The organism is Pseudorhodoferax soli (assembly GCF_003337555.1).
Taxonomy (GTDB): Bacteria; Pseudomonadota; Gammaproteobacteria; order Burkholderiales; family Burkholderiaceae_C; genus Pseudorhodoferax; species Pseudorhodoferax soli.
In genome coordinates this window covers 169904-226717 of the sequence record NZ_QPJK01000001.1, presented here as the reverse complement: position 1 = coordinate 226717, position 56814 = coordinate 169904, and the positions used below count along the sequence as shown (strand labels likewise).

Sequence of the window (56814 nt, the reverse complement as noted above, 5' to 3'; positions counted from 1 at the left end):
CGTGTTCGCGCACCAGCGCGCCCAGGTCTGCCTGCTCGGCACGCCCGAGGGCGTGCAGACGCTGACGTTCTAGAAGACGATGCCAGCCGGGTTGGCCGGGGCCTGTGCAGGGGCCGGTGACGGTGATGGCGCCGCGGCGGCGCGGGGCGACACCGGTTCACGGGGCTCGGCCGCGCGCACGGCCACCAGCGGTTGTGCAGGCGGCGCACGGTAGCTGGGCGGCAGCTGCGAAGTGCGCGGGTAGCCCGCGCTGTCCAGATACTGCGTCCATTCGCCGGGCGCGAAGCCCTTGAGGCGCTGGCCGCCGATGGTGACCACCGGCAGGCTGTTGTCGCCGGACAGGCGGCGCAGCGCCTCGATGTCCTCGTTGGCCTGGACCGTGCGTTCGCTGAAGGGCACGCCGCGCGCCGTCAGCAGCTGGCGGGCGCTGTCGCAGGGCGAACAGTCTGCACCCGTGTACAGCGTGACGGGGAAGCGGTCCGCGGTCTGGCGCAAGTCATAGGGCAGCACGGAAGGAGCCGGTGGAATGCCGCTGCGGCTGGCCGTGGTCGCGGCATGGGCGTCCGAGCTGACCGGCCGGTCGGAGAAGGTGACGCGGCCGTCGGGCCCCACGCTGCGGTACACGGCCTGGGCCGAAGAGAGGCCCGCGCCCAGCAGCAGCGCGGCGGCCACGGCGTGTTTGCCGCCGCGCGCAGCGCCCGCCATCAGGCCATGCCCTGGTGGCGCAGCAGTGCGTCCAGCGTGGGTTCGCGGCCGCGGAAGGCCTTGAACGATTCCATCGCCGGCCGGCTGCCGCCGGCTTCCAGGATGGCCTCGCGGTAGCGCCGGCCGGTCTCGATGCTGGGCAGGCCGTCCGCCCCGGCGGTTTCCTCGAAGGCCGCGTAGGCATCGGCGCTCAGCACCTCGGCCCACTTGTAGCTGTAGTAGCCGGCCGCATAGCCGCCCGCGAAGATGTGGCTGAAGGTGTTGGGCGTGCGGCTGAACGGGGGCGAAGGCAGCACGGCCACTTCGGCGCGCACCCGGGCCAGCAGCGCCATGAAGTCGGCGTCGGGCGCATGTTCGGTGTGCAGCAGCATGTCGAACAGCGCGAACTCGATCTGGCGCAGCGTCTGCATGCCGCTCTGGTAGTTCTTGGCGGCCAGCATCTTGTCGTACAGCGCGCGCGGCAGCGGCTCGCCGGTGTCGACGTGGGCCGTCATGTGGCGCAGCACGTCCCACTCCCAGCAGAAGTTCTCCATGAACTGGCTGGGCAGTTCGACGGCGTCCCATTCCACGCCGCTGATGCCGGACACGTCGCGCTCGTCGACCCGGGTCAGCATGTGGTGCAGGCCGTGGCCGAACTCGTGGAACAGCGTGGTCACGTCGTCGTGCGTGAGCAGCGGCGGCTTGCCGTCCACACCGGCGGCGAAGTTGCAGACCAACTGCGCGACCGGGGTCTGCAGGCGGCCGTCGTCGGGCCGCAGCCAGCGTGCGCGCACGTCGTCCATCCAGGCGCCACCACGCTTGCCATTGCGCGCGGAGGGGTCGAGATAGAACTGTCCGACCAGCTGTGGCGCACCGCCGGCCTGGGCTGCCGGGCGCTCGATGCGGTAGAACTCCACCGTGGGGTGCCAGACCGCCGCGTCGTCACGCCGGATGCTGACCTCGAACAGCGTCTCGACGATCTTGAACAGGCCCGCCAGCACCTTGGGCGCCGTGAAGTACTGCTTGACCTCCTGCTCGCTGAAGGCGTAGCGCGCTTCTTTCAGCTGCTCGCCGATGTAGCTCCAGTCCCAGGGCTGCGGGTCGGCCAGGGCCAGCTTCTCGGCGGCGAAGGCGCGCAGGTCGGCCACGTCCTTCTCGGCATAGGGGCGGGCGCGACGGGTCAGGTCGCGCAGGAAGCCCACCACCTGGGCCGGCGAGTCGGCCATCTTGGCCACGACGGAGACCTCGCCGAAGTTGGCGTAGCCCAGCAGCTGCGCCTCTTCCTGGCGCAGCGCCAGGATCTCGCGGATGAGCGCAGTGTTGTCGAACTTGGTCGCATCGCCCTCGGCCTGGTCGGAGGCGCGCGTGGCGTAGGCGCGGTACAGGCGCTCGCGCAGCGCGCTGCTGCGGGCGAACTGCATCACGGGCAGGTAGCAGGGCAGCTTGAGCGTGAGCTTGAAGCCGGCCTTGTCCTCGGCCTGGGCCGCGGCGCGCGCGGCCTGGCGCACATCCTCGGGTACGCCGTCCAGTTCGTCGGCCTGGGCGAAGTAGGCGTAGGCATCGGTCGCGTCGAGCGCGTTCTCGCTGAACTTCTGCGCGACCTCGGCCTGGCGTTCCTGGATCGCGGCGAAGCGTTCCTTCGCCGCGCCCGTCAGCTCGGCCCCGCTCAGCACGAAGTTGCGGATGGCGTTGCGCAGTGCTTGCTGCTGCGCTGGCGTCAGGCTCGTGGCGTCGATGGCCTTGTACTTGGCGTACAGGCGCTCGTCGGCGCCCAGGCGGGTCCAGAACTCGGTCACGCGCGGCAACGCCTCGTTGTAAGCGGCGCGCAGTTCGGGCGTGTCGGCCACGGCGTTCAAATGGCTCACGGCACCCCAGGCCCGGCCCAGGCGCTCGTTTGCCGTGTCCAGCACGCGCGACATGGCGCTCCAGTCGGCCGGGAAGTCCGGCGCCGTGGTCTGTTCCAGCGCCTGGCTGGCATCGGCCAGCAACTGGTCGATGGCGGGCGCCACGTGCTCGGGCCGGATCTGGTCGAACAGCGGGAGGTCGGAGAACGAGAGAAGGGGGTTGGACTGCATGACGGGCATTTTGCGCCAGCCCTGGCAATCACAAGCCCCCCGTACCCGGCGACGGGACTATCGCCGTATTAGCCTGCTGCGCGCTCGGCCGCTTCGAGCGTGTTGACCAGGAGCATGGCGCGCGTCATCGGGCCGACGCCGCCCGGCACGGGGGTGATCCAGCCGGCCACTTCCTTCACGCCGTCGAAATCCACATCGCCGCAGAGCTTGCCCTCGGCATTGCGGTTCATGCCTACATCGATGACCACCGCGCCGGGCTTGACCATGTCGGCGGTGAGCAGGTTCTGCTTGCCGACCGCGGCGACGATCACGTCGGCCTGCCGCGTGAAGGCACCCAGGTCGGGCGTGGCGCTGTGGCAGATGGTGACGGTGGCGCTCTGGGCCAGCAGCATCATGGCCATCGGTTTGCCCACGATGTTGCTGCGGCCGATCACCACGGCGTGCTTGCCGCGCAGGGAGTAGCCGATGGACTCGAGCATGCGCAGGCAGCCATGCGGCGTGCAGGGCCAGAAACCGGCTTGGCCAACCATCAGCGCGCCCGCGCTGGCGACGTGGAAGCCGTCCACGTCCTTGGCTGGCGAGATCGCCTCGATGACCTTGTGGGCGTCCATGTGCTTGGGCAAGGGCAGCTGCACCAGGATGCCGTGCACAGACGGGTCTTCGTTGAGCGCGTGGATGCGCGCCAGCAAGTCGGCCTCGGCCAGGTCGGCCGGGTGGCGCTCCAGCGTGGCCTGCAGGCCCGTCTCGCTGCTGTCGTTGACCTTGTGCTTGACGTACACCTGGCTGGCAGGGTCGTCGCCGACCAGCACGATGGCCAGATGCGGCTGGACACCGCGGGCCTTCAGGGCCGCAGTGCGGCCGGCCACGTCGTTGCGGATCTGGCGGGCGAGGGCGTTGCCGTCGATCAGTTGGGCTGTCATGGGGAATCTCCAAGAACAACGCCCGCCAACCGGACGGTGGACGGGCGCTGCGGGGTGGGGCGGGTCAGGCTTTGGCGGTCTGGCCCAGTGCGATCTTGAGCAGGTCGGCCACCGTGTTGGCGTTCAGCTTTTCCATGATGTTGGCGCGGTGCGCCTCCACGGTCTTGATGCTGATGCCCAGGTCATCGGCGATCTGCTTGTTGAGCCGGCCGGCCACGATGCGCTCGAGCACCTGCGATTCGCGCGAGGTCAGCTTGGACAGCAGCGCACCGCGGCTCGCGGCCTGCTGGTGGTCGGTGAAGGCGTCCTTGGCATGGTCCAGCATGCGCTCGACCAGGGCCACGAGTTCCTCTTCCTTGAAGGGCTTCTGGATGAAATCCATAGCGCCCTTCTTCATGGTGTCCACCGCCATGGGCACGTCGCCGTGGCCGGTGATGAAGACGATGGGCAGCGGCGACTTGCGTTCGAGCAGCTTGTCCTGGAGCTCCAGGCCCGTCATGCCGCCCATGCGGATGTCGACCAGCAGGCAGGCCACTTCACGTGCGTCGTAGCGCGACAGGAAGGCCTCGGCCGATTCGAAGCAGCGGACGCGGTAGTCCTTGCCTTCCAGCAGCCATTGGAGCGAATCGCGCACGGCTTCGTCGTCATCGACAACATAGACCGTGCCTTTCTTGGGGATCAGGCTCATGCGGGTACTCCGGGGTTCTTGGCTGTATTGGCTGGATTTGGCAGGGCGTTGGCAGCTTTTGCCAACGGGATCCAGAAGGAAAACCGGCACCCCATGCACTCGGGGCCATTGTAGATATTCTCGGCCTGCATCCTGCCCAGGTGCGATTCAACGATGGAGCGGCACAGATTGAGGCCGATGCCCATGCCATGCGCCTTGGTCGAGAAGAAGGCCTCGAACAGGTGTTCCATGACTTCGGGCGCCAGGCCCGTGCCGGTGTCGGTGACGACGAACTCGATGCCAGGCACATCGGACTCCTGGCGCGGCAGCACGCGCAGTTCGATGTTGCGGCGTTGCGGCGGCCGCTCGGCCGAGTCGATGGCCTCGGCGGCGTTGCGCAGCAGGTTCACCAGCACCTGCTCGATCAGGATGGGATCGACCATCAGCGGGGGCAGCCGCGCCGCGACATAGTGGCTCAGCCGCACGTTGCGCCGGCGCAGCTCGATGCCGGCCAGCTCGACGGATTCCTGCACGATGTCCTGCACATTGCTCAGGCTGCGCTGGGGCTCGCTGCGCTTCACGAAGGACTGGATGCGGTGGATGATCTGGCCCGCACGCTGGGCCTGGCGCGAAGTCTTCTCCAGCGCCGCCAGCAGATCCTCGTGCGCAATGCCGTTGCCCTTGATGCGCGACACCATGCCGTTGCAGTAGTTGGTGATGGCCGCCAGCGGCTGGTTCAACTCGTGCGCGACGCTGGATGCCATCTCGCCCATGGTGATGAGCCTGCTGGAGGTCTGGGCGCGCTCGGCATGGTGCGCGGCCTGCTCCTCGGCCAGGCGGCGCGGCGTGATGTCGGTGGCGATCACCATCTGCACGAGGCGGCCGTCGACCCAGCTCAGGTAGCGCGCCCGCACTTCCAGCCACTTGCCCAGTTCGGGCACGTGGATCTCGGCGCTCTCGGCATCGCTGGTGGTCAGCGAATCGGTGGGCAGGCCGGCGAAGGCGTCCACATCGTCCAGGTGCTCGTCGTTGGGCGGCGTGGTCGGCATGCCGGCGCGCACCACCAGGCTCTCATGGCCATGGGTCTGCGAGCCGAACCATTGCCGGTACAGCTTGTTGGCGAACAGCAGTTCGGGGCTGCCCAGCGGCGCCACCGACACCGCGGCGTCCAGCGCCTCCAGCACCGTGGTGAAGCGCTCGTACGAGGCCGACAGCTGCTCGCGGATGCGGTTGGGCTCGGTGATGTCGGTGATCGAAGCCATCCAGCCGGTCTGCTTGCCCACGGCGTCGATCAGCGGCGAGATGTACAGGCGCGCGTCGAAGATGGAGTTGTCGCGCCGCTTGATGCGCAGCTGAAAGCCCGAGGGCGTGCTGCGGCCGTTGAGTTCGTCCTCCAGCCGCGCGATCAGGTACTCCAGGTCTTCCTCGGGCCAGTAGGGGAAGGGCGCCGTGCGGCCGACCAGCTCGCCCTCGCTCCAGCCCGTCATCTGGCAGAAGGCCGCGTTCACATAGGTGATGCGGCCCTGCAGGTCCATGGCACGCATGCCGGTCAGCATGGAGTTCTCCATGGCGCGGCGGAAGTTGGTCTCGGCCATCAGCGCCTGCTGGGCCTGCTGGCGCCGGCGCGTGTGGCTCCAGCTGCCGATCAGCATCCAGGCCGTCAGCACCGACAGCGCGCCGACCAGCCAGAACAAGCCGCTGCCGACCACGCCTTGCGAGGTGCGGTAGGCCTGCGCGCGCAGCACCAGGCCGTTGCCGACCGGCGAGACCGGGATCTCATAGGGCTCGGCCTGGCTGGACCAGGGCAGCAGGCGCGATCCCGAGCTGGGCTGCGGCATCACCGTGCCGGCCAGCATGCGTCCATCGCTGGCCACCAGCGCCACGGCGTACTTGTTGAGCACCTCGGCCGGCACGCCATGGCGCAGCAGCGCGTCGGTTCCGTATTCGGCCAGGACCACGCCAGCGAAGCGGCCTCGGTCGGTCAGCGGGATGTGCAGTTGCAGCAGCGGCGTCGGGTCGCCGGTGGTGCCCAGCGGCTGGCCGTACACCGGCTGGTGCAGGTCGCGCGCCAGGCTGAAGTTGGTCTCGGTCTCGCCCGGGCGCAGCACGTCGTCCACCATGCGCATGAGGGGCGTGTGCAGGCTGGGCGCGGAGTAGCTGGTCTTGATGCGGCGGCGCTCGTCGATCCAGCTGACGGCCTGCAACTCGGGGTACTGCGAAATCAGCGACTGCGCGCGGCTGACGAATTCCTCGACGTCGATCTCTTCATTGGCCACATCGCGGGCCACGCGCATGAGCTGCTCCTGGCGCTCGAGCAAGCGCAGGCGGATCTGCTGCTGCGCATATTCGACGTCGCGCTTGACGGCCTCCTGTTCGCGGTCGATCTCTTCCAGCCGCAGATAGAGAAAGGAGGACGCGATCGCTGCCAGGAACAGCACCACGGCGACCAGCGGCGCGAGTGCCGCGAATCGGTCCTGACGATGGGGTGCCTGGCGCACCCACCAGGCGCGCCATGGCTTGCGCAGAGGGGCTGCGGCAGGCCTGGTCTCCGGCGTCTGGTCAGGGGGTGAAACGCGCATGGGCGGCAGTGTATGTGAGGGTTTGCAGCAGTTGCCCGTCGACGGGCTTGGTGTGTCGAATGGCTGGGCCCTCAAACATCGCGATTTTTCATAATGCAGAATTGTAAATTGCTATTTGAAAACTGAGAGGCGTGTGCGACACTCGCCGCGCGGCCGAGAGTCGGCCCCCAGATACCGCCCATCTATTTCGAGGAGACCGCATGTCAGCCCAACCCCAGAACCTGCCTGGCGCAGCCAACGACGCCAAGGACACCGACAGCCAGGAGACCCGCGAGTGGATGGATGCGCTGTCCGCCGTCATCGCCAGCGACGGTCCAGGGCGGGCCCATTACCTGCTGGAGCAACTGCTGGAACATGCGCGCCAGAACACGGTGGACATGCCGTTCTCGGCCAACACCGGCTACGTGAACACCATCGAACCCAGCGAGGAAGCCCGCAGTCCCGGCAACCTGGAGATCGAGCAGCGCCTGCGCGCCTACATGCGCTGGAACGCCATGGCCATGGTGGTCAAGGCCAACCGCCACCACCCGCCTGAAGGCGGTGACCTCGGTGGCCACATCGGCTCCTTCGCATCGCTGGCCAGCATGTTCGGCGCCGGCTTCAACCATTTCTGGCACGCCGAGAGCGAGAAGCACGGCGGCGATTGCATCTACATCCAGGGCCATGTCTCGCCCGGCGTCTACGCGCGCGCCTATCTGGAAGGCCGGCTGACCGAAGAGCAACTGCTCAACTTCCGCCAGGAAGTCGATGGCAAGGGCCTGTCGAGCTACCCGCACCCCAAGCTGATGCCCGAGTTCTGGCAGTTCCCCACCGTCTCCATGGGCCTGGGCCCGCTGATGGCGATCTACCAGGCGCGTTTCCTCAAGTACTTGCACGCGCGCGGGATCGCCGACACCGCGAACCGCAAGGTCTGGGTGTTCTGCGGCGACGGCGAGATGGACGAGGTCGAGTCGCTGGGTGCGATCGGCCTGGCCGCACGCGAGAACCTGGACAACCTGATCTTCGTCATCAACTGCAACCTGCAGCGGCTGGACGGCCCGGTGCGCGGCAACGGCAAGATCATCCAGGAGCTGGAGGGCGAGTTCCGTGGCTCGGGCTGGAACGTCGTCAAGCTGATCTGGGGCAAGGGCTGGGACGCCTTGCTGGCCAAGGACCATGACGGCGCGCTGCGCGAGCTCATGATGAAGACCAACGACGGCGACTACCAGGCCATGAAGGCCAACGACGGTGCCTACGTGCGCAAGCACTTCTTCGGCCGCGACCCGCGCACGGCCAAGATGGTCGAGAACATGACCGACGACGAGATCTGGAACCTGCAGCGCGGTGGCCACGACTCGCAGAAGGTCTACGCTGCGTTCCACGCCGCGCAGAACCACACCGGCCAGCCCACCGTGCTGCTCGTCAAGACCGTCAAGGGCTTCGGCATGGGCAAGATCGGCGAAGGCAAGAACACCGTCCACCAGACCAAGAAGCTCAGCGACGAGGACATCAAGTCCTTCCGCGACCGCTTCAACATCCCCATTCCCGACAGCCAGATCGCCGAGCTGCCGTTCTACAAGCCGGCCGACGACACGCCGGAGATGAAGTACCTGCACGAGCGCCGCAAGGCCCTGGGCGGCTACCTGCCGCACCGCCGCACCAAGGCCGACGAGAGCTTCACCGTGCCGGCGCTGGAGACGTTCAAGTCGGTCATCGAACCCACGGCCGAGGGCCGCGAGATCTCGACCACGCAGGCCTACGTCCGCTTCCTGACGCAGCTGCTGCGCGACCAGGCCCTGGGCCCGCGCGTGGTGCCCATCCTCGTGGACGAAGCCCGCACCTTCGGCATGGAAGGCCTGTTCCGCCAAGTCGGCATCTACAACCCGCACGGTCAGCAGTACACCCCGGTCGACAAGGACCAGGTCATGTACTACAAGGAAGACAAGGCTGGCCAGATCCTGCAGGAAGGCATCAACGAAGCCGGCGGCATGGCCAGCTGGGTCGCCGCGGCCACGAGCTACAGCACCAGCAACCGCATCATGGTGCCGTTCTACGTGTACTACTCGATGTTCGGCTTCCAGCGCATCGGCGACCTGGCCTGGGCGGCCGGCGACATGCAGGCGCGCGGTTTCCTGTTGGGCGGCACCTCGGGCCGCACCACGCTGAACGGCGAAGGCCTGCAGCACGAAGATGGCCATAGCCACATCCTGGCCGGCACCATCCCCAACTGCGTGAGCTACGACCCGACCTTCGCACATGAAGTCGGCGTGATCCTGCACCATGGCCTGAAGCGCATGGTCGAGCGCCAGGACAACGTCTACTACTACATCACGCTGCTCAACGAGAACTACCCCATGCCCGGCCTGCAGCCCGGCACGGAGGAGCAGATCATCAAGGGCATGTACCTGGCCAAGCAGGCGCCCGCGCTGGCCGCCGGTGCGCCCACGGTGCAACTGCTGGGCAGCGGCACCATCCTGCGCGAATCGTTCTTCGCCCAGGAACTGCTGGAAAAGGACTGGGGCGTTGCCGCCGGTGTCTGGAGCTGCCCGAGCTTCAACGAGCTGGGCCGCGACGGCCAGGACGCCGAGCGCTGGAACCTGCTGCACCCGACCGAAACGCCGCGCCAGAGCTTCGTGGCGCAGCAACTGTCGGGCTCGGCCGGTCCGGTGGTCGCCTCGACCGACTACATGAAGTCCTACGCCGAGCAGATCCGCCCGTTCATGCCGGCCGGCCGCAACTACAAGGTGCTGGGCACCGACGGCTTTGGCCGCAGCGACTTCCGCAGCAAGCTGCGCGAGCACTTCGAGATCAACCGCCACTACATCGTCGTGGCCGCGCTGAAGGCCTTGAGCGAAGATGGCACCGTGCCGGTCGCGAAGGTGGCCGAGGCGATCCAGAAGTACGGCATCAAGACCGACAAGGTCAACCCGCTGTACGCCTGACCCCACAACACACGAGCGAGACGAACAACATGGCATTGGTGGAAGTGCAAGTCCCCGACATCGGGGATTTCGATGAAGTGAGCGTGATCGAGGTCATGGTCAAGCCAGGCGACACGGTCAAGGCCGAGCAGTCGCTGATCACCGTGGAATCGGACAAGGCCTCGATGGAGATCCCGTCCAGCGCCGCCGGCGTGGTCAAGGAGATCAAGGTCGCGGTGGGCGACAAGGTCAAGCAGGGCTCGCTGGTGCTGGTGCTGGAAGGCGCCGGCGAGGCGGCTGCTCCCGCTCCTGCCCCCGCTGCTGCGCCGGCCCCGGCGGCTGCCGCACCTGCACCTGCACCCGCTGCCGCAGCGCCGGCTCCCGCAGCGCAGGCTCCTGCGCAAGGCGGCACGGTCGAGATCCGCGTGCCCGACATCGGCGACTTCAAGGACGTGGCCGTCATCGAGATCATGGTCAAGCCCGGCGACAGCATCAAGCTGGAGCAGTCGCTGATCACCGTGGAGAGCGACAAGGCCTCGATGGAGATCCCGTCGTCCGCGGCCGGCGTGCTCAAGGAACTCAAGGTCAAGGTCGGCGACACCGTGAACATCGGCGACCTGCTGGGCACGGTGGAATCCGCTGGTGCCCCGGCTGCGGCCAGCCCAGCGCCAGCTGCTGCTGCTGCGCCCGCCGCTGCCAGCAGCGAGTCGGCTGCGCCCGCTCCCGCCGCAGCACCCGCGGCGGCTGCGGCGCCTGCTGCCGCCCACAACCCGACCGTCGCGCCCACGGGTGCGCTGCCGCACGCCTCGCCCTCGGTGCGCAAGTTCGCGCGCGAACTGGGCGTGCCGCTGGCCGAGGTCAAGGGCTCCGGCCCCAAGGGCCGCATCACGCAGGACGACGTGCAAGGCTTCACCAAGTCGGTGATGAGTGGCGCCGTGCAGACCAAGGCCCAGGCTGCCAAGGCCCCGGCCGGTGGCGGCGGTGGCGCGGGCCTGGACCTGCTGCCCTGGCCCAAGGTCGACTTCGCCAAGTTCGGCCCGGTCGAGCGCAAGGACCTGTCGCGCATCAAGAAGATCTCGGGCGCGAACCTGCACCGCAACTGGGTCATGATCCCGCACGTCACGAACAACGACGATGCCGACATCACCGAGCTGGAAGCCTTCCGCGTCTCCACCAACAAGGAGAACGAGAAGTCCGGCGTCAAGGTGACGATGCTGGCCTTCGTGATCAAGGCGGTGGTCGCGGCGCTCAAGAAGTTCCCCGAATTCAACGCCAGCCTGGATGGCGACGCGCTCGTCTACAAGAAGTACTTCCACATCGGTTTCGCGGCCGACACGCCGAACGGCCTGGTCGTGCCGGTGCTGCGCGATGCCGACAAGAAGGGCGTCATGCAGATCAGCGCCGAGATGGGCGAGCTGGCCAAGAAGGCGCGCGACGGCAAGATGGGCCCGGCCGACATGACCGGCGGCTGCTTCTCGATCAGCTCGCTGGGCGGCATCGGCGGCACGCACTTCACGCCCATCGTGAACGCGCCCGAGGTGGCGATCCTGGGCCTGTCCAAGAGCGCCATGAAGCCGGTGTGGGATGGCAAGCAGTTCGTGCCGCGCCTGACGCTGCCGCTGTCGCTGTCCTACGACCACCGTGTGATCGACGGCGCGGCGGCCGCACGCTTCAATGCGTACCTCGGCCAGGTGCTGGCGGACTTCCGCCGCGTGATCCTCTGAGGTCCGGGCACGCATGACGACCGTCGTTGTCGTGAGGAAGGCCGGTCAGGTCGCGATCGCAGCCGACACGCTGGTCACTTTCGGCGACACGCGCCTGACGCACCGCTTCGAGGCCAACAGCAAGATCTTCCGCCTCGACACGCCGGCCGGTCCCACGTATGTGGGCATGGCCGGCACCGTGGCCCACTTCCCCGTGCTGCGCAAGGCCCTGGCGGGCCTGCCGCCCGAGGAGCTGCGCCTGTCGAGCAAGGACGAGGTGTTCGAGACCTTCACGCGGCTGCACCCGGTCCTCAAGGAGAAGTTCTTCCTGCAGACCAAGGAAGACGACGGCGACCCCTACGAGTCCAGCCAGTTCAGCGTGCTGCTGGCCAATGCCAGCGGCATCTACGGGCTGTACAGCTACCGCGAGGTGTTCGAGTTCAAGGAGTTCTGGGGCATCGGCTCGGGCCGCAGCTTTGCGCTCGGGGCCATGCACGCGGCCTCCGGCCACACCAAGACGGCGCGTGAACTCGCGCTGATCGGCGTGCAGACCGGCTGCGAATTCGACAAGAACTCGGCCGCCCCGGTCGAGGTCTTCACGGTCAAGTTGAAGAAATAAGCCGCGGCGCAAAGCGCACGGCATTGGAGAGAGATTCATGGCAAGCATCGACATCAAGGTTCCGGACATCGGCGATTTCAGCGAAGTCACCGTCATCGAACTGCTGGTCAAGGTGGGCGACACCATCAAGCCCGAGCAGTCGCTGATCACGGTGGAGAGCGACAAGGCTTCGATGGAGATTCCGTCCAGCCATGGCGGCAAGGTCACTGCGCTCAAGGTGGCCGTGGGCGACAAGGTCGCCGAAGGCTCGGTCGTGCTGGCGCTGGAAGCCGAAGGCGAGGCCGCTGCACCTGCACCCGCACCGTCAGCAGCTCCGGCACCGGCACCGGCCGCTGCTGCCCCGGCCTCGGCTCCGGCAGCGGCACCGACGCCCGCCGCACAGGCGGCCGGCAGCTACGGCGGTGGCGTCGACCTGGAGTGCGACACGCTGGTGCTGGGCGCCGGTCCCGGCGGCTACTCGGCCGCCTTCCGCAGTGCCGACCTGGGCCTGAAGACGGTGCTCGTGGAGCGCTACGCCACGCTGGGCGGCGTTTGCCTGAACGTGGGCTGCATTCCCTCGAAGGCGCTGCTGCACGTGGCCGCCGTGATGGACGAGGTCAAGCACTTCGCGGACCTGGGCATCGACTACGGTGCGCCCAAGGTCGACCGCGCCAAGCTGCTCGCGCACAAGAACAAGGTGGTTGGCAAGCTGACGGGCGGCCTGACGGCCATGGCCAAGATGCGCAAGGTGACCACCGTGCGCGGCGTCGGCAGCTTCATCGACCCGCACCACCTGGAAGTGCAGGAAACCTCGGGCAGCGGGCAGGAGCTCTCCGGCAAGAAGCAGGTCATCAAGTTCCGCCACTGCATCATCGCGGCCGGCTCGCAGGCCGTGCACCTGCCCTTCATGCCCAAGGGCGATCCGCGTGTGGTCGACTCCACCGGCGCGCTGGACATGGCGACCGACCCCAAGCGCATGCTGATCCTGGGCGGCGGCATCATCGGCCTGGAGATGGGCACGGTCTACTCCACGCTGGGCGCGCGGCTCGATGTGGTGGAGATGCTGGACGGCCTGATGCAGGGCGCCGACCGCGACCTCGTCAAGGTCTGGCAGAAGATGAACGCGCCGCGCTTCGACAACATCATGACCAGCACCAAGACCGTGGGGGCGGAAGCCACCAAGGACGGCATCAAGGTCATGTTCGAAGGCGCCAACGCCCCCAAGGAACCGCAGGTCTACGACCTCGTGCTGCAGGCCGTGGGCCGCACGCCCAATGGCAAGAAGATCGGCGCCGAGAAGGCCGGCGTCGCGGTGACCGATCGCGGCTTCATCCCGGTCGACATCCAGATGCGGACCAACGTGCCGCACATTTTCGCGATCGGCGACATCGTGGGCCAGCCCATGCTGGCGCACAAGGCCGTGCACGAGGCCCATGTGGCGGCCGAGGTCATCGCCGGTGAGCAAAAGGGCGACAAGGAACTGCTGAGCGCGGCCTTCAACGCCCGCGTGATCCCCAGCGTGGCCTACACCGACCCCGAGGTGGCCTGGGTCGGCCTCACGGAAGACCAGGCCAAGGCTGAAGGCATCAAGGTCAAGAAGGGCCACTTCCCGTGGAGCGCGTCGGGCCGCGCGATCGCCAACGGCCGCGATGAAGGCTTCACCAAGTTGCTGTTCGACGCCGAGACGCACCGCATCCTGGGCGGCGGCATCGTCGGCACGCATGCGGGCGACATGGTCGGCGAGATCGCACTGGCCATCGAGATGGGCGCCGACGAGATCGACATCGGCAAGACCATCCACCCGCACCCCACGCTGGGCGAGAGCATCGGCATGGCGGCGGAGGTGGCGCACGGCACCTGCACTGACTTGCCGCCCACCAGGAAGTAAGGCCTTTCAGGCCGCTTCGCAAGGGCCGCCGAGTGCGGCCCTTTTCGATGCGCTCATTCCAGCTGGATCTTGATACCGTCGTCCAGCACGGTGATCGCGCCGACCTCGTAGGTCTTGAGTCCCACCGTCATCTCTTCCTTCGTGAAGCTGCGCAGCACGTGGCCGTGCAGCAGTTCCTGCGCCACCACGGTGGCGATGCGGCGCAGCCGCTCGGCGTCGCCACCTTGCAGGCCCTGCAGATCCAGGCTTTCCACGCTGGGGCGGTCCAGCCGCAGCGCGCGGGCGCCAGCGTCCCAGCGCAGCGCGCTGCCCATGGCCACCGTGCCGTCCACCTGGCCGCCACGCAGCCAGGGGCTGGCAATGGACAGCGCTGCCGTGATGGCCGTGCGCTGGGCGCTCGCGTTGAGGCCCAGCCGCGGCCCTTGCAGGCGCACGCGGAAGATCTCGGCATAGCGCTGCTCCAGCGGAAACTGCCGCTCCACGAGCGCCTGCAATTCCGTGTGGCTGGCCGTGTACTCCCCTGTGAAGAAGTTGAAGCCCGCATGGCCGACGGCCGGCAAGGTGGCGAGGGCGAGAAGGCAGTGGCGACGGGATAGGAGCATGGCAGGCGGAGCCGGCAGAACGGCGTGGGCGGGCTGGCTATTGTGCTGGGCGGCCAGCGGCAGGCCGTCGAAAGCACCATGCGGCGCGAGGCTTCAAGCTCAAGGCCGCACGGCCGGCGTCTCCAGCGGCAGGCCGCGCGCGCGCTGCGCCAGGTAGAGCTCCAGCTCCACCAGCTCGGCCGAGCCGAAGGGCGGAGCCTGGGCGCGCACGCCCGTCATGCAGTTGCGCAGCCGGCGTTGCAGGGAGCCCATGCCCTGCCATTCGAGCCGGTAGATCGGGTAGCCCGTGGCCTGGCCCTGGGTGATGGGGTTGCCCGCCAGCTTGCGGTCCCAGGCACCGTCATGGCATTGGGCGCAGGACATGTCGAGCTGGCCGATTCGGCGCGCGTAGGCGGCCTGGCCGCGCGCCATGAACGGTGCCAGCCGCGGGTCGTCGGGCGGCGCAATGGGCAGCCCGCGCGACTGCTGGGCCACATAGGTCTCCAGGCTCAGCGCCGGCTCGCTCTCGGGCGCCCAGGGCGCGGCCTGCTGGTGTTGTGCGCGGCACTGCGCGATGCGCTGCGACAGGTTGAGCGGGCCTTGGCTGGCGGTGTCGAAAGCCGGGTAGCGCGTGGCCACGCCGCGCATGGACTGGCTCGCATCGCCATGGCAGGACATGCAGCTGCGCTGATCGCGGCCTTCAGCCTTCTGCCAAAGCGCCTGGCCCTCGTGCAGCCAGAGCATGGCCGGATTTTGGCTGTCGTCGCGCTGCATGGCTTGCGTCGCCGGGCCCATGAAGTCCAGGCCCGAGCGTGCCTGCTGCGCGCCGGCAGGCGCACACACCAGCGCCAACACGAGCCAAGCCCTCATTCGACGCGCACGGCGATGGTCTCGGTCTGCGAGAAGCCCTTGTCGCCCTCCCAGGTGATGCGCAACTCGCCGCTGCGCTCGGCGCGCACCTGGAAGGCCACATAGGGGTTGGCCGCGATGGCCGGGTACAGGTCGGCGCTGAAGACGAGCGCGCCGTCCAGCGTGCACTGCAGGCGCGTGACGATGTCGCGCGGCAGCACGCGGCCGTTCTCGTCCGGCCGGTAGCCGGTTTCCATCGGGTGGGCGATCGTGGTGCGCACCTCGAAGGGCTCGCCGCGGCGCACGCTGGGCGGCACGTGGATGAGGGTACGGGCCATGCGGGTTCCTATTCGATGCAGGCGGCCAGCGTGACCACCACGTCCACGGTGTGCGAGAAGGCCGAGCCGTCTTCGAGCAGGGCCACGGCCACGAGCTTCTGCGAGGTGGCGAGCCGGATGCGCGTGGCGGCCCAGGCCCGGCCCGAGGCCGGGCCGAAGCGAAAGCGCGCCACGTCGCGCTGCGGGTTGCGTTCGTTGAACAGCGCCAGGCTGCGCAGCTGCGGCAGTGCGACGCCGTCGTCCACCGACAGCGTGACCGGCACCGCGTTGCCGTTCTCCACGAGCGTGGAGATGTCCAGCCGCACGCGGCCCGGCTCTGGCGTGCGGCCGCCCGTGAACGTGGCGATGGCGGCGGCCAGGTCGCCCGTGGCGGCCGCGCCCGGGCGCACGACCAGGCTGGCTGCGAGGCCCGTGCCCAGTGCCAGGGCTTGGCGGCGTTGGGGGTCGAAGACGGTCAAGACGTCACTCCTTGAGGCTGGACAGGTAGGCCACCACGTCCTCGATCTGCTGCGCGTCCAGCAGCGGCTTGCCGCGCCAGGCCGTGCCCACCTGCTGCAGGCCCGCGGTGCGGTGGTAGGCCGGCATGATGGTGCCGGGCACCAGGCGCTGCGGCTCCACCAGGCGCAGCCGCAACTGGCCGGCGCTCCAGCGCGCGCCGGCGCCGGCCAGGTTCGGCGCCAGATCGCCCTGGAAGCGCCCCTCGGGGATGGGCGCGCCATGGCACAACAGGCACAGGCCGAGCTGGCGGTTGGCGACGATGGCGCGGCCACGCGCTGCATCGCCGGCCAGGCCTGCGAGCGGCGCTGCGATGGCGTCGCCCTCGACGGCATAGGGCGCCAGCGGCTGGGCGACCGCCGCGCCGGCCAGCAGCAGCGGCAGCAGGCCGCGCATCAGGCCTTCTTGAGGTCGTGGTTCTTGAGCGGCAGCGTGCGGATGCGCTTGCCCGTGGCGGCGAAGATGGCGTTGAGCACGGCCGGCGCGGCCACTGCGATGGTCGGCTCGCCGACGCCGCCCCAGAAGCCGCCCGAGGGCACGATGACGGTCTCCACCGCCGGCATCTCGTCCATCTTCAGAACCGGGTAGGTGGCGAAGTTGTCCTGCTCGATGCGCCCGTCCTTCACCGTGCACTCGCCGTACAGCGCGGCCGACAGGCCGTAGGCGAACGAGCCCTCGACCTGGGCCTCGATCTGCTGCGGGTTGACGGCGTAGCCCGGGTCGGTGGCCGCGACGATGCGGTGCACCTTGAGCTTGCCATCGTCGCTGACCGAGACCTCGGCACAGGCCGCCACGTAGCTGCCGAAGCCCATGGTCTGCGCCAGGCCGCGGAAGCGGCCGGCCGGTGCCGGCTTGCCCCAGCCCACGCGCTCGGCCACGGCGTTGAGCACCGCCAGGTGCTTGGGATGCTGGGCCATGAGCTTGCGGCGCAGCGCCAGGGGGTCCTGCTTCGTGGCGTGCGCGATCTCGTCGATGAAGGACTCCAGGTAGATCGCGTTCTGGTTCAGGTTCACGCCGCGCCAGAAGCCGGGCGGCACATGCGGGTTGCGCATGGCATGGTCGACCAGCAGGTGCGGCACGCTGTAGCCGATGGAGGCTTCCGGCCCCGGCGCGTTGAGGCCTTGGAACACCACGGGGTCGCGCCCGTCCTTGATGTTCTGCGGAAAGATGCCGGCCACGATGGACTGGCCCGAGATGCGCATGTGCAGCGCCTGCAGTTCTCCCTGGGCGTCCAGGCCGGCGACCATCCTGCACTGCGTGATGGGGTGGTACAGGCCATGCTGCATGTCCTCTTCGCGCGACCAGATCATCTTGACAGGAACGCCAGGCATCTGCTTGGCGATCGCCACCGACTGGCGAACCCAGTCGTGCACCGCGCCGCGGCGGCCGAAGCCTCCGCCCAGGTGGATCTTGTAGACCTCGCACTGCGCCGGGGGCAAGCCGGCGGCTTCGGCTGCGGCAGCAAGCGCTGCCTCGCCGTTCTGCGTGGGCGTCCAGACTTCGCAGCGCTCGGGCGTCCAGCGCGCCGTGGCGTTCATGGTCTCCATGGTCGCGTGGTTCTGGTGCGGGTAGCTGTAGACGGCCTCGATGCGGCGCGCCGCACCGGCCAGGGCCGCCTTGGCATCGCCGTTGCTGTTGCCCACCACGGCCTGCTCGGCCGTGAGGCCGGCCTTCATGACCTCGGCGAAGCCGGCGCTGGAGGCTTGCGCGTGCTGGCCGAAGTCCCATTCCACGGGCAGGGCGTCCAGCGCCGTCTTGGCGCGCCACCAGGTGTCGGCCACGACGGCGACCGCGTTGTCGCCCACACGCACGACCTTCTTGACGCCGCGCCGCTTCTCCACAGCGGCCGCGTCGAACGACTTGAGCGTGCCGCCGAACACCGGGCAGGCCTTGACGGCGGCGTTCAGCATGCCGGGCATCTGCAGGTCCATGCCGTAGACCTGCTTGCCGGTGACCTTTTCCACCGTGTCCAGCCGCGCCAGCCGCTTGCCGATGAGTTGCCAGTCCTTGGGGTCCTTCAGCGGCACGTCCGCCGGCGGCTTGAGCTTGCCGGCTGCAGCGGCCACCTTGCCGTAGGTCGTGGTGCGCCCTGTCGGCTGGTGCGTGATGACGCTTTTCGCCGCGCGGCATTCGGCGGCGGGCACCTTCCAGCCGTCGGCCGCGGCCTGCACCAGCATCACGCGTGCCGTGGCGCCGCCCTTGCGCACGTAGTCGTGCGACTCGCGGATGCCGCGGCTGCCGCCCGTGGAGAAGTTGCCCCAGGCGCGCTGGCGCGCCAGGTTCTGGCCGGGTGTCGGGTATTCCGTCGTGACCTTGGCCCAGTCGCAGTCGAGCTCGTCGGCCACCAGTTGGGCCAGGCCGGTCAGCGTGCCCTGGCCCATCTCCGAGCGTGCGATGCGCACTACCACCGTGTCGTCGGGCTTCACGACGACCCAGGCGTTGACCTCGTCCGGCAGTGGCGTCTGCGCCAGGCCTTTGCGCGGGACGTGGAAGCCGACGACCAGCGCGCCGGCGGTGGCCGCGGTGCCGCCGATGAAGCGGCGGCGGGTGGGGGCGAGGGCCATGCTCACTGGGATACCTGCGGCTTCGCCTGCGGTGCGAGCGCCTTCGGGCGGCCGGGCGGCGCTCATGTCACGCTCCCGTCCACATGGCGGATCGACAGTCCGGCCGACTTGGTGCTGCCCTGGGCGACGGCCTTGATCGCCGCGCGCACCCGGTTGTAGGTGCCGCAGCGGCAGATGTTCGTGATGGCCTCGTCGATGTCCTGGTCGCTGGGGTTGGGCTTGGTCTTGAGCAAGGCGCTGGCGGCCATGACCATGCCGCATTGGCAGAAGCCGCACTGCGGCACGTCCAGCGCCACCCAGGCCTTCTGCACCGGATGGGAGCCATCGGGCGACAAGCCCTCGATGGTCACGATCTTCTCGGTCGGCTCGACCGTGGAGACGGGCCGCACGCAGCTGCGCGTGGGCACGCCATCCAGGTGCACGGTGCAGGCGCCGCAGGCTGCGATGCCGCAGCCGTACTTGGTGCCGGTCAGGCCGAGCTGCTCGCGCAGGACCCACAGGAGAGGGGTGTCGTCCTCGACATCGACCTCGCGTTGCACACCGTTCACGTTCAATCGTCGCATCGGGAGGCTCCTGGCTGTTGGCTGAGAACTGCGGGTAGACGAGGCAGCCCGGCCGAAGTTCCTGCGAACCGGCCGGGCTTGGAAAAAGGCGGGGCTTCAGCCCGGGTCGGAGGCGCGGCGGCGCCGGTCCTGGCGGTGCTCGGCCACCAGCTCGACGGCGCCATCGGCGTTCTGGCGCTCCAGCCGCACATTGAAGCCCCACAGCGTGCCAAGGTGCGACAGCATGGTGGCGGCCGAATCGCCCAGAGGTCGGCGCTGGTGTGCGAAGTGGCGCAGCGTCAAGGAGCGGTCGCCGCGCAGGTCGACGTTCCAGACCTGGATGTTCGGCTCGCGGCTGCCCAGGTCGTATTGCTCTGCCAGCTGGCGGCGCAACGCGCGGTAGCCGTTCTCGTCGTGGATGGCCTGGATTTCCAGCTTGCTGCGGCTGTCGTCGTCCAGCACGGAGAACAGGCGGAAGTCCCGCATCACCTTGGGCGACAGGAACTGCGCGACGAAGCTCTCGTCCTTGAAGTTCTGCATCGCGAAGTCGAAGGTCTTGCGCCAGTCCGAGCCCGCGATGTCGGGGAACCAGGCGCGGTCTTCGGCGGTCGGATCCTCGCAGATGCGCCGGATGTCGCGCCACATCGCAAAGCCCAGCGCGTAGACGTTGATGCCCGAGAAGTGCTGGCTGTTGTAGGGCGGCTGGTAGACCACGTTGGTGTGGGACTGCAGGAACTCCATCATGAAGCCGTCGGACAGCTGGCCCTGGTCGTACAGCGTGTTCAGGATGGTGTAGTGCCAGTAGGTGGCCCAGCCCTCGTTCATGACCTGCGTCTGGCGCTGCGGGTAGAAGTACTGGCCGATCTTGCGCACGATGCGCACCACCTCGCGCTGCCACGGTTCCAGCAGCGGCGCGTGCTTCTCGATGAAGTAGAGCAGGTTCTCTTCGGGCTCCTTGGGGAAGCGTTCTTCCTTGGCCTGCTGCTCGGCCTCGTGGCGCGGCGGCAGCGTGCGCCACAGGTCGTTGACCTGGGCCTGCAGGTACTCCTCGCGCTCCTTCTGGCGCAGCGTTTCCTTCTCGAGCGACAGGCGCGGCGAGCGCTTGTAGCGGTCCACGCCCACGTTGGTCAGCGCATGGCAGGCATCGACCAGGCGCTCCACGGCTTCCACGCCATGGCGTTCCTCGCACTGCGCGATGTAGTTCTTGGCGAACACCAGGTAGTCGACGATGGCATCGGCGCTGGTCCACTGGCGGAACAGGTGGTTGCCCTTGAAGAACGAGTTGTGGCCGTAGGCTGCGTGCGCGATCACGAGTGCCTGCATCGGCAGCGTGTTCTCGTCCATCAGGTAGGCGATGCACGGGTTCGAGTTGATGACGATCTCGTACGCCAGGCCCATCTGGCCGCGCTTGTAGCGGTTCTCGGTCGCGAGGAAATGCTTGCCGAACGACCAGTGGTGGTAGTAGACCGGCATGCCGATGGAGGCGTATGCGTCCATCATCTGCTCGGCGCTGATGACCTCGATCTGGTGCGGGTAGCAGTCCAGCCCGTAGTCGCCCGCCACGCGCGCGATGGCTTCGTCATACGCCTCGATGGCCTCGAAGGTCCACTCCGAGCCGGCGGGAAGGGGTTTGAACTGGGCCTTGGTCAGCATGGGTCTCCCTTGTGGCGGCCGGGCAGGGGCTCAGGCCCGGCGCTTGAACAGTTCGCGGAACACGGGGTAGATGTCGGCCAGGTTGGCGATGCGCTGCATCGCGAAGCGTCCGGCATGGGCTTCCTGCAGCTTCAGGTATTCCTCCCAAAGGTTCTGCGGCGGGCCATCGGTGATCTCGATGTAGGCGAAGTACTGCGTGAGCTCCAGGATCTGGTTGCCGAGGATCTCGCGGCAGCGCGGCGAATCGTCATGCCAGTTGTCGCCGTCCGAGGCCTGCGCGCCGTAGATGTTCCACAGGCTGCTGGGATAGCGCGCCGTGACGATCTCGTGCATCAAGGTGAGCGCGCTGGACACCACCGTGCCGCCGGATTCGCGCGAGGTGAAGAAGTCTTCCTCGCTCACCTCGCTGGCCACCGTGTGGTGGCGGATGAACACCACCTCGATGTGCTCGTAGTTCCGGTTCAGGAACAGGTACAGCAGCATGAAGAAGCGCTTGGCCACGTTCTTGCGGCCTTCGTCCATGGAGCCCGAGACGTCGAGCAGGCAGAACATCACGGCCTGCGTGGACGGCTTGGGCGTCTTCACGCGGTTGTTGAAGCGCAGGTCGAAGGTGTCGACGAAGGGGATCGCCTCGATCTTGGCGCGGAGCTTGGTGATCTCCTTGCGCACGCGCTCGACCTCGGGGTGGTCATCGGGCAGGGTCTCGCGCAGCTCGGCGAGTTCCTTTTCCAACGCGCGCATCTGCGTGGCATAGGGTCCGCCGATGGCGATGCGCCGGCCCGCCGCGCCGCGCATGGTGCGCGTGAGGTTGACGTTGGTCGGCACGCCCGTCTGCACGAAGCCTGCGCGCGTGCGCTTGTACTGCTCGATCTGCGCCAGCTGCTGCTTGACGAGGTTGGGCAGGGCCATCTCGTCGAAGAAGATGTCCAGGAACTCGTCCTTGGTCAGCGTGAAGACGAACTCGTCGAGGCCTTCGCCCTCGTTGCTGGCCTGGCCCTTGCCGCCACCACCAGCGCCGCCGCCCTTGGGCCGGTCGACCTGGTCGCCCGCGTTGAAGCGGTCGTTGCCGGGCCGCACCGCGTCCCACACGCCACCCCGGCCGTGCTCGAACTGCGGCTCGTCGATGTCCTTGCCGGGGATGCCGATCTTCTCGCCTTCGTCCAGGTCCTTGAGGCCACGCTTGTTGATCGCGTCCGAGACGGCCTTGCGGATCTGGCCCTTGAAGCGCCGGATGAAGCGGCTGCGGTTGACCGAACTCTTGTTCTTGCTGTCGTTACGCCGGTCGACGATGCGCACGGTCATCGGAAGCCTTTCTCACGAGGACTTGCGTACGCGCAGATACCACTCGCAGAGCAGGCGAACCTGCTTTTCGGTGTAGCCCTTGGTGATCATGCGGTTCACGAAGTCCGCATGCTTCTTCTGCTCCTCGCCGCTGGCCTTGGCGTTGAACGAGATCACGGGCAGCAGCTCCTCGGTGTTGGAGAACATCTTCTTCTCGATCACCGCGCGCAGCTTTTCGTAGGAGGTCCAGGCCGGGTTCTTGCCGTCCTGGCGGGCCCGCGCGCGCAGCACGAAGTTCACCACCTCGTTGCGGAAGTCCTTGGGGTTGGAGATGCCGGCGGGCTTCTCGATCTTCTCGAGCTCGTCGTTGAGCGCGCCGCGGTCCAGGATCTCGCCGGTGTTCGGGTCGCGGTACTCCTGGTCCTGGATCCAGAAGTCGGCGTACACCACGTAGCGGTCGAAGATGTTCTGGCCGTACTCGGAGTAGCTCTCGAGGTAGGAGGTCTGGATCTCCTTGCCGATGAACTCGGCATAGCGCGGCGACAGGAATTCCTTGATGTAGCGCAGGTACTTCTCGCCGACCTCGGGCGGGAACTGCTCCTGCTCGATCTGCTGCTCCAGCACGTACATGAGGTGCACCGGGTTGGCCGCCACCTCGCGGTGGTCGAAGTTGAACACCCGCGACAGGATCTTGAACGCGAAGCGTGTCGACAGGCCCGTCATGCCTTCGTCCACTCCGGCGAAGTCGCGGTACTCCTGGAAGCTCTTGGCGCGCGGGTCGGTGTCCTTGAGGTTCTCGCCGTCGTACACGCGCATCTTGGAGAAGATGCTCGAGTTCTCGGGCTCCTTCAGGCGCGAGAGCACCGAGAACTGCGACAGCATGCGCAGCGTGTCGGGTGCGCAGGGCGCCTGCGCCAGCGAGGAATTGACGACCAGCTTCTCGTAGATCTTGATCTCGTCGGCCACGCGCAGGCAGTAGGGCACCTTGACGATGTAGATCCGGTCGAGGAAGGCCTCGTTGTTGCGGTTGTTGCGAAAGGCCTGCCACTCCGCCTCGTTCGAGTGGGCCAGGATCAGGCCGTCGAAGGGGATGGCGCCGAAGCCCTCCGTGCCCTTGTAGTTGCCTTCCTGCGTGGCGGTCAGCAGCGGGTGCAGCACCTTGATCGGCGCCTTGAACATTTCCACGAACTCGAGCACGCCGCGGTTGGACAGGCACAGGCCGCCCGAGTAGGAATAGGCGTCCGGGTCGTCCTGCGAATAGGTCTCGAGCTTGCGGATGTCGATCTTGCCGACCAGGGCCGAGATGTCCTGGTTGTTCTCGTCGCCGGGCTCGGTCTTGGAGACGGCGATCTGCTTGAGCACCGAGGGCCGGATCTTGACCACGCGGAACTTGGTGATGTCGCCACCGAACTCCTGCAGCCGCTTGACGGCCCAGGGGCTCATGATGGTGGACAGGTAGCGGCGCGGGATGCCGTAATCGCCTTCGAGGATGCCGGCGTCCTCGTTCGCATCGAACAGGCCCAGCGGCGACTCGTGCACGGGCGAGCCCTTGATCGCGTAGAACGGCACCTTCTCGATCAGGTACTTGAGCCGCTCGGCCAGCGAGGACTTGCCGCCGCCCACCGGCCCCAGCAGGTAGAGCACCTGCTTCTTCTCCTCCAGCCCCTGCGCCGCGTGGCGGAAGTAGGCCACGATGCTCTCGATCACCTCTTCCATGCCGTACAGGTCGCGGAAGGCGGGGTACACGCGGATCATCTTGTTGGCGAAGATGCGCGACAGGCGTGGATCGGTACGCGTGTCCACCAGTTCCGATTCGCCGATCGCCAGCAGCATGCGCTCGGCAACGCTGGCATAGGCGGTCGGATCGCGCTTGCACAGTTCCAGGTATTCCTGGACCGACATTTCCTCTTCCTGTGCGGCTTCGAATCGGTCCTGGTAACGGGCAAAGATCGACATCGTTTCTCCTGTGAATTGGGATCAGCTGTCAACGCTTTGGGTGGCGTTTGGCGGGAAGGTTCGAACCATCATAGTCCTTCCCCGAAAGGCACAAGCCACAAATGTGCAAGGTGTTGCGGGGCTTCCAAAAGCCATCGGGCGGGCGGTCGCCGGAGCCCCCACAATGGCTGTCCCGCGTTCGTCCGCGGGGGCTGCGGCCTCAGCGGCGCAGCAGTTCGAGCAGCCGATCCAGGCCGCCGGTTTCGATGGAAACCATGGCCTGTTCGCGCACCTTCGGCTTGGCGTGGTAGGCCACCGAGAGGCCCGCTTCGCCCATCATCGGCAGGTCGTTGGCACCATCGCCGACCGCGATGCACTGCGCAGGCACGGCGCCCAGCAACGAGGCCACTTCCAGCAGCGTGCGGCGCTTCTCCGCGCCATCGCAGATGTCGCCCCAGGCCTGCGGCACCACGCGGCCGGTGAGCACGCCATCGGCTTCGTCCAGCAGGTTGGAGCGCGTGAAATCGATGCCCAGCCGGTCGCGCACGCGGTTGGCGAAGAAGGTGAAACCGCCCGAGACCAGCAGCACCTTGAGGCCCGCGGCCTTGCAGGCGGCCACCAGTTCGCTGGCGCCCGGATTCAGGCGCAGGCGTTCGTCGTAGACCTGCTGCAAAGCAGCCACCGGCACGCCTTGCAGCAGTGCCACGCGGCGCGTGAGGCTTTCCTTGAAGTCCCGGATCTCGCCGCGCATGGTGGCCTCGGTGATGGCCGCGACCTCGGCCTTCTTGCCCACCGCGTCGGCGATCTCGTCGATGCACTCGATGTTGATCAGCGTCGAATCCATGTCGAACGCGATGAGCTTGAAATCGGCCAGTGCGAGCGGGGGCGTGAAGCCGCGGACCACGAGGCCGGGTGCGAAGGTGGATGCAGTCATGAAAAGGTGTGGTTCGGGGTGTTTCAGGCCGCTTGCGTGACGGGCTTGCCCAGGTGGCGCAGCACGTCGCGCACCATCTGGGCGCGGTCCTTGGGTTCGGGCAGTTCGCGCTCGATGCGCAGCTTCTCGTTGCCCACGAGCTTGATGTGCTTGTTCTTCTGGATCAGCTCGATGATGCGCATGGGCTCGATCGGCGCGTCGGGCTTGAACGTGATGTGGATCACGCCGGGCGCGGCATCGACCTTGACCACGCCGTAAGGCCGCGCCAGCACGCGCAGCCGGTGCACGTCGATCAGCGTCTGCGCCTGCGTCGGCAGCTTGCCGAAGCGGTCGACGATCTCCTCGAGCAGGATGTCGACCTGGTCGGCGGTCTTGGCCGTGGCCAGCTTCTTGTAGAACGACAGCCGCAGGTGCACGTCGCCGCAGTAGTCGTCGGGCAGCAGGGCCGGGGCGTGCAGGTTGATCTCGGTGGTGACCGACAGCGGGGAGAGCAGGTCGGGCTCCTTGCCTTCCTTCAGGCTGCGCACGGCCTCGGACAGCATCTCGTTGTACAGCTGGAAGCCCACCTCCAGCATGTTGCCGCTCTGGTTCTCGCCAAGCACCTCGCCGGCGCCGCGGATCTCCAGGTCGTGCATGGCCAGGTAGAAGCCGCTGCCCAGTTCTTCCATCTGCTGGATGGCCTCGAGCCGCTGCGATGCCTGCTTGGTCAGGCCCTCGATGTCCGGGACCATGAGGTAGGCATAGGCCTGGTGGTGGCTGCGGCCCACGCGGCCCCGCAGCTGGTGCAGCTGGGCCAGGCCGAACTTGTCGGCGCGGCTCATGACGATGGTGTTGGCGGTCGGCACGTCGATGCCGGTCTCGATGATGGTGGAGCACAGCAGCAGGTTGCTGCGTTGGGCCGTGAAGTCGCGCATCACGGCTTCGAGCTGGCGCTCCGGCATCTGGCCGTGGGCCACCGCGATGCGTGCCTCGGGCAGCAGTTCCTCGAGCTTGGCGCGCCGGTTCTCGATGGTCTCGACCTCGTTGTGCAGGAAGTAGACCTGGCCGCCGCGTTTGAGCTCGCGCAGCACGGCCTCGCGGATCACACCGTTGTTCTCGCTGCGCACGAAGGTCTTGATGGCCAGGCGGCGCTGCGGCGCCGTGGCGATGACCGACAGGTCGCGCAGGCCCTCCAGCGCCATGCCCAGCGTGCGCGGGATCGGCGTGGCCGTCAGCGTGAGGACGTCGACCTCGGCGCGCATGGCCTTCATGGCCTCCTTGTGGCGCACACCAAAGCGATGCTCCTCGTCGATGATGAGCAGGCCGAGGTGCTTGAACTTGACCGAGGCGCTGAGCAGCTTGTGCGTGCCGACCACGATGTCCACGCTGCCGTCCGCCAGGCCCTTGGCCGCCGCCGTGATCTCCTTGGCCGAGCGGAAGCGGCTCATCTCGACGATCTTCACGGGCCACTTGGCGAAGCGGTCGACCAGCGTCTGGTAGTGCTGTTCGGCCAGCAGCGTGGTGGGTGCGAGGAAGGCCACCTGCTTGCCGCCCGTCACGGCGACGAAGGCAGCGCGCAGCGCCACCTCGGTCTTGCCGAAGCCCACGTCGCCGCAGACCAGGCGGTCCATGGGCTGGGGCGAGATCATGTCCTGGATGACGGCGTGGATGGCGGCCTTCTGGTCGGCCGTTTCCTCGAAGCCGAAGTCGTTGGCGAAGGCCTCGTAGTCCTGCGGCGAGTAGCGGAAGGCATGGCCTTCGCGCGCAGCCCGGCGGGCGTAGATGTTGAGCAGCTCGGCCGCGGCATCGCGCACCTGCTCGGCGGCGCGGCGACGGGCCTTGTCCCACTGGCCCGAGCCGAGCTTGTGCAGCGGCGCCTCGGCCGCGCTCACGCCGGTGTACCGGCTGATCAGGTGCAGCTGGCTCACGGGCACGTAGAGCGCGGCCTTGTCGGCGTACTCCAGGTGCAGGAATTCGGTGCTGCCCTGGCCGAGGTCGAGATTCACCAGGCCCAGGTAGCGGCCGATGCCGTGCGCGGCGTGCACCACGGGGTCGCCCACGTTGAGTTCGGCCAGGTCCTTGATCAGCGCCTCGACATCGCTGACCTGCTCCTGCTTGCGGCGGCGCCGTGCTGTCGGGCCGGCCGCGAAGAGCTCGGTCTCGGTCACCAGGTCGACGCCGCCCTCGAGCCAGGAGAAGCCGACGCCCAGCGCGCCGGTCGCCATGCCCAGGCGTTCGTCGCTGGCCTGGAATTCGGCCAGGCTGTCGAACACCGGGGGGCTCAGCTGGCTGGCGCGCACGAAGTCCAGCAGGCTCTCGCGCCGGCCGTCGGATTCGGCCAGCAGCAACAGGCGCTGCTGGGTGTTGCGCAGGTGGCTGGTCAGGCGCGCGAGCGGCTCCTCGGCCCCGCGCACCACGGACAGCGGGGGCAGCGGCGCGAACTCGGCGTAGGGGGTGGCGTCGCTGGTCTGCACCTGCGCCGGGCGCAGCGCCAGCTGGCTGTGGGCATTGGCCTGGCCGTAGAACTGCTCGCTGGACAGGAACAGCGCCTCGGGCGGCAGCACCGGCCGGTCCGGGTCGCCGACCAGCACGCGGTGGCGCTCGCGCGTGTCCTGCCAGAAGCGCTGGAACGCGGCCTCCAGGTCGCCGTGCAGCACCACGGTGGCGCCGGCGCCCAGGTAGTCGAAGACGGTGGCCGTCTCCTCGAAGAACAGCGGCAGGTAGTACTCGATGCCGGCCGTGGCCACACCGTTGCCCATGTCCTTGTAGATGCGGCTGCGCGTGGGGTCGCCTTCCAGCAGTTCGCGCCAGCGGCTGCGAAAGCGCGCGCGGCCGGCGTCGTCCATCGGAAACTCGCGGCCGGGCAGCAGCCGCACCTCGGGCACGGGGTACAGGCTGCGCTGGCTGTCGGGATCGAAGGTGCGGATCGAGTCGATCTCGTCGTCGAACAGGTCGACGCGGAAGGGCACGGGCGAGCCCATCGGGAACAGGTCGATCAGCCCGCCGCGCACCGCGTACTCGCCCGGGCTCACGACCTGGGTCACGTGGTTGTAGCCGGCCAGCGTGAGCTGCGACTTGAGCCGCCCCTCGTCCAGCCGCTGCTTGGCCTTGAACTGGAAGGTGGTGCCCGCCAGGAAGCTGGGCGGCGCCACGCGGTACAGCGCCGTGGTGGCGGGCACCAGCACCACATCCACCCCGGCCTGCGGATCGCCCTGGGCCGCGCCTGCGTAGAGCCGCCACAGCGTGGCCAGGCGTTCGCTGATCAGGTCCTGGTGCGGCGAGAAGGTGTCGTAGGGCAGGGTCTCCCAGTCGGGGAACAGCGCGCAGCGCAGCGTGGGTGCGAAGAACGGCAGTTCCTCGAGCAGGCGCTGGGCGTCGGTGGCGTCCGAGGTGACGATGGCGACGACCTTGCCGCCGGCCTTCTCGCGTTCGGCCAGGCGGGCCAGCAGCAGCGCGTCGGCCGAGCCGGGCGGACGGGGCAAGGTGAAGCGCTTGCCGGGGATGAGCTTGGGAAGATCCATGGGGGCGACAGACGTGACGCAAAACGCAAAAGCCCCCCGCCGGGTGAGGGCGGGGGGTGTTGGCACCATTTTAGGCAGGGTGGGCGATGGACGGTTCGAGCTTCCTAGAATCGCGGTGATGACCGATTCCCAAGCCTCGGCGCGGTATTACGCGCTGATCCCCTGCGCGGGCAGCGGCAGCCGCGCGCTGGCGCCGGGTGCCATGGCCGAAAAATCCGTGGCCAAGCAATACCAGAACGTGGCCGGCCAGCCCATGGTGATGCACACGCTGGCGGCCTTCGCGGCCGTGCCCGCAGTGCGCGACGTGCTCGTGGTGGTGGCGCCCGGCGACGACTTCTTCGAGCACCACAGCGCGCCCTGCGTGGTGCGCGACTGCGGCGGCGATTCGCGTGCGCGCAGCGTGCGCAACGGCTTGCACGACCTGTTCGAGCAGGGCGCGCGTGGCGACGACTGGGTGCTCGTGCACGATGCGGCGCGTTGCCTCGTGACGCCGGCGCAGATCGAGGCGCTGATCGCCGCCTGCCGGGACGACGCTGTCGGCGGCCTGCTCGCGCACCGGCTGCCCGACACGCTCAAGCAGGAAGATGGCGCCGGCCGCGTGGCCGCGACCTTGCCGCGGGCGGACAAATGGCTGGCGCAGACGCCGCAGATGTTCCGCATCGGCCTGTTGAGCCGCGCGCTCGACGCGGCGCTGGCGAGCGAGCCCGACGCCGTGACCGACGAGGCCAGCGCCATCGAGGCCCTGGGCCTGGCGCCGCGCCTGGTGCCCGGCAGCGCGCTCAACTTCAAGGTCACCTATCCCGAGGATTTCGCCCTGGCCGAGCAAGTGCTGCGCGGCCGGGACCAGGACAAGCCATGAACTTCCGCATCGGCGAAGGCTGGGACGTGCACGCGCTCGTGCCCGGCCGCCAACTCATCATCGGCGGGGTCACGGTCCCCTACCACCTCGGCCTGCTCGGCCATTCGGATGCCGACGTGCTGCTGCACGCCATCACCGACGCGCTGCTGGGCGCCGCGGCGCTGGGCGACATCGGCACGCATTTTTCGGACACCGACCCGCAGTTCTCGGGCGCTGATTCGATGAAGCTGCTGGTCGAGGCCGCGCGCCGCGTGGCGGCCAAGGGCTGGCGCATCGGCAACATCGACAGCACCGTCGTTGCCCAGGCGCCCAAACTCATGCCGCACATCCCGGCCATGCGGCGCGGCATCGCGCAGGCGCTGGGGCTGCAGGTGGACCAGGTGAATGTGAAGGCCAAGACGGCCGAGAAGCTCGGCCCCGTGGGCCAGGGCCAGAGCATGGAGGCGCGCGCCGCCGTGCTGCTCGAGCGCTTGGCCTGATCAGCGCAGCGCGCGGCGCAGCTTGATGTGGGCGGCCAGGCCGCCCGTGCGCGTGTTGGCCAGCTGGAACACGCCGCCCATGCGCAGGACGGCCGTGTCGACGATGGACAGGCCCAGCCCGGCGCCGGTGGCTGCCGTGCGCGCCGTGTCGCCCCGGAAGAAGGGCTTGGACAGGTCGGCCAGCTGCGACTCGCTGACGCCGGGGCCGCGGTCGCGCACCTTGATCAGCACCCATTCGTCGCGGCCCTTGGCCACGATGTCGATGTCGGCCACATCCGTGCCGGGCGTCTTGCCGTAGCGGCGCGCGTTTTCCAGCAGGTTGGACAGCACGCGCGCGAGTTCGGTGGCGTCGGACATCACCATCAGCTGCTCGGGCAGCTGCACATTGATGCGCATGTCCCCGTGGTCGCGCACGGCGTAGCAGCAGGCGTCGATGATCTTGTTCAGCGACACGGGCTTGAGGTCCATGTGGTCCGGCCGCGCGTAGTCGAGGAACTTGTCGATGATGCGGTCCAGCTGCTCGATGTCGGCCACCATGTGGGCGCGCGCATCGGCGTCGGCCACGCTCATCTCGGTCTCCAGCCGCAGCCGCGCCAGCGGCGTGCGCAGGTCGTGCGAGATGCCGGCCAGCATGACGACGCGGTCCTGCTCGATCTTGGCCAGGCGCTGGGCCATGCGGTTGAAGCCGATGTTGACCTCGCGGATCTCGCCCGTCACGCCGCCTTCGTCGAGCTGGCCAGCGTCGAAATCGCCCTCGCGCACCCGGCTCGTGGCCACCAGCAGGCGCTTGAGCGGGCGGTTGATGAGGCCGGCGATCAGCGCAGCCCCGGCCAGCGAGACGCCGCCTGTGGTCAGCAGCCAGACCAGCCAGGTGCGGCCGCCGCCCGGGTTGAAGCGCTCGCGGTCGGTATGCAGCCAGTTCGGGTCGCCGTTGATCGTGAAGCCGACCCACAGGCCGGGCTCGCCGTTGACCGCACTGGCGACCACCGTGCCGGCCCCCAGGCGCGATTCGAGCGCGGAGACGATGCGCCTGTCCAGTGCGTCGTCGTCCAGCAGCACGTAGCTGTCGCTGGGCTCGTGCGGTGCGATGCGCACGCGCTCCTGCTCGGCCATGGCCTTGAGCAGGGACACGCGCGCGATCGGGTCGGCGTACTGCAGCGCAGCACGCGACAGGTTGACGAGGGCCGCGATCTGCTGGGCAGTCTGCAGCGCGCGGGGCTCGAATTCGAGCTCGCGCATGGTCTTGAGCCAGGCCAGCATGCTGCCCAGCAGCAGCACTGCGAGCAGGATGAAGGTGCGCCAGAACATGTTGATCGCCAGCAGCGACCGGACCATGCTCTTCTTGGGGGGCAGCAGCTCCAGCGGTGCCGGACTGGTGGCGTCCGGGAAATCCGGGGGCTGTGTGCTGCGGCTGAACGGCACCACAGGGGAGCGCGCAGGCCTCAGTTGGCGCCGTCCGGCACGAACACGTAGCCCACGCCCCAGACGGTCTGGATGTAGCGCGGCGCGGCGGCGTCCTGCTCCACGAGCTTGCGCAGGCGGGAGACCTGCACGTCCAGGCTGCGGTCGAAGGGCTCGAACTCACGGCCGCGTGCCAGCAGGGCCAGCTTCTCGCGCGACAGCGGCTGGCGCGGATGGCGCACCAGGGCCTTGAGCATGGCGAACTCACCGGTCGTCAGCGGCAACTCGTCGCCGTTCTTGCGCAGCGTGCGCGCGCCCAGGTCGAACGCGAAGGGGCCGAAGCTCGTCACCTCGTTGTCGGTGGACGGTGCGCCGGGCGCCTCCTTGACCGGGCGGCGGCGCAGCACGGCGTGGATGCGGGCCAGCAGCTCGCGCGGATTGAAGGGTTTGCCAAGGTAGTCGTCGGCGCCGACTTCCAGGCCGACGATGCGGTCGATGTCCTCGCCCTTGGCGGTCAGCATGATGATGGGCGTGCGGTCGTTGGCGGCGCGCAGACGCCGGCAGATCGACAGACCGTCCTCGCCGGGCATCATGAGGTCGAGCACGATCAGGTCGGCGGTTTCACGCAGCATCAGACGGCTCAGTGCCTTGCCGTCTTCGGCGAGGATCACTTCGAAGCCTTCCTGCACGAGGTAGCGGCGCAGCAGATCGCGGATGCGCGAATCGTCATCCACTACCAAAATCTTGTCGGGCCGGGAAGAAGTCTGGGACATGGGCGGGCTGAGAAATGTGTAACAGCGGCAATTCTGCAACGGTCCGCTGGCGATTCCGCCAAAAAGCCCCGTCCGGCACACACTGTTACAAGTGCGCGCATGGGCTTCACGAGGTGTATGCGATTCGCGTAGACCATGGACGCGTGGCCAAGCATGCGCTGTGCTACGGTCTGTTTTTTCGAATGAAAGGCCCATCCTCCATGTCCGTTTCCCGTCTGCATTCTTCGTTGCTGGCCGCCTGTCTGGGTGCCGCTGTCCTTCTGCCCGCGCACGCCCAGGGCGTGCAGCCGGTGCCGCAAAACGTCGTGCAGCTGTCCGCCTCGGGCGTGGTGGAGGTGCCGCAGGATTTCCTCACCATGACGCTCAGCACCACGCGCGAGGCGGCCGATGCCGCTGCCGTGCAGAGCCAGCTCAAGACCGCCATCGACGCGGCGCTGGCCGAGGCGCGCAAGTCCGCCCAGACTGGCCAGATGGACGTGCGCAGCGGCGCCTTCAGCCTGTCTCCGCGCTACACCAAGGAAGGCCGCATTAGCACGTGGCAGGGCACGGCCGAGATCGTGCTGGAAGGCCGCGACTTCGGCCGCATCAGCAGCGCCGCCGGGCGCGTGCAGGGGCTCACGGTCGGCTCGGTCGCGTTCAGCCTGAGCCGCGAGGAGCGGGCGCGGGTGGAAGGCCAGGCCCAGGCCCAGGCCATCGCGCAGTTCAAGGCCAAGGCGGCCGACATCGCCAAGAGCTTCGGCTTTGCCGACTACGGCCTGCGCGAGGTGTCCGTGATGGCCGACGAGGGCGGCATGCCGCGTCCGCGCATGATGCCCATGCAGGCCAAGGCCTCCTACGCCGACTCGGCCCCGGTGCCGGTCGAGGCCGGCAAGAGCATGGTGACGGTGACGGTTTCGGGCGGCGTGCAACTGCGCTGAGTCCGACCGGCCGCCCGCGTACGCCATTCGGCGGACCTGCGGAGCGGCCCGCACTGCAGCGGCAGCGCCTATCCTTTACGATGGGCCAGCTGGCCGCATATTCAACGAATCCCGCACCATGACCGCTCCTGTTCTGCACCATGTCGTCTGTCCCGGTCCTGCTGCCGCACCAGGCGGCACGGACGGCCACCGCATGGCCTATTGGCAGTGGGGCGACACCGGCAATCCGCATGTCGTGGTGTGCGTGCACGGGCTGTCGCGGCAGGGCCGCGACTTCGACGCGCTGGCACGCATGCTGGCGCCGCACATGCGCGTCGTCTGTCCCGACGTGGTGGGCCGTGGCCGCAGCGACTGGCTGGCGGATCCGGCGCACTACCAGATCCCGGTCTACGCGGCCGACATGCTGGCCATGCTGGCGCAACTCCAGGCGCAGTCGCCCATCTCGCGGCTCGATTGGGTCGGCACCAGCATGGGCGGCCTGATCGGACTGGTGGTGGCCGGGCAGGCCGGGTTGCCGCTGCCGGCTCCCGTGCGCAGGCTGGTGCTCAACGATGTTGGCCCGGTGGTGCAGTGGGATGCGCTGCAGCGCATCGGCACCTACCTGGGCAAGAGCGGGACCTTCGCCTCGCTCGAGCAGGCGGCGTCGGCCATGTGGGCCGTTTCCACCGGGTTCGGCCCGCACAGCCCGCAGCAGTGGCTCGACCTGTCGCGCCACATGGTGCGGCCGGCTGTGACGGGCGAGCCGGAGGGCCCGCTCGTGCTGCACTACGACCCCCGCATCGCCGAGCCGCTCGGCGCGCTGACGCAGCAGGCGGCCGGGCAGGGCGAAGCCGTGCTGTGGCAGCTGTACGACCGGATCGAGGCCGCCACGCTGCTGTTGCGCGGGGCCGATTCCGACCTGCTCACGCGCGCGACGGCCGAGCAGATGACCGAGCGCGGCCCGCGCGCGCGGCTGCTGGAGTTCCCAGGCGTTGGCCATGCGCCTACGCTTGTGGCTGATGACCAGCGCCAGGCGGTCGCCGAATTCCTGAAGTGAAGAGCTGGATGTGAAGGCTTCCATTGCGCAGCCCACAGGGCCGCTGACCACGCCCGTCCCCGTCAACGACCTGATTGCGGCCAGCGAACGCACGCTGGCAGACCAGGTGCATGCGCTGGCGCGCGCGCGCGCCTTCGCCGAACCGCTGATCGCCGAGGAGACGCTGGATTCGGGCGAGAACACGCTGGCCCATGCTGACGCCGTGGCCGCCATCCTGCGCGACGTCGGCGGCTCCGAGGCCATGCAGGCCGCCAGCTACTTGGTGCACGCCTGCGTGCACCTGAACCGGCCGCACGAGGTGATCGCCAAGGCCTTCGGCGAGAACTTCGCCACGCTGGCCGTGGAAACCACCCAGCTCATGCGGGTGCAGCGGCTGTCGCGCGGCGCGCTGTCGTCCGGGCACCTGGTCGACGACGCCGGCGTGCAGACCGAGACCGTGCGCAAGATGCTGCTGGCCTTCTCGCGCGACCTGCGTGTGGTCATGCTGCGCCTCGCCTCGCGGCTGCAGACGCTGCGCTGGCACGCCGCGAGCAAGACGCCAGTGGCCGAGGCCATGGCGCGCGAGTCGCTGCAGGTGTTCGCGCCGCTGGCCAATCGCCTGGGCATCTGGCAGATCAAGTGGGAGATGGAGGACCTGGCCTTCCGCTTCCTGGAGCCAGTGACCTACAAGGAGGTGGCACGGCTGCTGGACGAAAAGCGCGTCGAGCGCGAGGCCGGCATGGCCCAGCTGCGCGCCTCGGTCGAGGCCGAGCTGCGGGCCCAGGGCCTGGCCGCCACCGTGCAGGGCCGGCCCAAGCACATCTACAGCATCGTCAAGAAGATGCGCGGCAAGTCGCTGGATTTCGCCCAGGTCTTCGACGTGCGCGCGCTGCGCGTGATCGTGCCGGCCGTGGCCGATTGCTACGCCGTGCTGGCCTGGGTGCACGCGCACTTCCAGCCGGTGTCGGGCGAGTTCGACGACTACATCGCCAAGCCCAAGGGCAACGGCTACCAGTCGCTGCACACGGTGGTGCGGCCGCAGCTGCAGGGCGACGAGGCGGGCCGGCCGATCGAGATCCAGATCCGCACCCAGGCCATGCACGACCACGCCGAGCACGGCGTCGCCGCGCACTGGGCCTACAAGGAGGCCGGTGCCAAGGGCTATGCCGGGGTCTCGGCCGGCGGTGCCTACGACGCCAAGATCGCCGTGTTGCGCCAGCTGCTGGCCTGGGAGCGCGACCTCTCGGGCGCCATGCGGCCCGAGGGCCTGCCGTCCAGCGGCGCCGTCGACCTGCTGAGCGACCGCATCTACGTGCTGACCCCGGATGCGGCCGTGGTGGAACTGCCGGCCGGCGCCACGCCCTTGGACTTCGCCTACTCGTTGCACACCAACCTCGGCCACCGCTGCCGCGGCGCGCGCGTTGACGGCGTGATGGTGCCGCTCAACACGCCGCTGCAGAACGGCCAGACCGTGGAGATCACGGCGGCCAAGGAAGGCGGCCCCTCGCGCGACTGGCTCAATGCCGAGCTGGGCTACCTGGCCAGCCACCGCGCACGCGCCAAGGCACGGGCCTGGTTCAACGCCGCCGCGCTGCACTCCACGGTGGCCCGCGGGCGCGAGGCCGTCGAGAAACTGCTGCAGCGCGAAGGCAAGACCGCGTTCAAGCTGGACGACATCGCCACGCAGCTGGGCTTCAAGTCGGCCGACGGGCTGTTCGAGGTCGTCGGCAAGGACGAGTATTCGCTGCGCAACATCGAACTGCTGCTGCGCCCCGCTGCGCCGCCGCAGGACGAGGCGCCGCTGCTCAAGAAGGCGCGCGGCGCGCACAAGGGCGGCGTGCTCGTGGTGGGCATCGATTCGCTGATGACCCAGCTGGCCAAGTGCTGCAAGCCGGCGCCGCCGGACGCCATCGTCGGCTTCGTCACGCGCGGCAAGGGCGTCAGCATCCACCGCGCCGACTGCAGCAACCTGCGCGAGATGGCCGCGCGCAATGCCGAGCGCGTGATCGAGGTCGAATGGGGCCTGCAGCGCCAGGAGACCAAGGCCGTGTACCCGGTCGACGTCGCCGTGGAAGCGGCCGACCGGCAAGGCCTGTTGCGCGACATCTCCGATGTCTTCACCAAGGAGCGCATGAACGTGATCGGTGTGCAGACGCAGTCCGTCAAGGGCACGGCCTGGATGACCTTCACGGTCGAGGTCGCCGATGCCGCCCGCCTGGCGCGTGTGCTGGGCGTGGTGGCCGATGTGCAGGGTGTGCGCTCCGCGCGCCGCCGATAATTTTTTGAACCGAAGGTGACAGAGCCCCAAAACCGTGGCTATAATCGTGGGCTTACGACAGGCGCGTAGCTCAGCTGGTTAGAGCACCACCTTGACATGGTGGGGGTCGTTGGTTCGATTCCAATCGCGCCTACCAAATTTGGTAGACGAAACAGGCACTTAGCGGGTTCGCTAAGTGCCTTTTTTGTTTGCTGGACCGACTTGAAGAACCGGGCGTAGACCGCTTCGCAATGTCGTGAACCGCCTTTGCCTGGTTCGATCCTGCCGGTGACGCTTGCACGCAGGCTCGAGACATCGGGGCGTTGAAAGCCTTGGCATCCCGGGCGATCGGCTGGGGCCAAGCCTACCGAGGACGGACGGCGTCCTCCAACACGCCATGTCCATCCACCGATCGCGTGCAGCGCGATCAAGAAAGCGGTTGTCGGATCGGCCCGCAGGCCATCACCGCAGCAAGAACAGCGAGATCGCTGGGTAGACGATCACGAGCACCAGCCATGCAGCCATGATGGCGATGAAGGGTTGCACGGAGCGGATCACCGTGCCAAAGGACACCTTGAAAGCAGCCATGGCAACGATCAGGTTGAGGCCGACCGGTGGGGTCAGATAGCCGATTTCCAGGTTGGAAATCATGATGATGCCGAAGTGCACCGGATCCACCCCGATGGATTGCGCCAGAGGCTTGAGCAACGGCGCGAAGATCAGGATCGCCGAGCCGACGTCCATCACGCAGCCTGCGACCAACAGCAGCAGGTTGATGCCCACCATGATCACCCATGGGCTGTCGATGTTGCCGATCAGATGCTGCACCATCTGCTTGGGTGCGCCCGAGTGGTCCAGGATGGTGTTGAGGCTGCTCGCAATGCACAGCAGCGGCAGCAAAATGGCCAGCAGCCGGCTCGTCTCCAGGACCACGGTGCCGAGCAGGCGCAGATCCATCTCGCGCGTGGCCAGGTGGTGCTTCAGGCGCCCCACCGGGCCCGTGCCAGCAGGCGCCGGCAGGGTCTCGGCGCGCGCATGCACGAAGAACTCGATGACGAGCGCATAGGCCAGTGCGACGGCGCCGGCCTCTGTCGGGCTGAACCGCCCGGTGTAGATGCCCCCCATCATGATCACTGGCAGCGCGATGGCCAGGATGCCGCCGAGCGTGGCGCGCCATGCGCCGGCCGCGCTGAAGGGCTCGCGCGGCATCTTGCGGTTGACCCAGAAGGAGTAGCCCGCAAACATCGCCATCAGCAGCAGCCCGGGGCCGACGCCGGCCAGGAACAGGTGCGCGATGTTGACGTCGGTCATGATGCCGTAGAGGATCAGCGGGATCGACGGCGGAATGATGATTCCGAGCGTGCCTGCAGACGCGATCGCGCCCACCGCGAACCTTTCCGAATAGCCGCTGGCGGTCAATGCCGGGTACATGATTGAACCGATCGCGAGCATGGTCACGATCGACGAGCCGTTGATCGCCGCGAAGGCCGCGCACGACAGCACCGCGGCCACGGCCAGCCCGCCGGGGATCGGCGAGGTGAAGGCGTGCATGAAGTTCACCAGCCGGCGCGCGATCGAGCCGCGCGACATCACGTTGCCGGCCAACATGAACAGCGGAATCGACAGCAGCACCTCGCGGTCGGCTGCGAACCAGAAGTCCTGGATCAGGTACTCGACCTTGCCGTCTGCCACGAAGACGTGGATGTAGACCGTCACCATCGCCAGCACCAGCACCAAGCTCTGGCGCAGCACCAACATTCCCAGCGCAAGCGCCAGCATTCCGAGCCAGACCATGTCAGTGCTCCGTCTTGGGCAGAGGCTTCAAGGCCGGGAAGACGGCGAAGCTCAGGTGACGAACTGCCGAGGACAGGAACATCCACGGCAAGATGATCTGCAGCGGCCACAGTTCGATGGGGATGCCAACGCCGCGCTCGCCCAACTCGAACGAGCTGCGCACGAACAGCACGGCGTAGTAGCCCAGAAAGACGCAGATGAGCGCGGAGGCCACATCCGCCACGCGGTTCAGCCCCGGCTCGGCCGCACGCGGCAACCAGCGGTCGGCGAACTGCGGCCGCAGGTGCCCGGCCTCGGACGTCACCAGCGCGAAGCCCACCAGGCCCACCACAGCCGTCGCCCACACCGCGACGCGCTGCGCACCAAACACACCGTGGCCGAACACCTCCCGGCCGATCACGTCGCTCATCAGAGCGATCACGACGATGGAGAACGCCACCACGCAGATGAAGGCCTCCAGGTACCGCAGGCCTTTCAAGACCAGTTTTGTCGTTTCCACTGCATCTCCAGATTCAAGTTCGACAGGCGTGGCCCGCCCCGCACCGCCCGCGTTGGCCGGCGGCGCAAGCGATCACGCACCGATGTGTGAGCGCCGTCTGGCAGCGCTGCTACTTGCCGCTCCGCGCAGCGAAGTCGCGCTTGCCCTTTTGCAGCGCGGCCCACAGTTCCGAGGTTGGCCCGCTGACCTCGGCCACGAACTTCGCCTGGTTCGGCTCCACCAGCTTGGCCCACGCCGCGCGCTGCTCCGCGCTGAGCTCGTGCACGAAGCCGCCCTTGGCCTTGAAGGCTTCCATCCGCGGAACCTCGTCTTCGGCAACGAGCTTGCGCACGCGCGCGACGGGTGTCCGGGCATCGACCACCAGCTTCTGCTGCTCGGGCGTGAGCTTGTTCCACAGGGCCTTGTTGATCACCGTGGTCGAGCCCAGGTGCGCATGCCGCGTCATCACGTAGTGCGGAGCGCTCTGCGTCGCAGGCGTGCTGCCATAGATGGTGAAAGGAAGCTCGCCAGCCTCGACCAGCCCGTTCTCGAGCCCGGGGATCAATTCAGAGAAGGGCAGTTGCACGCCGTTCGTGTTGAGCGAGCCCCAGAACACCTTGGAGGCGGCCGATGGCGACACACGCACCTTCATGCCCTTGACGTCGGCAGGCGTGAGGCACGCCTTCTTGCAGAACACGTTGGTCCAGCCCACGTCGCCCAGGCCGACGATCACCAGGCCCTTGGCCTCGAACAACCGCGCCATCACGGGCAGCGCGTAGTTGTCGGTGACGAAGTCGCGCTCGGCTTCGCTCTGCCACAGGTACGGCATGCCCAGCAGCGCCATCTCGGGAATGACCACCGTCGTGGCGATGTTCGACAGCGCGCCCAGCTCCAGCCGGCCCCGCATCAGCTGCGCCACCATCTCCTGCTCGTTGGTCATGTACAGCCGCTCGGCCTTGATCGCGCCGCCCGATCCCTTGGTGATCTTGTCAGCCATGTCGTCGACGGTGTTGGCCGACAGCGAGCCCGGCTGCGACAGGGTGGCGATGCGCCAGCTCGACTGCGCAGCGGCCAGGGCGCACGACGCCATCAGGCCGAGCGTGGCGGCCAGCTTCATCCATGTTCCGAACTTCATGTGTTGTCTCCTGCTTGTTGTCTTGGGCGCACGCCTGCTTGCGCGAGGCGTGCAGGGGTATCGCGAGTTCTGGCTACCAGTTCTCGCTCCAGGGCCGCAGGTCCAGCTCATGGGTCCAGGCCGAGCGCTTCTGGTGGTGCAGGTTCACGTAGTTCAGTGCGATGTCGTCGGGTTTCAGGATCCGGTCTTCGGCCAGGCGCTGTTCGAGATCGGCGATGTTTTCTCGGGCGAACACGCCCTCGATCGAACCGTCGCAGACGACATGGGCCACATGGATGTTCTTCTTGCCCAGTTCACGCGCCATGCTCTGCGCCACCGCCCGCAGGCCCGCCTTGGCGGAAGCGAAGGCAGAGAACGTTTCACGGCCACGCAGGCTGGCGGTGGCGCCCGTGAAGATGATGGTGCCGCGCCCGCGCGGGACCATGGCCTTGGCCGCCTCGCGTCCCGCCAGGAAGCCGGCGAAGCAGGCCATCTCCCAGACCTTGGTGAACACGCGCGCGGTGGTCTCCTCGATGCTGAAGCGCACGTTGGCGCCGATGTTGAACACCACCACCTCCAGTGGCCCGATGTCGCGTTCGATCTCCTGGAACAGCGCGACCGTTTCTTCCTCGGACCGTGCGTCGACACCCCGGGCGTGCACCACGCCCCCTTGGTCGCGGATGTTCTGGGCAATGACTTCGAGATCGGGCAGGTTGCGCGCGCGGCGCGTGATCACGATCTCGAAGCCGTCCAATGCAAACGCCTTGGCGATGGCGGCGCCGACACCGTCGCCGACGCCGATGACGAGACAGACCTTCTTGGGTTGGTTTTCAGACATGTTGGTTTCCTTTCTGAACTGCAATGGCAAGAATCGGGTGTATGGTGTTCACGCGGCCGTGCCTGCTTGGCGCACGATCTCTTCTTCGACCTCACGCAGGCGGTCTTTGCCGAAGAACAGCTCGCGGCCGACCAGGAAGCTCGGGCTGCCAAATGCCCCGGCAGCCACGGCCGCTTCTGTGTTGGCCATCAGCCCCGCCTTGACCTCGCCGGTCTGGCTCAGCTCCAGCAGGCGGTCGGCCGGCAGGCCGGCCTCGACCAGCGCGTCCCGGAACACGGCAGCATCGTCCATCTTCAGCCCGCGCTCCCACATGCAGGCGTAGACCGCCTCGACATACGTTTCGAAGACACCGGCTGCCTGCGCAGCCACCGCCCCGCGCATCAGCTGCAGCGTGTTCACCGGGAAGTGCGGGTTCGACCTGAAGGCCGAGAGGCCATGTCTGGCGATGAAGCGCTGCGTCTCCAGTCGCTCGTACTCGGGCTTGTTGCGGATGCCGGCGAACGCCGTGGCTGGCGACTGGTTGCCCGTCGCCTTGAAGATGCCCCCGAGCAGAACAGGCACGTACTCGAAGGTCGCGCCGGTGCGCGCTTCGATGGCCGGGATGACCTTGTGGGAGAGGTAGGCGTTCGGGCTGCCGAAATCGAAGAAGAATTTCACTGTGTCCATGGGTTTTCCAGTGCGGGGTTGAAAGGCGGGGGGCGGTGTTGCGCCTCGGTGATGGGCTTGCAGCGTCAGATCCGGATGACTTCTGGCCCGGGCTCGGCGCTGTAGAGCTCGGCCACGCACGTGGCACGGCAGGCGAGCACGCCGCGCTGGTTCACGTAGCCCTTGTCGGTGGTCTCGCCGGCGCCGATGGATGCCGGCGTGTGCAGGATGCGGAAGGCAGCCACGCGGTGGGTGGGGCCGCTGGCCTGTCGGTTGTGGGCACGCAGCCGCTCGGCCACACGCGCTGCGATGGCCGCATAGGCTGGCGGTGCCAGCTCGCCCTCGGCGTTGGCACCGGCATGCTGGCGCTCTGCAGGATGTACCCACGCCAGCAGTCGGATGTCGTCGCGGTCTGGCCCGGCGATCACCAGGTCGGTGAGCAGTGGCTGGCAAGCCTCGACCAGCGCCAGACGCAGGTCGCCGGTGGCCACCCACGAACCGTTGCTGAGCTTGAAGTTCTCGCTCAGGCGGCCCGCGAAGCGCAGGCCGTCCTCGGGCCGGTCGGGGTTGGCGAACTGCACCAGGTCTCCCACGCGGTAGAAGTTCTCTTCGTCGAATGCGGCGGCGGTGAGGTCGGGGCGACGAAGGTAGCCCGGCGTCACGTTCGGGCCGCGTGCGCGCACTTCGAAGCGGTCCTCGAACGGCACCAGTTTCACCGTCAGGCCCGGCAAGGGCAGGCCGATCTCGCCACCGCCCTCGCTGGGCCAGTGCGTGACGGAGATGCCGGGGCCGGTTTCGGTGGTGCCGTAGCCCGCGCCGAACGCGATCTGCTGGCCCAGCGTGCGCACGGCCAGTGCCTGCATGCGGTTCCACACCTCTTGCGGCAGGCTCGCGCCGGCGTAGTTCATGCGGCGCAGGCGCGAGAAGAAAGCCACGCGCAGACCGTCGTCGGCTTCCAGTGCGTCGGCCAGCATCTGCAGTGCCGATGGCACGCTCAGCAACGATGTGGGGCGCACCTCGCGGATGTTCTCGATGGTCTTGTGGAACTCGCCCGGCGTGGGCCGTCCGTCGTCGATGTAGAGCGTGCCGCCCTCGCGCAGGATGCCGTGCAGCGTGGCGTTGCCTCCCACGGTGTGGTGCCAGGGCAGCCAATCCAGCCCGACCGGAACCTGCTCGCTCGAGACCACCAGCCCGCTGGCCTGCGCTGCGCTGCACAGCATGCCGTGGGTGTTGAGCACGCCCTTGGGCGCACCGGTCGAGCCGGAGGTGAACAGGATCTTCGCCACCGTGGAGGGCTGCACCGTGCGGCGGGCCGCCGCCACCGCAGGCCCCGGCGCGGTGTCGTACAGGCTGGCGAGGGTGTCGACGCCGGGCACGCCAGCGCTTGCGCTCAGCCAGGGTGCACTGGCGAGGGCTGGCACGGTGCGCGCACCGGAGAAGCGTTCGGCGTCCTGTGCGAACACCAGCCCCGGCTGCAGCAGCTCGGCGATCTCCGCCAGCCGTGGCCGTGCTGCGGGCAGCAGCGTGTAGTTGGGCGACACCGGCGAGACCGGAATGCCTACCAGCATGCCGGCGAAGGTCAGCACGGCGTGCTCCAGCGAAGCCCCGGAGAGGATGGCGATCGGCGTCTGCTCGGTCAGCCCGCGCGCCAGCAGCGCCTGCGCCACCCCCTGCACGCGCCGCCAGGCTTCGGCGTAGCGCAGGGTTTCCCAGCCGCCACCGGGTGCGCGCTGCGCCAGAAAGACCCTGTCGGGCACGGCTGCAGCCCAGCGCTCCAGGTAGTCGACGATGTTGTCAGCGCAACCGCTCAGCGCGATGGGCGAGCGCAGCAGGATGCTGCCGTCGGCACGGCGTTCCAGCAGCACTTCCTTGGGCGCAAACCGAACGCCCAGAGCCGCGGGGGGCACCGGGCTCTCGCCTGCAGGCGAGGCGTGTGGAGTAGGGCTCATTTGTCTCCTTACAGTTTTAAAAAAGAACGCACATTATTCTTGCGCGCAGTTTCTTGACTATCTGCCGCATGGTCCACTAGTGCAAACGAGCATAAATTTATGAATGACGAGTGTTAAAAACGTACTGAGTATTTTAAAAGGAGCATCTGATGAGCGTTGTCCTGCGTACCCGTATCACCGATCTGTTCGGCATCGAGCGTCCCATCGTTCAGGGAGGCATGCACTGCGTGGGGCAGGCCCCTCTGGCAGCGGCGGTTTCCAATGCCGGGGGCCTTGGCCTGATCACGGGGCTGACCATGGGAACCCCCGAGAAGCTGGCCGCCGAGATCCGCCGGTGCCGCGAGCTGACCGACAAGCCATTCGGCGTCAACGTCACCTTCCTGCCCGCGGTGGTGCCGCCCGACTACCCTGGATTGATCAAAGCCATCGTCGACGGTGGTGTGCGCATCGTCGAGACGGCTGGCAACAATCCGTCCAAGTGGATGCCGCTGTTCAAGGAGGCGGGCATCAAGGTGATCCACAAGTGCACCTCGGTGCGCCATGCCCTGAAGGCCGAGTCGATCGGTGTGGATGCGCTCAGCATCGACGGCTTCGAGTGCGGCGGCCACCCCGGCGAGGACGACGTGCCCAACATGGTCCTGTTGCCGCTGGCGGCCGATGCACTCAAGGTGCCCTTCGTCGCGTCCGGCGGCATGGCCGATGGCCGCTCGCTGGTGGCGGCCCTGTCGATGGGCGCCGAGGGCATCAACATGGGCACGCGCTTCGTGGCCACCGTGGAGGCGCCGGTGCACGACAACGTGAAGCAGGCCATTGTGGCGGCGAGCGAACTCGACACCCGGCTGGTGATGCGGCCGCTGCGCAACACCGAGCGCGTGCTCAACAACGCCGGCGTCGAGCGCATCCTCGCCAAGGAGCGCGAGCTGGGCTCGGCGATCCGCTTTGAGGATGTGCTGGAACAGGTGGCGGGCGTCTATCCGCGCGTCATGTACAAGGGCGAGATGGACGCAGGGGCCTGGAGCTGCGGCATGGTTGCCGGTCTCATCCATGACGTGCCGACCGTCGCCGCCCTGATGGACCGCATCATGGCGCAGGCCGGCGAGATCATTGCCGCGCGCCTGTCCTCCATGGTGCAGCCCGCGTCGCCTCGCGTCGCTGCGCAGGCCAGCGCCTGAAAGGCCCGCCATGAATCTCGCATTCACAGCGCAAGAAGAAGAGTTCCGCGCCGAAGTGCGCCGCTTCCTCGCCGACGAGTTGCCGCGCGACATTGCCGAGAAGGTTGCAGCTGGCCGCCGCCTCGGCAAGGCCGAGATCGAGCGCTGGCAGGCCATCCTCAGCCGTCGTGGCTGGCTTGCGCCGCACTGGCCGGTGGCCCACGGCGGCGCCGGGTGGTCGGCAGCGCAGCGCTTCATCTTCGAGGTGGAAATGGCCATGGCGCATGCGCCTTCGCCCATCCCCTTCGGGTTGAACATGCTGGCCCCGGTGCTGATCAAGTACGGCAGCGAAGAGCAAAAGACGCACTGGCTCGGCCGCATGCTGCGCGGCGAAGACTGGTGGTGCCAAGGCTATTCAGAGCCGGGCGCGGGATCCGACCTGGCGAACATCCGGACCACCGCCATCCGCGAGGGGGACCACTACGTCATTGACGGCCAGAAGACCTGGACCACGCTCGGCCAGCACGCGAACATGATGTTCTGCCTGGTGCGCACCGAGAAGTCGGCCAAGCGGCAGCAGGGCATCTCCTTCCTGCTGGTCGACCTCAGGTCGCCCGGCGTGGAAGTGCGCCCCATCATCACGCTGGACGGCGACCACGAGGTCAACGAAGTCTTCTTCACCGACGTGCGCGCGCCGGTCGCCAATCTCGTGGGCGAAGAGAACCAGGGCTGGACCTATGCCAAGTACCTGCTGACCTACGAGCGCACCTCGATGGCGGGCATCGGCGCCTCCTCCGCGGCGATGGCGTCCCTGAAGGCGCTGGCCCGCCGCGAGATGAAGAGCGGCAAGCCCCTGGCCGACGACCCGCTCTTCGCGGCACGCGTGGCGCGTGTCGAAATAGAACTGTCCAACCTGCGCACGACCGCGATGCGGGTGGTGGCGGCAGCCACGCGCGGCGAGGTGCCGGGGCCGGAAAGCTCGATGCTGAAGATCCGCGGCACGGAGGTCCGCCAGCAGATCAGCGCGCTGGCCAGACGCGCGATCGGCTCCAGCGCACGCCCCTACCTGGCCGAGCTGATGGAAGACGACCCCGGGCTGGCGCCCATCGGCGACCCACTGGCACCCGCGGTGACCCCCACCTACCTGAACCTGCGCAAGCTGACGATCTACGGCGGATCCAACGAGGTCCAGCGCAACATCATCTCCAAGACAACCCTGCGGCTCTGACCATGGACTTCCAACACACCGAAACGTGCCAGATGCTGGGCGACACGCTGAACCGCTACTTCTCCGAGCGCTATGGCAGCGATGTGCGCCGCCGCAGCAGCCTGGCGCCTGGCCACGACCGCGGCACCTGGGCCCAGATGGTCGAACTGGGCGCCCTCGGCGCGCTGTTCGACGACAAGGATGGCGGCTATGGCGGCACCGGCTTCGACACCATGGTGGTGTTCGAGGCCCTGGGCCGCAACCTCGTCGTCGAGCCCCTGCTCGGCAACCTGGTGTGCGGCCGGGCGCTCGCGCTGGCTGGCCATGCGGCCCGGCACGGCGTGGTGGCGGGCGACACCCTCATGGCTTTTGCCCACCACGAGTCGGGCTCGCGGGATGCACTGGCGCATGTGGAAACCAGGGCGCAACTGTCGGCTGGCGAATGGTCGTTGAACGGGAGCAAGTCCGTGGTGCTGGACGCAGAGGCCTGCACCCATGCGCTCGTCAGCGCCCGCGTGAGCGGCGGCAGCACCGAGCCGACCGGCATCGCGCTCTTCATCGTGGCGCTGGACGCGCCCGGTGTCACGCTGCGCGCCTACCCGTTGATCGACGGCGGCCGCGCGGCCGAACTCGAATTGCGCGATGTGAAGCTCGGCGCTGACACGCTGGTGGCGGGCCCCGAGCAGGGCTTCGACATCGTCGAGCAGGTGGCCGGCCTGGGCATCCTGGCGCTGTGCGCCGAAGGGCTGGGTCTGATGGAGTCGTTGAAGACCGCGACGGCAGACTACCTTGCCACGCGCGTGCAGTTCGGCGCCCCCATCGGCGCCAACCAGGCCCTGCAGCACCGCATGGTGGATCTGCTGATCGACATCGAGCAGGCGCGGTCTGCAGTGATCAATGCCGCGGCGGCCTTGGATCAGCCACGCGTGCTGCGCGAGCAGGCCCTGTCGGCCGCCAAGTACACCCTGGGCACGAACGGCATCCGCGTGGCAGAAGAGGCCATCCAGATGCACGGTGGGATCGGCATGACGCAGGAGTTGCCAGCGGCCCAGGCGGCCAAGCGGCTGATCATGATCGACCACCAACTGGGCGATGCCGATCACCACCTCGAACGCTACGTGGCGCTGGGCCGCGAGCAATGAGGGCGCTGGCTGGGCTGCACGCCACGGCCCACGCTCTGTGCGTCGACGACTGGATGGGTACTAAAATGGAATCCTTGTTGTCTTGGACTGCCGTTCAGGCGGATATGGGTGAGCCATGCAGTGGGATGAACTGGTTGAGCAGCCGTGTTCGGTGGCCCGCACCTTGTCGGTGATCGGTGACCGTTGGACGCTGCTGATCCTGCGCGACTGTTTCATGAAGGTGCGGCGCTTCGACGATTTCCATGCCCGCCTGGGCATCGGCCGCCCCATCCTGGCCGACCGTTTGCAGAAGCTGGTCGACAACTTCGTGCTGACGAAGATGGCCTACCAGACCAACCCCGTGCGCCACGAGTACCGGCTGACGCAGAAGGGGCTGGACCTGCACCCGGTGATCATGTCCATCGTGCACTGGGGCGACATGCACATGGCCGGCAAAAAGGGCCGGCCTGTCTTGCATCGGCACACCACCTGCGGGCACCACTTCGATCCGGTGTTGACGTGCTCGGTCTGTTCCGAGGCGCTGACGGCAAGAGAGGTTGTGGTCGAACCAGGGCCAGGGGCCGAGCCCGCTGTCCGGGCCGTCGCCAAGTCGGCCAAGCCGCGGGCGGCTCCTGCAGCGAAGAAGGCGGCCCAGCCGGTCCGTTGAAGCGCGAGGTGGGGCCTGCGCAGTGGCTGGGCGGTGATGTTCTGGACTGCCGCATCCGCCCGCCTTGCCGAGGACAGGCCGCATCGACCTCACCGAGATAGGCCAGGACTTGATGCGGAGGCTTCGACGAGTCACCTGTGTCTCTCAATCGGCGAAAGCCCCATGGCTGGCTTGGGCACTCAGTGCATCCAGCGGGACGGCGCAATCGAAGTTTTTCGCCGTGCCCCACAGTCCGTTTCCTTCCGCAAAGTCGGGAACGCACAACTGGAAACTGCGAGGCCGGGCTGCCTGCAGCGTTTGCAGGCTCAACGAATACCAACACGGCGTCCAGGACCACATACCACTATGCCGATCGCCGCATGCCACGGACTAGATGCATGGAAGAATAACCCGGTGCGGCGGCCTCGGGCAGCGGCTTGCGGGCTGCGGTCCGGACCATCCTGGCGGATCTCGATGTTCTGCTTCGAAGACTGGCGACTGCAGGGCGGATAGACATCGCTGGGGACCCGGCAACAGATTTGGACCTTGGTCGCAGGAGCCGCTCAGGCGGCCGCAGCGGTGCAGCCGCCGCGCGGGCGCACATGAGTCGATGGCTGTCAAGGAGAGGCCCAACAACTCGGCTCGATGGGCAAGCAGGACACCTTCCAGCGCCATGGGTGGCGCACCGGCCGCCGTGCTCGGCATTCCGCGCGCGACAGCCACGCACGCGATCAAGAAACTGGAGGCCCGGCTACAGGTGCGGCTGCTCGAACGCACCACCCGGCAGGTGCGCACCACAGTCGAGGGCCAATCTTCTACGAGCGCTCGCGGCACCTGCTGAGCGAGCTCGAGGATGCGGAGTCTTCTCTCGCGCAGTCGGCCGTCAATCCGCGCGGGCGGCTGCGCATCGACATCCATGGAACTCCAGCCAACGAGCTGCTGCTGCCGCGCATCGGCGAGTTCCATGCGCGCTATCCGCACATCGAGCTCGCCATCGGCAGCGGCGACCGATTGGTAGACCTCGTGCGCGAAGGCGTGGACTGTGTGGTGCGCGCGGGCGAGCCGCGTGACTGGTCGCTGGTGACGCGACGGCTCGCACTGGTGCCGCAAGTCACCTGCGCGAGCCCGGCCTATCTCGCCGCACATGGCTCACCGCTGACTCCGTCCGACTTGGCGCAGCACATCGGCGTCAACTTCTTTTCGGCATCCCGGCCCGACCTGTTTCCCTATCTTTTCGAGGTTGACGGCAAGCTGGAGGAGCACACGCTGAAGGGCTGGATCAGCGTCAACAGCGTCAACAGCGCCGACAGTTACAAGATCTGCGCCGAGCAGGGTTGCGGGTGACGGAGATCTACAACGAACGCTTCGGAGCGACAGGCGTGAGTGCCGAGAGCTGACGGACAGAACGGTTCTGGTGAACTGGAAACCACGCCGCCTCTCTGAAGAACATGGCGGCGCTACGGAGGATCCCCGCTCCACGGCCGTGCATCTGCACTCCAACCGTCAATCTGCCAGAAGCCCTGATCGACCAATGCGAGCCATTTCGGGGCGTGCTAGGCAGAGAAGGTGGTGGCAACAAGGTTCGCCACAAACGCCTTGTCCAACCCGCCCAGGCCGAACTGGAAGCGGTAGAAGATCGTGCCGTAGATCTGGTCGTACAGCGCTTCTGCTGGGCGCTGCGAGGCGATGCTGCCGCCGCGCTGGCCGCGCCGGATCACGCTGACGCCCAGCTTGCGGCGCATGCGCAGGTAGCGCGCGACGAACACTTCGGAGTTGCCGGTCTCGGCCATGCACTCGGCCAGCACCGCGAGCTGCACCCGACCCAGGTCGCCGTGCAGCGCCACCAGGTATTGCTGCGCGTGGGCGTGGATGGCGTCGGCCGGCGGCATCGCTTCCGAGAGCGGCAGCAGCAGCGTCGCCTGGCGCATGTAGGCGTCGATCAGCAACTGCAGCCGCCCCTCCCACCATTTGTAGATGGTCATCTTTGACACGCCCGATGCGGCGGCGATGGCCTGGATCGTGGCGCCACGCAGGCCCTCGGTGGCGCTCAGGCGGTAGGCGGCATCGAGCACGGCAGTGGCCGCCACCTCAGACCGCGGCCTGCCACGCCGGCGCGGCGTTTCAGGGCACTGCGCAGGGAGGGCGCCAGGGGAGGGCTGTGTGGCATGCATGTTGCGTCTGTATTGCTGTACGCTGAGTATAGATATTCAACACCACGGCCGACGCACCAATCCAGGACGAGGACCACTGCCACCATGCCCGCATCCGATGCATCTCGCGCGCGCTCCGACATGGGCGTATTCCAGGCCGGCGATGTGGTGCTGCAGTCCGGCCGCACCTTTCGCGGGATGACGCTCGTCTACAAGACCTTCGGCGCGCTGAACGCAGACCGTTCCAATGTCATTCTCTACCCCACGTCCTACAGCGCGCAGCACGCTGACATCGAGTTCATGGTGTCCGAGGGTGGCGCGCTTGACCCATCCAAGTACTTCATTGTCATTGCCAACCTGTTCGGCAACGGCCTGTCGAGTTCGCCGTCGAACACGCCCTGGCCGGATGTTGGTTCGCGCTACCCCGATGTCACCTATTGCGATGCAGTGCACGTGCAGCGCCGCATGCTGGTGGAGTTGTGGGGCATCGAGCGCGTGGCGCTGGTCTACGGCTGGTCGATGGGCGCCATGCAGGCCTACCACTGGGCGGCGCTCTTTCCCGAAGCGGTCGAGCGCATCGCGGTCGTGTGCGGCGCAGCGCGTTGCGCGCCGCACAACCGCGTGTTCATCGAAGGCGTGGCGCACGCGCTGATGGCTGACTCCGCCTACCGCGACGGTGTCTTCACCGAGAGGCCGGTGCGCGGCCTGCGCGCCATGGGCCGGGTGTACGCCGGGTGGGCGCTGTCGCAGACCTTCTACCGCGAGGAGATGTGGCGCGGCCTGGGCGCATCCTCGCTCGAGGACTACCTGGTGACCGCGTGGGAGACGACCTTCGCGCGGCGCGACCCGGCCGACCTGCTGGCGCAGCTGCGCACCTGGCAGGCCGGTGACATCAGCGCCAACAGCCTTTACGGCGGCGACCTGGCGAAAGCACTCGGCGCCATCCGCGCCCGCGTGCTGCTCATGCCGGGCGATCACGACCTGTACTTCCAGGTTGACGACAACCGCGCCGAGCTGGCGCATCTGCGCCACGCCGAGCTCGCCCCGATCCCCTCCGTCTGGGGCCACCGCGCGGGCAACCCCCATCCCATCCACCAGCCCGAAGACCGGACCTTCATCGACACGCGCGTCAAGGCGCTGCTCGCCGCATGACCACCTTCCGCCTCAAAGCACAGGAACTGCTGCCCCTGTCGGTGCGCAACGATGGGCCCGCTGCCCGCCGCGCACTCGGCCACCTGGGCGCCATCGCGCTCGGCGGCACCGCGCTGTGGCATGCGCTCGGCACCGTCTGGGCGGTGCCGCTCACGCTCCTGCAGGGCTACTGCATCGCCTTCCTGTTCACCGCCGTGCACGAGACCGCGCACCAGACGGCCTTCAAGACCCGCGCATGGAACTACCTGCTCGGGCACGTGGCCGCCTTTGCCATCTTCCTGCCCTACGAGTACTACCGTGCCTACCACTGGGTGCACCACCGCCACACGCAGGATCCGCAGAAAGACCCCGAGCTCGCCATGCCGCTGCCGCACACCCGTCTGGGCATCGCCTGGCTGTGGACCGGCATGCCGATCTGGATCGGTCGCGCCCGCTTGCTGTTCGCGCACGGCGTGCGCGGCAAGGTCAGCGTGCCCTGGGTGCCAGAAGACAAGCGCGCGCTAATCGTGCGCGAGGCGCGCCTGTACCTGCTGGGCTACGCGGCGGTGGTCGCGGCCTCGGTGCTGGCCGGCTCGCTCGCGGCGCTGTGGCTCTGGGTCGTGCCGCTCCTGGCCGGCCAGCTGTTCCTGCGTCCGTACCTGCTGGCCGAACACACCGGCTGCGCGAATTCACCCGACATGCTGGAGAACACGCGCACCACGTTCACCAACCGCTTCGTGCACTTCTTCGCCTGGAACATGCCGTTCCATGTCGAGCACCACGCGTATCCGGCCGTGCCCTTCCACGCGCTGCCTCGGCTCCACAAGTTGCTGGCCAGCCACATCACCCACACCGCCGACGGCTACCCCGCCGCCACCGCCGACGTTGTGCGCCATCTCCGTTCGCTCTCCACCCCGTCGTGCGCACCACCAGAAGGAAAACTCCCATGAATGCACAGAAACGCTGCCTCCTCGTGCGGCTCCTGCTTGCCGGCGCAGGCATCCTTCTCGCGCAACTGCCCGGCCTGGCCGCGGCGCAGGAAAAACCTGTGGCGGGCGGCACGCTCAACATGCTGGTGCAGCCCGAGCCGCCGTCATTGATGCTGGGCCTGAACCAGCTTGGCCCGACGCAGTTCGCCGCCAGCAAGATCTACCAATCGCTGCTGACCTACGGCCCCGACCTGAAGCCTTTGCCTTCGCTGGCCAGTGCGTGGACCATCTCGCCCGACGGGCTGACCTACACCTTCGTGCTGCACAAGAACGTCAAGTGGCACGACGGCAAACCCTTCACCTCGGCCGACGTGGTGTTCTCGGCCGACAAATTCCTGCGCGAAGTGCACCCGCGCCTGCGCGCCTTGATGAACCAGCGTGTCGAGTCGGTCAAGGCCGACGGCGACGACAAGGTGGTGTTCAGGCTGAAGGAGGCGTTCCACCCCTTCATCTACGCCTTCGAGGTGTCGACGATGCCGATGGTGCCTAAGCACATCTACGACGGCACCGACTACCGCATCAACCCGGCCAACAACACGCCCATCGGCACGGGCCCCTTCAAGCTCAAGGAGTGGAAACGCGGCGCCTACATCCACCTGGTGAAGAACCCCGATTACTTCAAGCCGGGCTTGCCCTACCTGGAGGAGATCTACCTGCGCGTGATCCCCGATGCGGCCTCGCGCGCGGTGGCCTTCGAGCGCGGCACGGTCGACGTGCTGCGCGGCGGCGACGTCGAAAACTTCGAGGTGCGGCGGCTGCAGAAGCTGCCCAACGTCGGCGTGACCACCGCCGGCTGGGAGATGTTCTCGCCCAACCTGTGGCTGCAGATGAACCTGCGCAAGGCGCCCTTCGACAAGAAGGAGGTGCGCCAGGCCATCCTGCATGCGATGGACCGCAACTTCGTCGTGAAGAACATCTTCTTCAACGTCGGCAAGGTGGCCACCGGTCCGATCTCGTCGGCCACGCTGTACTACGACAAGAACGTGCCCGCCTACCCCTACGACATGGCCAAAGCCAAGAAGATGCTGGCCGACGCGGGCGTGAAGCCCGGCGACTACACCATCAAGGTGCTGCCCATTCCCTATGGCTCGGTGTGGGACCGGTTGGGCGAGTACACCAAGCAGCAGCTGGAGCAGCTCGGCTTCAAGGTGACCATCGAGGCGACCGACCCGGGCGGCTGGGCGAAGAAGGTGTCGGACTTCGACTTCGACCTGACGATGAACTTTCTCTACCAGTACGCCGACCCGGCCATCGGCGTCACGCGCAACTACGTCAGCACCAACATCATCAAGGGCACGCCGTTCGGCAACAACCACGGCTACAGCAATCCCGAGGTCGACCGCCTGCTGGGCGCGGCGCCGTTGCTCAAGGGCGCAGATGCGCGCCAGCGCATGTACTCCGAGGCGCAGCGCATCCTGGTCGATGAGGTGGCGGTGGGCTACCTGGTCGAGATGCAGTACGCCACGCTCTACCGCACCAAGGTGCACAACCTGGTGACCACGGGCATCGGGCTGAACGAGACGCTGGACAACGTCTGGATCGCCAAGTGATGCACGCCCCCTGACCGCGATGAACACGCTCGACTTCTTCCTCAAGCGGCTGTTGAAGGCGGCCTTCGTGGTGCTGGGCGTGGTGGTGTTCAATTTCCTGCTGATCCACCTGGCGCCGGGGGACCCGGCCACGGTGATCGCCGGGGAATCGGGCGCCGGCGACGCGCAGTTCCTGGCCCAGCTGCGCCAGCAGTTCGGGCTGGACCAGCCGCTGTACGTGCAGCTGTGGCTCTACGTCAAGGGCGTTCTGAGTTTCAACATGGGGTTTTCATACCGCAACAACCTGCCGGTCAGCGAACTCATCCTCGAGCGCCTGCCTGCCACGCTGCTGCTGAGCGCATCGGCCTTCGTCCTGTCGCTGCTGCTGGGCATCTTGCTCGGTGTGATGGCGGCGGCGCGGCGCGGCAAGCTGGCCGACTCCCTCATCATGTCCGGCGCCTTGCTGTTCTATGCCACGCCGCTGTTCTGGGTGTCGCTGATGGCGATGCTGGTGTTCTCGATCCGGCTCGACTGGCTGCCACCCTTCGGCATGGAAACCATCGGCGGCGGCCTGACCGGCACGGCGCGCGCCTGGGACGTGCTCCAGCACATGGTGCTGCCGGTGGCCACGCTGGGCCTGTTCTTCACCGCCATCTACACGCGGCTGACGCGCGCCTCGATGCTGGAGGTCGCCTCGCTCGACTTCGTCAAGACGGCGCGCGCCAAGGGCGTGCCGCGCAGGCAGATCACGCGCCGCCACGTGCTGCGCAACGCCATGCTGCCGGTGTTCACCTTCGCCGGCATCCAGGCAGGGCAGATCCTCGGCGGCGCCGTGCTCACCGAGACCGTGTTCGCCTGGCCCGGCATTGGCCGGCTGATGTTCGACGCGCTGATCCAGCGCGACTACCCGGTGCTGATGGGCGTGTTCCTGGTCACCTCGGCGCTGGTGGTGCTGGTCAACCTGCTGACCGATGTGTTCTACCGTTTCGTCGACCCGCGCATCGAGGCCACCGCATGAAAGCCTTCTTCCATCGCTTCGCGCGCAACAAGGGCGCGGTGGTCGGCCTGGCCATCGTCGGCGTGGTGGTGCTGGTCGCGTTGTGCGCTGGCTGGGTGTTTCCAGCGAGCCCCTGGAACGCGGTCGCCGAGCCGCTGCTCGACCCGCTGACCGATGTCGCCTACCCGCTGGGCACCGACATGCTGGGGCGCGATGTGGCCGCCGGCCTGGCGCATGGCGCTCGCGTGTCGCTGCTGGTCGGTCTGGTCAGCACCGCCGTGGCCACCTTCATCGGCATCTCGATCGGCGCCGTCGCCGGCTACTACGGCGGGCGCATCGACGATGTGCTCATGCGCCTGACGGAGTTCTTCCAGACCATCCCGACGCTGGCGATGGCGGTGGTGCTGGTCGCCATCTTCCAGCCCAGCCTGGCCTCGATCATCACGGCCATCGCGGTGGTGTCCTGGCCGCCGGTAGCGCGCCTGGTGCGCGGCGAGTTCATGTCGCTGCGCTCGCGCGAGTTCGTGCAGGCGGCGGTGGTCATCGGCCAGAGCGCGCCGCGCATCATCTTCACGCAGATCCTGCCCAACACCATGTCTCCCATCATCGTGACGGCCTCGCTGATGATCGCCACTGCCATCCTCACCGAGTCGGCCCTGTCGTTCCTGGGCCTTGGCGACCGCAACCTGATGAGCTGGGGTTTCATGATCGGCGCTGCCCGCACCATGATCCGCGAGGCCTGGTGGATGAGCTTCCTGCCCGGCCTGGCCATCCTGCTGACGGTGCTGGCCGTCAACCTGATCGGCGAGGGGCTGAACGACGCGCTGAACCCGCACCTGCGCAACCGGGGCGAGCGATGAGCGCCGGCCAGGGCAGCGCGCTGCTGCAGATCGAGAGCCTGTCCATCCCGATTCCGGGCGGCGGCGACCGCGCTTTCGCCGTGCAGGGCATCGACCTCACCCTGCATGCCGGCGAGATCCTGTGCGTGGTGGGCGAGTCCGGCTCTGGCAAGTCGATGAGCGCCAACGCGGTCATGGGCCTGCTGCCCAGCTACATGCAGCCCTCGGCTGGCCGCATCCTGTTCCAGGGCCGCGATCTGCTCACTCTGCCCGAGGACGAGTTGCGCAAGCTGCGTGGCAGCGCCATCGGCATGATCTTCCAGGAGCCGCTGTCCGCGCTCAACCCGGTGATGCGCGTGGGTCAGCAGATCGCCGAGGTGCTGCAGGTACACGGCGTCAGCGACGCGGTGCAGGTCGAGCGCCGGGTGGCCGAGCTGATGGCGTTCGTCGGCCTGCCGGACCCCGAGCGCATGCGCGCAGCGTATCCGTTTCGCCTGTCCGGCGGCCAGCGCCAGCGCGTGATGATCGCGATGGCGCTGGCGCTGGAGCCGGCCATCCTCATCGCAGACGAGCCGACCACCGCGCTGGACGTGACCACGCAGGCGCGGATCCTCGCGCTGATCCAGTCCATCCAGCGCAGCAGGCGCGCCGGCAGCGACGGCCAGGCCACGGCCATGGGCGTCATGTTCATCACCCACGACTTCGGCGTCGTCGCCGAGATCGCCGACCGCGTGGCGGTCATGGAGAAGGGGGTGCTGGTCGAGGTCGGCCACGCCGAACAGGTGCTCAACGCGCCCCGGCATCCCTACACGCAGCGCCTGATCGCCGCGGTGCCGCGCCGGCGCACCGGCCTGCGCGACGCGGTGGCCGAAAGCCCGCCGGTGCTCGACGTGCGCAAGCTGAGCAAGACCTACGCCAGCGGCGGCGGCTGGTTCGGCGCCAGGCGCGTGGTGCGGGCGGTGGACGACGTGAGCTTCACCGTGCGCCGTGGCGAGACGCTGGGCATCGTCGGCGAATCCGGCTCCGGCAAGTCGACCATCGGCAAGTGCCTGCTCAAGCTGGTCGATGTCGACGGCGGGCAGATGCTGTTCAACGGCCGCGACATCGCCGCGATGTCTGCGCACGCCTTCCGGCCGCTGCGCAAAGGCATCCAGATGGTCTTCCAGGACCCGTTCGCCTCGCTCAACCCGCGCCAGACGGTGGGCCGCATCGTCAGCGATGGCCCGGTGGCCAGCGGCAAGACGCGCGCAGAGGCCGAGGCGAGGGCGCGCGAGCTGCTGGCGCTGGTCGGGCTGGAAGCCTCGTCGTTCGACCGCTATCCCAACGAGTTCTCTGGCGGCCAGCGCCAGCGCGTGGGCATCGCCCGGGCGCTGGCGCTCGACCCGCAGGTGCTGGTGGCCGACGAGTCGGTGTCGGCCCTCGATGTGTCGGTGCAGGCGCAGGTGCTGGCGCTGCTGCACCAACTGCAGCAGCGGCTGCAGATCGCGTTGGTCTTCATCACGCACGACCTGCGCGTGGCGGCCCAGGTGTGCGACACGGTGCTGGTGATGCACCAGGGCCGCATCGTCGAGCGCGGCAGCCCCCAGCAGATCTTCGACCGCCCGCAGGATGCCTACACCCAACGCCTGATCGCTGCGGTGCCGGGACAGCAATGGAATCCCACGCAGGCGCACGCCACATGACCACCATCCACTACCTCACGCACATTGAGTTCGAGGCCGGTGCCGTCGCGCTGCTGCCCGGCACACTGGCCGCGCTCGGCATCCACCGGCCGTTGCTCGTGACCGACGCCGGCATCGTGCACGCCGGCATCCTGGCGCGCATCCGTGCGCTGCTGCCGTCGCCGGAC

General features: G+C 67.8%; 49 protein-coding genes and 1 tRNA gene (2 of these 50 only partly in view). 24 read left to right on the top strand and 26 right to left on the bottom strand.

Features of this window, described 5'->3' with window-relative positions; genetic code table 11:
- Nucleotides 1–73: the 3' portion of a ribose-5-phosphate isomerase RpiA gene (gene rpiA / locus DES41_RS00965; protein WP_114465091.1), read on the top strand. Its footprint begins 623 nt before the window's first position; 73 of the gene's 696 nt are visible here — the last part of the coding sequence; the start codon falls outside the window, past its left edge; it ends in the stop codon at nucleotides 71–73.
- Here rpiA and DES41_RS00960 read toward each other — a convergent pair.
- From DES41_RS00960 to DES41_RS00940, 5 genes are all read right to left on the bottom strand, one after another.
- Nucleotides 70–705 carry a glutaredoxin family protein gene (locus tag DES41_RS00960; protein WP_114465089.1) on the bottom strand — a complete coding sequence of 212 codons (636 nt, stop codon included), beginning with the start codon at nucleotides 703–705 and terminating at the stop codon, nucleotides 70–72. The two genes, rpiA and DES41_RS00960, sit on opposite strands and share 4 nt — an antisense overlap.
- Nucleotides 705–2759 carry a M3 family metallopeptidase gene (locus DES41_RS00955; protein ID WP_114466766.1) on the bottom strand — a complete coding sequence of 685 codons (2055 nt, stop codon included), beginning with the start codon at nucleotides 2757–2759 and terminating at the stop codon, nucleotides 705–707. Before DES41_RS00955 ends, DES41_RS00960 begins: the two co-directional genes overlap by 1 nt.
- A 68-nt stretch (nucleotides 2760–2827) precedes the next feature.
- Entirely contained in the window at nucleotides 2828–3679 is an 852-nt protein-coding gene (locus DES41_RS00950) for a bifunctional methylenetetrahydrofolate dehydrogenase/methenyltetrahydrofolate cyclohydrolase (RefSeq protein WP_114465088.1), read from the bottom strand.
- 64 nt (nucleotides 3680–3743) lie between these two features.
- Entirely contained in the window at nucleotides 3744–4367 is a 624-nt protein-coding gene (locus DES41_RS00945) for a response regulator transcription factor (RefSeq protein ID WP_056899014.1), read from the bottom strand.
- Nucleotides 4364–6925, bottom strand: coding sequence for a PAS domain S-box protein (locus tag DES41_RS00940; RefSeq protein ID WP_114465086.1), 2562 nt, complete (start codon nucleotides 6923–6925; stop codon nucleotides 4364–4366). The genes DES41_RS00945 and DES41_RS00940 overlap by 4 nt, the downstream gene beginning before the upstream one ends.
- Nucleotides 6926–7125: 200 nt before the next feature.
- Here DES41_RS00940 and aceE point away from each other — a divergent pair, with 200 nt between their 5' ends.
- Genes aceE through lpdA form a run of 4 tightly spaced genes read left to right on the top strand, consistent with a single transcriptional unit; the run spans nucleotide 7126 to nucleotide 14014 of the window.
- Nucleotides 7126–9846, top strand: a complete 2721-nt coding sequence (aceE, locus tag DES41_RS00935; RefSeq protein ID WP_114465084.1) for a pyruvate dehydrogenase (acetyl-transferring), homodimeric type — start codon at nucleotides 7126–7128, stop codon at nucleotides 9844–9846.
- Nucleotides 9847–9875: 29 nt separating this feature from the next.
- Nucleotides 9876–11549 (top strand): dihydrolipoyllysine-residue acetyltransferase, encoded by a 1674-nt coding sequence (gene aceF / locus DES41_RS00930; protein ID WP_114465082.1) that lies wholly within the window; start codon nucleotides 9876–9878, stop codon nucleotides 11547–11549.
- A gap of 13 nt (nucleotides 11550–11562) precedes the next feature.
- On the top strand, nucleotides 11563–12147 hold the full coding sequence (locus DES41_RS00925; protein WP_114465080.1) for an Ntn hydrolase family protein: 585 nt from the start codon (nucleotides 11563–11565) through the stop codon (nucleotides 12145–12147).
- 37 nt (nucleotides 12148–12184) lie between these two features.
- The gene (lpdA, locus tag DES41_RS00920; RefSeq protein ID WP_114465078.1) at nucleotides 12185–14014 is read left to right on the top strand and encodes a dihydrolipoyl dehydrogenase; all 1830 of its coding nucleotides are present in this window, start codon (nucleotides 12185–12187) and stop codon (nucleotides 14012–14014) included.
- 53 nt (nucleotides 14015–14067) lie between these two features.
- On the opposite strand, the gene DES41_RS00915 is transcribed toward lpdA, so the two are convergent.
- From DES41_RS00915 to mfd, 12 genes are all read right to left on the bottom strand, one after another.
- Complete coding sequence (locus tag DES41_RS00915) at nucleotides 14068–14616, bottom strand: DUF1439 domain-containing protein (protein WP_114465076.1); 549 nt, start codon at nucleotides 14614–14616, stop codon at nucleotides 14068–14070.
- Between the two features lie 99 nt (nucleotides 14617–14715).
- On the bottom strand, nucleotides 14716–15465 hold the full coding sequence (gene soxA, locus DES41_RS00910; protein ID WP_114465074.1) for a sulfur oxidation c-type cytochrome SoxA: 750 nt from the start codon (nucleotides 15463–15465) through the stop codon (nucleotides 14716–14718).
- Entirely contained in the window at nucleotides 15462–15782 is a 321-nt protein-coding gene (gene soxZ, locus DES41_RS00905) for a thiosulfate oxidation carrier complex protein SoxZ (protein WP_114465072.1), read from the bottom strand. Before soxZ ends, soxA begins: the two co-directional genes overlap by 4 nt.
- An 8-nt stretch (nucleotides 15783–15790) precedes the next feature.
- Nucleotides 15791–16240 (bottom strand): thiosulfate oxidation carrier protein SoxY, encoded by a 450-nt coding sequence (locus DES41_RS00900; RefSeq protein ID WP_114465071.1) that lies wholly within the window; start codon nucleotides 16238–16240, stop codon nucleotides 15791–15793.
- 4 nt (nucleotides 16241–16244) lie between these two features.
- On the bottom strand, nucleotides 16245–16673 hold the full coding sequence (gene soxX, locus DES41_RS00895) for a sulfur oxidation c-type cytochrome SoxX (RefSeq protein ID WP_114465069.1): 429 nt from the start codon (nucleotides 16671–16673) through the stop codon (nucleotides 16245–16247).
- Nucleotides 16673–18841, bottom strand: a complete 2169-nt coding sequence (locus DES41_RS00890; protein WP_114465067.1) for a xanthine dehydrogenase family protein molybdopterin-binding subunit — start codon at nucleotides 18839–18841, stop codon at nucleotides 16673–16675. The genes soxX and DES41_RS00890 overlap by 1 nt, the downstream gene beginning before the upstream one ends.
- A gap of 62 nt (nucleotides 18842–18903) precedes the next feature.
- The gene (locus tag DES41_RS00885; RefSeq protein WP_056899003.1) at nucleotides 18904–19404 is read right to left on the bottom strand and encodes a (2Fe-2S)-binding protein; all 501 of its coding nucleotides are present in this window, start codon (nucleotides 19402–19404) and stop codon (nucleotides 18904–18906) included.
- A gap of 96 nt (nucleotides 19405–19500) precedes the next feature.
- Complete coding sequence (locus tag DES41_RS00880; RefSeq protein ID WP_114465065.1) at nucleotides 19501–21036, bottom strand: SpoVR family protein; 1536 nt, start codon at nucleotides 21034–21036, stop codon at nucleotides 19501–19503.
- A 30-nt stretch (nucleotides 21037–21066) separates the two neighbouring features.
- Nucleotides 21067–22338, bottom strand: coding sequence for a YeaH/YhbH family protein (locus tag DES41_RS00875; RefSeq protein ID WP_114465063.1), 1272 nt, complete (start codon nucleotides 22336–22338; stop codon nucleotides 21067–21069).
- Between the two features lie 12 nt (nucleotides 22339–22350).
- The gene (locus DES41_RS00870) at nucleotides 22351–24273 is read right to left on the bottom strand and encodes a PrkA family serine protein kinase (RefSeq protein WP_114465061.1); all 1923 of its coding nucleotides are present in this window, start codon (nucleotides 24271–24273) and stop codon (nucleotides 22351–22353) included.
- Nucleotides 24274–24472: 199 nt separating this feature from the next.
- Nucleotides 24473–25186: a phosphoserine phosphatase SerB gene (serB, locus tag DES41_RS00865; protein WP_114465059.1), complete on the bottom strand. Its 714-nt coding sequence runs from the start codon at nucleotides 25184–25186 to the stop codon at nucleotides 24473–24475.
- Nucleotides 25187–25209: 23 nt separating this feature from the next.
- A complete protein-coding gene (gene mfd, locus DES41_RS00860) occupies nucleotides 25210–28686 on the bottom strand; it encodes a transcription-repair coupling factor (protein ID WP_114465057.1) in 3477 nt (1158 codons plus the stop codon).
- Nucleotides 28687–28804: 118 nt separating this feature from the next.
- On the opposite strand from mfd, the gene ispD reads away from it, so the two are divergent.
- Nucleotides 28805–29545, top strand: coding sequence for a 2-C-methyl-D-erythritol 4-phosphate cytidylyltransferase (ispD, locus tag DES41_RS00855; RefSeq protein ID WP_114465055.1), 741 nt, complete (start codon nucleotides 28805–28807; stop codon nucleotides 29543–29545).
- Nucleotides 29542–30024, top strand: a complete 483-nt coding sequence (gene ispF / locus DES41_RS00850; RefSeq protein ID WP_114465053.1) for a 2-C-methyl-D-erythritol 2,4-cyclodiphosphate synthase — start codon at nucleotides 29542–29544, stop codon at nucleotides 30022–30024. The genes ispD and ispF overlap by 4 nt, the downstream gene beginning before the upstream one ends.
- On the opposite strand, the gene DES41_RS00845 is transcribed toward ispF, so the two are convergent.
- Both DES41_RS00845 and ompR read right to left on the bottom strand, forming a co-directional pair.
- Nucleotides 30025–31446, bottom strand: a complete 1422-nt coding sequence (locus tag DES41_RS00845) for a sensor histidine kinase (RefSeq protein WP_245965532.1) — start codon at nucleotides 31444–31446, stop codon at nucleotides 30025–30027. It abuts the gene before it with no gap.
- Nucleotides 31447–31466: 20 nt separating this feature from the next.
- On the bottom strand, nucleotides 31467–32198 hold the full coding sequence (ompR, locus tag DES41_RS00840; RefSeq protein ID WP_056658593.1) for an osmolarity response regulator transcription factor OmpR: 732 nt from the start codon (nucleotides 32196–32198) through the stop codon (nucleotides 31467–31469).
- A 200-nt stretch (nucleotides 32199–32398) separates the two neighbouring features.
- Between ompR and DES41_RS00835 the strand changes: the two genes are divergently transcribed.
- The 4 genes from DES41_RS00835 (at nucleotide 32399) to DES41_RS00820 (ending at nucleotide 36544) form a co-directional block, all read left to right on the top strand.
- Nucleotides 32399–33115, top strand: coding sequence for an SIMPL domain-containing protein (locus tag DES41_RS00835; RefSeq protein WP_114465051.1), 717 nt, complete (start codon nucleotides 32399–32401; stop codon nucleotides 33113–33115).
- A gap of 118 nt (nucleotides 33116–33233) precedes the next feature.
- Nucleotides 33234–34151, top strand: a complete 918-nt coding sequence (locus tag DES41_RS00830) for an alpha/beta fold hydrolase (RefSeq protein WP_114465049.1) — start codon at nucleotides 33234–33236, stop codon at nucleotides 34149–34151.
- A gap of 10 nt (nucleotides 34152–34161) precedes the next feature.
- Entirely contained in the window at nucleotides 34162–36408 is a 2247-nt protein-coding gene (locus tag DES41_RS00825) for a RelA/SpoT family protein (RefSeq protein ID WP_114465047.1), read from the top strand.
- A gap of 59 nt (nucleotides 36409–36467) precedes the next feature.
- A tRNA-Val gene (locus DES41_RS00820) sits at nucleotides 36468–36544 on the top strand.
- Nucleotides 36545–36849: 305 nt separating this feature from the next.
- Here the strand turns inward: DES41_RS00820 and DES41_RS00815 are convergent.
- From DES41_RS00815 to DES41_RS00790, 6 genes are all read right to left on the bottom strand, one after another.
- Nucleotides 36850–38181, bottom strand: coding sequence for a TRAP transporter large permease (locus DES41_RS00815; RefSeq protein WP_114465045.1), 1332 nt, complete (start codon nucleotides 38179–38181; stop codon nucleotides 36850–36852).
- Nucleotide 38182: 1 nt separating this feature from the next.
- On the bottom strand, nucleotides 38183–38680 hold the full coding sequence (locus DES41_RS00810) for a TRAP transporter small permease (RefSeq protein ID WP_147282784.1): 498 nt from the start codon (nucleotides 38678–38680) through the stop codon (nucleotides 38183–38185).
- A 109-nt stretch (nucleotides 38681–38789) separates the two neighbouring features.
- A complete protein-coding gene (locus DES41_RS00805; RefSeq protein ID WP_170168061.1) occupies nucleotides 38790–39794 on the bottom strand; it encodes a TRAP transporter substrate-binding protein in 1005 nt (334 codons plus the stop codon).
- A gap of 73 nt (nucleotides 39795–39867) precedes the next feature.
- Nucleotides 39868–40611 (bottom strand): SDR family NAD(P)-dependent oxidoreductase, encoded by a 744-nt coding sequence (locus DES41_RS00800; protein WP_114465039.1) that lies wholly within the window; start codon nucleotides 40609–40611, stop codon nucleotides 39868–39870.
- A gap of 48 nt (nucleotides 40612–40659) precedes the next feature.
- Complete coding sequence (locus DES41_RS00795) at nucleotides 40660–41277, bottom strand: 2-hydroxychromene-2-carboxylate isomerase (RefSeq protein ID WP_114465037.1); 618 nt, start codon at nucleotides 41275–41277, stop codon at nucleotides 40660–40662.
- Nucleotides 41278–41342: 65 nt separating this feature from the next.
- A complete protein-coding gene (locus DES41_RS00790) occupies nucleotides 41343–43205 on the bottom strand; it encodes an AMP-binding protein (RefSeq protein WP_114465035.1) in 1863 nt (620 codons plus the stop codon).
- Between the two features lie 161 nt (nucleotides 43206–43366).
- Between DES41_RS00790 and DES41_RS00785 the strand changes: the two genes are divergently transcribed.
- From DES41_RS00785 to DES41_RS00765, 6 genes are all read left to right on the top strand, one after another.
- Nucleotides 43367–44377, top strand: coding sequence for an NAD(P)H-dependent flavin oxidoreductase (locus DES41_RS00785; RefSeq protein WP_114466764.1), 1011 nt, complete (start codon nucleotides 43367–43369; stop codon nucleotides 44375–44377).
- A gap of 10 nt (nucleotides 44378–44387) precedes the next feature.
- Nucleotides 44388–45584, top strand: coding sequence for an acyl-CoA dehydrogenase family protein (locus tag DES41_RS00780; RefSeq protein ID WP_114465033.1), 1197 nt, complete (start codon nucleotides 44388–44390; stop codon nucleotides 45582–45584).
- Nucleotides 45585–45586: 2 nt separating this feature from the next.
- The gene (locus DES41_RS00775; protein ID WP_114465031.1) at nucleotides 45587–46705 is read left to right on the top strand and encodes an acyl-CoA dehydrogenase family protein; all 1119 of its coding nucleotides are present in this window, start codon (nucleotides 45587–45589) and stop codon (nucleotides 46703–46705) included.
- A gap of 115 nt (nucleotides 46706–46820) precedes the next feature.
- The gene (locus tag DES41_RS00770) at nucleotides 46821–47351 is read left to right on the top strand and encodes a winged helix-turn-helix transcriptional regulator (protein ID WP_114465029.1); all 531 of its coding nucleotides are present in this window, start codon (nucleotides 46821–46823) and stop codon (nucleotides 47349–47351) included.
- 373 nt (nucleotides 47352–47724) lie between these two features.
- Nucleotides 47725–48171, top strand: coding sequence for a helix-turn-helix domain-containing protein (locus DES41_RS39790; protein ID WP_425466324.1), 447 nt, complete (start codon nucleotides 47725–47727; stop codon nucleotides 48169–48171).
- The gene (locus tag DES41_RS00765) at nucleotides 48141–48674 is read left to right on the top strand and encodes a LysR substrate-binding domain-containing protein (RefSeq protein WP_425466336.1); all 534 of its coding nucleotides are present in this window, start codon (nucleotides 48141–48143) and stop codon (nucleotides 48672–48674) included. The genes DES41_RS39790 and DES41_RS00765 overlap by 31 nt, the downstream gene beginning before the upstream one ends.
- Before the next feature lie 209 nt (nucleotides 48675–48883).
- Here the strand turns inward: DES41_RS00765 and DES41_RS00760 are convergent, their stop codons facing one another.
- Nucleotides 48884–49417: a TetR/AcrR family transcriptional regulator gene (locus tag DES41_RS00760; RefSeq protein ID WP_211332865.1), complete on the bottom strand. Its 534-nt coding sequence runs from the start codon at nucleotides 49415–49417 to the stop codon at nucleotides 48884–48886.
- 168 nt (nucleotides 49418–49585) lie between these two features.
- Between DES41_RS00760 and DES41_RS00755 the strand changes: the two genes are divergently transcribed.
- The 7 genes in view from DES41_RS00755 to DES41_RS00725 are tightly spaced (at most 19 nt apart) and all read left to right on the top strand, a layout consistent with a single transcriptional unit that may run on beyond the window.
- On the top strand, nucleotides 49586–50632 hold the full coding sequence (locus DES41_RS00755) for an alpha/beta fold hydrolase (RefSeq protein ID WP_114465026.1): 1047 nt from the start codon (nucleotides 49586–49588) through the stop codon (nucleotides 50630–50632).
- On the top strand, nucleotides 50629–51561 hold the full coding sequence (locus tag DES41_RS00750; protein ID WP_114465024.1) for a fatty acid desaturase: 933 nt from the start codon (nucleotides 50629–50631) through the stop codon (nucleotides 51559–51561). Before DES41_RS00755 ends, DES41_RS00750 begins: the two co-directional genes overlap by 4 nt.
- Entirely contained in the window at nucleotides 51558–53150 is a 1593-nt protein-coding gene (locus DES41_RS00745; RefSeq protein WP_114465022.1) for an ABC transporter substrate-binding protein, read from the top strand. The genes DES41_RS00750 and DES41_RS00745 overlap by 4 nt, the downstream gene beginning before the upstream one ends.
- Nucleotides 53151–53169: 19 nt before the next feature.
- Nucleotides 53170–54147, top strand: coding sequence for an ABC transporter permease (locus DES41_RS00740; RefSeq protein WP_114465020.1), 978 nt, complete (start codon nucleotides 53170–53172; stop codon nucleotides 54145–54147).
- Nucleotides 54144–54986 carry an ABC transporter permease gene (locus DES41_RS00735; RefSeq protein WP_114465019.1) on the top strand — a complete coding sequence of 281 codons (843 nt, stop codon included), beginning with the start codon at nucleotides 54144–54146 and terminating at the stop codon, nucleotides 54984–54986. Before DES41_RS00740 ends, DES41_RS00735 begins: the two co-directional genes overlap by 4 nt.
- Nucleotides 54983–56647 carry a dipeptide ABC transporter ATP-binding protein gene (locus DES41_RS00730; RefSeq protein WP_114465017.1) on the top strand — a complete coding sequence of 555 codons (1665 nt, stop codon included), beginning with the start codon at nucleotides 54983–54985 and terminating at the stop codon, nucleotides 56645–56647. The genes DES41_RS00735 and DES41_RS00730 overlap by 4 nt, the downstream gene beginning before the upstream one ends.
- Nucleotides 56644–56814: the 5' end (the start) of an iron-containing alcohol dehydrogenase gene (locus tag DES41_RS00725; RefSeq protein WP_114465015.1), read on the top strand. Its footprint extends 975 nt past the window's final position; only the first 171 of its 1146 coding nucleotides appear in the window; its start codon is at nucleotides 56644–56646; its stop codon lies beyond the right edge, outside the window. Before DES41_RS00730 ends, DES41_RS00725 begins: the two co-directional genes overlap by 4 nt.

Bases quoted from the DNA above. Each gene is read 5' to 3' on its own strand.
- DES41_RS00755 (WP_114465026.1), top strand. From the start codon at position 49,586: ATGCCCGCATCCGATGCATCTCGCGCGCGCTCCGACATGGGCGTATTC.
- DES41_RS00915 (WP_114465076.1), bottom strand. From the start codon at position 14,616: ATGCTCCTATCCCGTCGCCACTGCCTTCTCGCCCTCGCCACCTTGCCG.
- DES41_RS00940 (WP_114465086.1), bottom strand. From the start codon at position 6,925: ATGCGCGTTTCACCCCCTGACCAGACGCCGGAGACCAGGCCTGCCGCA.
- DES41_RS00750 (WP_114465024.1), top strand. From the start codon at position 50,629: ATGACCACCTTCCGCCTCAAAGCACAGGAACTGCTGCCCCTGTCGGTG.
- DES41_RS00950 (WP_114465088.1), bottom strand. From the start codon at position 3,679: ATGACAGCCCAACTGATCGACGGCAACGCCCTCGCCCGCCAGATCCGC.
- soxA (WP_114465074.1), bottom strand. From the start codon at position 15,465: ATGAGGGCTTGGCTCGTGTTGGCGCTGGTGTGTGCGCCTGCCGGCGCG.
- DES41_RS00870 (WP_114465061.1), bottom strand. From the start codon at position 24,273: ATGTCGATCTTTGCCCGTTACCAGGACCGATTCGAAGCCGCACAGGAA.
- DES41_RS00775 (WP_114465031.1), top strand. From the start codon at position 45,587: ATGGACTTCCAACACACCGAAACGTGCCAGATGCTGGGCGACACGCTG.
- DES41_RS00880 (WP_114465065.1), bottom strand. From the start codon at position 21,036: ATGCTGACCAAGGCCCAGTTCAAACCCCTTCCCGCCGGCTCGGAGTGG.
- DES41_RS00885 (WP_056899003.1), bottom strand. From the start codon at position 19,404: ATGCGACGATTGAACGTGAACGGTGTGCAACGCGAGGTCGATGTCGAG.
- DES41_RS00800 (WP_114465039.1), bottom strand. From the start codon at position 40,611: ATGTCTGAAAACCAACCCAAGAAGGTCTGTCTCGTCATCGGCGTCGGC.
- DES41_RS00960 (WP_114465089.1), bottom strand. From the start codon at position 705: ATGGCGGGCGCTGCGCGCGGCGGCAAACACGCCGTGGCCGCCGCGCTG.
- DES41_RS00815 (WP_114465045.1), bottom strand. From the start codon at position 38,181: ATGGTCTGGCTCGGAATGCTGGCGCTTGCGCTGGGAATGTTGGTGCTG.
- DES41_RS00745 (WP_114465022.1), top strand. From the start codon at position 51,558: ATGAATGCACAGAAACGCTGCCTCCTCGTGCGGCTCCTGCTTGCCGGC.
- ispD (WP_114465055.1), top strand. From the start codon at position 28,805: ATGACCGATTCCCAAGCCTCGGCGCGGTATTACGCGCTGATCCCCTGC.
- ompR (WP_056658593.1), bottom strand. From the start codon at position 32,198: ATGTCCCAGACTTCTTCCCGGCCCGACAAGATTTTGGTAGTGGATGAC.
- DES41_RS00925 (WP_114465080.1), top strand. From the start codon at position 11,563: ATGACGACCGTCGTTGTCGTGAGGAAGGCCGGTCAGGTCGCGATCGCA.
- DES41_RS39790 (WP_425466324.1), top strand. From the start codon at position 47,725: ATGCATGGAAGAATAACCCGGTGCGGCGGCCTCGGGCAGCGGCTTGCG.
- soxZ (WP_114465072.1), bottom strand. From the start codon at position 15,782: ATGGCCCGTACCCTCATCCACGTGCCGCCCAGCGTGCGCCGCGGCGAG.
- aceE (WP_114465084.1), top strand. From the start codon at position 7,126: ATGTCAGCCCAACCCCAGAACCTGCCTGGCGCAGCCAACGACGCCAAG.
- aceF (WP_114465082.1), top strand. From the start codon at position 9,876: ATGGCATTGGTGGAAGTGCAAGTCCCCGACATCGGGGATTTCGATGAA.
- DES41_RS00830 (WP_114465049.1), top strand. From the start codon at position 33,234: ATGACCGCTCCTGTTCTGCACCATGTCGTCTGTCCCGGTCCTGCTGCC.
- DES41_RS00945 (WP_056899014.1), bottom strand. From the start codon at position 4,367: ATGAGCCTGATCCCCAAGAAAGGCACGGTCTATGTTGTCGATGACGAC.
- DES41_RS00770 (WP_114465029.1), top strand. From the start codon at position 46,821: ATGCAGTGGGATGAACTGGTTGAGCAGCCGTGTTCGGTGGCCCGCACC.
- DES41_RS00805 (WP_170168061.1), bottom strand. From the start codon at position 39,794: ATGAAGTTCGGAACATGGATGAAGCTGGCCGCCACGCTCGGCCTGATG.
- soxX (WP_114465069.1), bottom strand. From the start codon at position 16,673: ATGCGCGGCCTGCTGCCGCTGCTGCTGGCCGGCGCGGCGGTCGCCCAG.
- serB (WP_114465059.1), bottom strand. From the start codon at position 25,186: ATGACTGCATCCACCTTCGCACCCGGCCTCGTGGTCCGCGGCTTCACG.
- DES41_RS00875 (WP_114465063.1), bottom strand. From the start codon at position 22,338: ATGACCGTGCGCATCGTCGACCGGCGTAACGACAGCAAGAACAAGAGT.
- DES41_RS00735 (WP_114465019.1), top strand. From the start codon at position 54,144: ATGAAAGCCTTCTTCCATCGCTTCGCGCGCAACAAGGGCGCGGTGGTC.
- lpdA (WP_114465078.1), top strand. From the start codon at position 12,185: ATGGCAAGCATCGACATCAAGGTTCCGGACATCGGCGATTTCAGCGAA.
- DES41_RS00835 (WP_114465051.1), top strand. From the start codon at position 32,399: ATGTCCGTTTCCCGTCTGCATTCTTCGTTGCTGGCCGCCTGTCTGGGT.
- DES41_RS00955 (WP_114466766.1), bottom strand. From the start codon at position 2,759: ATGCAGTCCAACCCCCTTCTCTCGTTCTCCGACCTCCCGCTGTTCGAC.
- DES41_RS00780 (WP_114465033.1), top strand. From the start codon at position 44,388: ATGAATCTCGCATTCACAGCGCAAGAAGAAGAGTTCCGCGCCGAAGTG.
- DES41_RS00890 (WP_114465067.1), bottom strand. From the start codon at position 18,841: ATGGCCCTCGCCCCCACCCGCCGCCGCTTCATCGGCGGCACCGCGGCC.
- DES41_RS00795 (WP_114465037.1), bottom strand. From the start codon at position 41,277: ATGGACACAGTGAAATTCTTCTTCGATTTCGGCAGCCCGAACGCCTAC.
- DES41_RS00790 (WP_114465035.1), bottom strand. From the start codon at position 43,205: ATGAGCCCTACTCCACACGCCTCGCCTGCAGGCGAGAGCCCGGTGCCC.
- DES41_RS00740 (WP_114465020.1), top strand. From the start codon at position 53,170: ATGAACACGCTCGACTTCTTCCTCAAGCGGCTGTTGAAGGCGGCCTTC.
- ispF (WP_114465053.1), top strand. From the start codon at position 29,542: ATGAACTTCCGCATCGGCGAAGGCTGGGACGTGCACGCGCTCGTGCCC.
- DES41_RS00730 (WP_114465017.1), top strand. From the start codon at position 54,983: ATGAGCGCCGGCCAGGGCAGCGCGCTGCTGCAGATCGAGAGCCTGTCC.
- mfd (WP_114465057.1), bottom strand. From the start codon at position 28,686: ATGGATCTTCCCAAGCTCATCCCCGGCAAGCGCTTCACCTTGCCCCGT.